The organism is Tsuneonella sp. HG094 (assembly GCF_053819285.1).
The window spans coordinates 57672-111266 of the sequence record NZ_JBSORA010000002.1 but is presented as its reverse complement, the minus strand read 5'-3'; the positions used below and the strand labels follow the sequence as shown (position 1 = coordinate 111266).

Annotated in this window: 57 protein-coding genes (1 of these 57 cut by a window edge); 37 read left to right on the top strand and 20 right to left on the bottom strand. The window is 64.5% G+C overall.

What is annotated here, in order from left to right; all coding sequences use genetic code 11:
* Nucleotides 1-235: transposase (locus ACWPMX_RS15025; protein ID WP_455700911.1), on the bottom strand; the 235-nt coding region annotated here is incomplete at its 3' end.
* Nucleotides 236-321: 86 nt separating this feature from the next.
* Complete coding sequence (locus tag ACWPMX_RS15020) at nucleotides 322-1464, bottom strand: acyl-CoA dehydrogenase family protein (protein WP_455700910.1); 1143 nt, start codon at nucleotides 1462-1464, stop codon at nucleotides 322-324.
* 140 nt (nucleotides 1465-1604) lie between these two features.
* Between ACWPMX_RS15020 and ACWPMX_RS15015 the strand changes: the two genes are divergently transcribed.
* Both ACWPMX_RS15015 and ACWPMX_RS15010 read left to right on the top strand, forming a co-directional pair.
* Nucleotides 1605-2357, top strand: a complete 753-nt coding sequence (locus tag ACWPMX_RS15015; RefSeq protein ID WP_455700909.1) for an electron transfer flavoprotein subunit beta/FixA family protein — start codon at nucleotides 1605-1607, stop codon at nucleotides 2355-2357.
* 26 nt (nucleotides 2358-2383) lie between these two features.
* Nucleotides 2384-3313, top strand: coding sequence for an electron transfer flavoprotein subunit alpha/FixB family protein (locus tag ACWPMX_RS15010; protein WP_455700908.1), 930 nt, complete (start codon nucleotides 2384-2386; stop codon nucleotides 3311-3313).
* Nucleotides 3314-3323: 10 nt separating this feature from the next.
* On the opposite strand, the gene ACWPMX_RS15005 is transcribed toward ACWPMX_RS15010, so the two are convergent.
* On the bottom strand, nucleotides 3324-4223 hold the full coding sequence (locus ACWPMX_RS15005) for a LysR family transcriptional regulator (protein WP_455700907.1): 900 nt from the start codon (nucleotides 4221-4223) through the stop codon (nucleotides 3324-3326).
* Between the two features lie 95 nt (nucleotides 4224-4318).
* Between ACWPMX_RS15005 and ACWPMX_RS15000 the strand changes: the two genes are divergently transcribed.
* The 4 genes from ACWPMX_RS15000 (at nucleotide 4319) to bktB (ending at nucleotide 9304) form a co-directional block, all read left to right on the top strand.
* Nucleotides 4319-5815, top strand: a complete 1497-nt coding sequence (locus ACWPMX_RS15000) for a CoA-acylating methylmalonate-semialdehyde dehydrogenase (RefSeq protein WP_455700906.1) — start codon at nucleotides 4319-4321, stop codon at nucleotides 5813-5815.
* Nucleotides 5816-5908: 93 nt separating this feature from the next.
* Nucleotides 5909-7054: an acyl-CoA dehydrogenase family protein gene (locus ACWPMX_RS14995; protein ID WP_455700905.1), complete on the top strand. Its 1146-nt coding sequence runs from the start codon at nucleotides 5909-5911 to the stop codon at nucleotides 7052-7054.
* 25 nt (nucleotides 7055-7079) lie between these two features.
* Nucleotides 7080-7952, top strand: a complete 873-nt coding sequence (gene mmsB / locus ACWPMX_RS14990) for a 3-hydroxyisobutyrate dehydrogenase (RefSeq protein WP_455700904.1) — start codon at nucleotides 7080-7082, stop codon at nucleotides 7950-7952.
* A gap of 149 nt (nucleotides 7953-8101) precedes the next feature.
* Nucleotides 8102-9304 (top strand): beta-ketothiolase BktB, encoded by a 1203-nt coding sequence (gene bktB, locus ACWPMX_RS14985; RefSeq protein ID WP_455700903.1) that lies wholly within the window; start codon nucleotides 8102-8104, stop codon nucleotides 9302-9304.
* A gap of 127 nt (nucleotides 9305-9431) precedes the next feature.
* Here bktB and ACWPMX_RS14980 read toward each other — a convergent pair whose 3' ends face one another.
* The gene (locus ACWPMX_RS14980; protein WP_455700902.1) at nucleotides 9432-9641 is read right to left on the bottom strand and encodes a helix-turn-helix transcriptional regulator; all 210 of its coding nucleotides are present in this window, start codon (nucleotides 9639-9641) and stop codon (nucleotides 9432-9434) included.
* An 80-nt stretch (nucleotides 9642-9721) separates the two neighbouring features.
* On the opposite strand from ACWPMX_RS14980, the gene ACWPMX_RS14975 reads away from it, so the two are divergent.
* Entirely contained in the window at nucleotides 9722-10558 is an 837-nt protein-coding gene (locus ACWPMX_RS14975) for a GIY-YIG nuclease family protein (RefSeq protein WP_455700901.1), read from the top strand.
* A 2-nt stretch (nucleotides 10559-10560) separates the two neighbouring features.
* On the opposite strand, the gene ACWPMX_RS14970 is transcribed toward ACWPMX_RS14975, so the two are convergent.
* The 5 genes from ACWPMX_RS14970 to ACWPMX_RS14950 form a co-directional block, all read right to left on the bottom strand.
* Entirely contained in the window at nucleotides 10561-11322 is a 762-nt protein-coding gene (locus tag ACWPMX_RS14970) for a DUF5681 domain-containing protein (protein ID WP_455700900.1), read from the bottom strand.
* Entirely contained in the window at nucleotides 11315-12646 is a 1332-nt protein-coding gene (locus ACWPMX_RS14965) for a site-specific DNA-methyltransferase (protein ID WP_455700899.1), read from the bottom strand. Before ACWPMX_RS14965 ends, ACWPMX_RS14970 begins: the two co-directional genes overlap by 8 nt.
* A 318-nt stretch (nucleotides 12647-12964) precedes the next feature.
* Nucleotides 12965-13786 (bottom strand): FAS1-like dehydratase domain-containing protein, encoded by an 822-nt coding sequence (locus ACWPMX_RS14960; RefSeq protein WP_455700898.1) that lies wholly within the window; start codon nucleotides 13784-13786, stop codon nucleotides 12965-12967.
* Nucleotides 13787-13930: 144 nt separating this feature from the next.
* Entirely contained in the window at nucleotides 13931-14515 is a 585-nt protein-coding gene (locus tag ACWPMX_RS14955; protein ID WP_455700897.1) for a J domain-containing protein, read from the bottom strand.
* 54 nt (nucleotides 14516-14569) lie between these two features.
* The gene (locus ACWPMX_RS14950; protein WP_455700896.1) at nucleotides 14570-15172 is read right to left on the bottom strand and encodes a hypothetical protein; all 603 of its coding nucleotides are present in this window, start codon (nucleotides 15170-15172) and stop codon (nucleotides 14570-14572) included.
* A gap of 367 nt (nucleotides 15173-15539) precedes the next feature.
* Here ACWPMX_RS14950 and ACWPMX_RS14945 point away from each other — a divergent pair, with 367 nt between their 5' ends.
* From ACWPMX_RS14945 to ACWPMX_RS14850, 20 genes are all read left to right on the top strand, one after another.
* Entirely contained in the window at nucleotides 15540-15956 is a 417-nt protein-coding gene (locus ACWPMX_RS14945) for a hypothetical protein (RefSeq protein ID WP_455700895.1), read from the top strand.
* A gap of 55 nt (nucleotides 15957-16011) precedes the next feature.
* The gene (locus ACWPMX_RS14940; protein ID WP_455700894.1) at nucleotides 16012-16836 is read left to right on the top strand and encodes a hypothetical protein; all 825 of its coding nucleotides are present in this window, start codon (nucleotides 16012-16014) and stop codon (nucleotides 16834-16836) included.
* A gap of 182 nt (nucleotides 16837-17018) precedes the next feature.
* Nucleotides 17019-18617 (top strand): ATP-binding protein, encoded by a 1599-nt coding sequence (locus ACWPMX_RS14935; RefSeq protein ID WP_455700893.1) that lies wholly within the window; start codon nucleotides 17019-17021, stop codon nucleotides 18615-18617.
* A 229-nt stretch (nucleotides 18618-18846) separates the two neighbouring features.
* On the top strand, nucleotides 18847-19932 hold the full coding sequence (locus ACWPMX_RS14930) for a phosphatase PAP2 family protein (protein ID WP_455700892.1): 1086 nt from the start codon (nucleotides 18847-18849) through the stop codon (nucleotides 19930-19932).
* 489 nt (nucleotides 19933-20421) lie between these two features.
* Nucleotides 20422-20661, top strand: coding sequence for a Flp family type IVb pilin (locus ACWPMX_RS14925; RefSeq protein WP_455700891.1), 240 nt, complete (start codon nucleotides 20422-20424; stop codon nucleotides 20659-20661).
* Between the two features lie 110 nt (nucleotides 20662-20771).
* Nucleotides 20772-21716, top strand: coding sequence for a Flp pilus assembly protein CpaB (cpaB, locus tag ACWPMX_RS14920; RefSeq protein ID WP_455700890.1), 945 nt, complete (start codon nucleotides 20772-20774; stop codon nucleotides 21714-21716).
* Nucleotides 21713-23197, top strand: coding sequence for a type II and III secretion system protein family protein (locus ACWPMX_RS14915; RefSeq protein WP_455700889.1), 1485 nt, complete (start codon nucleotides 21713-21715; stop codon nucleotides 23195-23197). The genes cpaB and ACWPMX_RS14915 overlap by 4 nt, the downstream gene beginning before the upstream one ends.
* Complete coding sequence (locus ACWPMX_RS14910) at nucleotides 23187-23453, top strand: hypothetical protein (RefSeq protein WP_455700888.1); 267 nt, start codon at nucleotides 23187-23189, stop codon at nucleotides 23451-23453. Before ACWPMX_RS14915 ends, ACWPMX_RS14910 begins: the two co-directional genes overlap by 11 nt.
* Before the next feature lie 9 nt (nucleotides 23454-23462).
* Nucleotides 23463-25121, top strand: coding sequence for a pilus assembly protein TadG-related protein (locus ACWPMX_RS14905; protein WP_455700887.1), 1659 nt, complete (start codon nucleotides 23463-23465; stop codon nucleotides 25119-25121).
* Nucleotides 25121-25642: a TadE/TadG family type IV pilus assembly protein gene (locus tag ACWPMX_RS14900; protein ID WP_455700886.1), complete on the top strand. Its 522-nt coding sequence runs from the start codon at nucleotides 25121-25123 to the stop codon at nucleotides 25640-25642. The genes ACWPMX_RS14905 and ACWPMX_RS14900 overlap by 1 nt, the downstream gene beginning before the upstream one ends.
* Nucleotides 25639-26307: a TadE/TadG family type IV pilus assembly protein gene (locus ACWPMX_RS14895; protein ID WP_455700885.1), complete on the top strand. Its 669-nt coding sequence runs from the start codon at nucleotides 25639-25641 to the stop codon at nucleotides 26305-26307. The genes ACWPMX_RS14900 and ACWPMX_RS14895 overlap by 4 nt, the downstream gene beginning before the upstream one ends.
* A gap of 143 nt (nucleotides 26308-26450) precedes the next feature.
* Nucleotides 26451-27644 carry an AAA family ATPase gene (locus tag ACWPMX_RS14890; RefSeq protein WP_455700884.1) on the top strand — a complete coding sequence of 398 codons (1194 nt, stop codon included), beginning with the start codon at nucleotides 26451-26453 and terminating at the stop codon, nucleotides 27642-27644.
* Nucleotides 27641-29020 (top strand): CpaF family protein, encoded by a 1380-nt coding sequence (locus ACWPMX_RS14885; RefSeq protein ID WP_455700883.1) that lies wholly within the window; start codon nucleotides 27641-27643, stop codon nucleotides 29018-29020. The genes ACWPMX_RS14890 and ACWPMX_RS14885 overlap by 4 nt, the downstream gene beginning before the upstream one ends.
* Entirely contained in the window at nucleotides 29020-30021 is a 1002-nt protein-coding gene (locus tag ACWPMX_RS14880; protein WP_455700882.1) for a type II secretion system F family protein, read from the top strand. Before ACWPMX_RS14885 ends, ACWPMX_RS14880 begins: the two co-directional genes overlap by 1 nt.
* 1 nt (nucleotide 30022) lies before the next feature.
* Nucleotides 30023-31015 (top strand): type II secretion system F family protein, encoded by a 993-nt coding sequence (locus tag ACWPMX_RS14875; protein WP_455700881.1) that lies wholly within the window; start codon nucleotides 30023-30025, stop codon nucleotides 31013-31015.
* A gap of 53 nt (nucleotides 31016-31068) precedes the next feature.
* Nucleotides 31069-31812: a hypothetical protein gene (locus tag ACWPMX_RS14870; protein ID WP_455700880.1), complete on the top strand. Its 744-nt coding sequence runs from the start codon at nucleotides 31069-31071 to the stop codon at nucleotides 31810-31812.
* Between the two features lie 4 nt (nucleotides 31813-31816).
* Nucleotides 31817-32293 (top strand): A24 family peptidase, encoded by a 477-nt coding sequence (locus ACWPMX_RS14865; RefSeq protein ID WP_455700879.1) that lies wholly within the window; start codon nucleotides 31817-31819, stop codon nucleotides 32291-32293.
* Complete coding sequence (locus ACWPMX_RS14860) at nucleotides 32290-32892, top strand: M23 family metallopeptidase (protein WP_455700878.1); 603 nt, start codon at nucleotides 32290-32292, stop codon at nucleotides 32890-32892. Before ACWPMX_RS14865 ends, ACWPMX_RS14860 begins: the two co-directional genes overlap by 4 nt.
* Before the next feature lie 83 nt (nucleotides 32893-32975).
* The gene (locus tag ACWPMX_RS14855) at nucleotides 32976-33224 is read left to right on the top strand and encodes a hypothetical protein (RefSeq protein WP_455700877.1); all 249 of its coding nucleotides are present in this window, start codon (nucleotides 32976-32978) and stop codon (nucleotides 33222-33224) included.
* Nucleotides 33225-33472: 248 nt separating this feature from the next.
* Nucleotides 33473-34447, top strand: a complete 975-nt coding sequence (locus ACWPMX_RS14850; RefSeq protein WP_455700876.1) for an FkbM family methyltransferase — start codon at nucleotides 33473-33475, stop codon at nucleotides 34445-34447.
* Here the strand turns inward: ACWPMX_RS14850 and ACWPMX_RS14845 are convergent.
* From ACWPMX_RS14845 to ACWPMX_RS14830, 4 genes are all read right to left on the bottom strand, one after another.
* Nucleotides 34444-35685, bottom strand: coding sequence for a WcaI family glycosyltransferase (locus tag ACWPMX_RS14845; protein WP_455700875.1), 1242 nt, complete (start codon nucleotides 35683-35685; stop codon nucleotides 34444-34446). The genes ACWPMX_RS14850 and ACWPMX_RS14845 overlap by 4 nt on opposite strands.
* Before the next feature lie 17 nt (nucleotides 35686-35702).
* Nucleotides 35703-36647, bottom strand: a complete 945-nt coding sequence (gene fcl, locus ACWPMX_RS14840) for a GDP-L-fucose synthase (RefSeq protein ID WP_455700874.1) — start codon at nucleotides 36645-36647, stop codon at nucleotides 35703-35705.
* 79 nt (nucleotides 36648-36726) lie between these two features.
* Nucleotides 36727-37980, bottom strand: a complete 1254-nt coding sequence (locus tag ACWPMX_RS14835) for a sialidase family protein (protein ID WP_455700873.1) — start codon at nucleotides 37978-37980, stop codon at nucleotides 36727-36729.
* A gap of 118 nt (nucleotides 37981-38098) precedes the next feature.
* A complete protein-coding gene (locus tag ACWPMX_RS14830) occupies nucleotides 38099-38950 on the bottom strand; it encodes a hypothetical protein (protein WP_455700872.1) in 852 nt (283 codons plus the stop codon).
* A 157-nt stretch (nucleotides 38951-39107) separates the two neighbouring features.
* Between ACWPMX_RS14830 and ACWPMX_RS14825 the strand changes: the two genes are divergently transcribed.
* A complete protein-coding gene (locus ACWPMX_RS14825) occupies nucleotides 39108-40502 on the top strand; it encodes an O-antigen polymerase (protein WP_455700871.1) in 1395 nt (464 codons plus the stop codon).
* The gene (locus ACWPMX_RS14820) at nucleotides 40499-41827 is read left to right on the top strand and encodes a hypothetical protein (RefSeq protein WP_455700870.1); all 1329 of its coding nucleotides are present in this window, start codon (nucleotides 40499-40501) and stop codon (nucleotides 41825-41827) included. The genes ACWPMX_RS14825 and ACWPMX_RS14820 overlap by 4 nt, the downstream gene beginning before the upstream one ends.
* Nucleotides 41828-41848: 21 nt before the next feature.
* Here the strand turns inward: ACWPMX_RS14820 and gmd are convergent, their stop codons facing one another.
* The 4 genes from gmd to ACWPMX_RS14800 all read right to left on the bottom strand — a co-directional run bounded on the left by gmd (nucleotide 41849) and on the right by ACWPMX_RS14800 (nucleotide 46395).
* Nucleotides 41849-42910, bottom strand: a complete 1062-nt coding sequence (gene gmd / locus ACWPMX_RS14815) for a GDP-mannose 4,6-dehydratase (protein WP_455700869.1) — start codon at nucleotides 42908-42910, stop codon at nucleotides 41849-41851.
* Nucleotides 42911-43215: 305 nt separating this feature from the next.
* A complete protein-coding gene (locus ACWPMX_RS14810; protein WP_455700868.1) occupies nucleotides 43216-44868 on the bottom strand; it encodes a hypothetical protein in 1653 nt (550 codons plus the stop codon).
* A gap of 37 nt (nucleotides 44869-44905) precedes the next feature.
* Nucleotides 44906-46156: a serine palmitoyltransferase gene (spt, locus tag ACWPMX_RS14805; RefSeq protein WP_455700867.1), complete on the bottom strand. Its 1251-nt coding sequence runs from the start codon at nucleotides 46154-46156 to the stop codon at nucleotides 44906-44908.
* Nucleotides 46153-46395: an acyl carrier protein gene (locus ACWPMX_RS14800; RefSeq protein WP_455700866.1), complete on the bottom strand. Its 243-nt coding sequence runs from the start codon at nucleotides 46393-46395 to the stop codon at nucleotides 46153-46155. Before ACWPMX_RS14800 ends, spt begins: the two co-directional genes overlap by 4 nt.
* Before the next feature lie 136 nt (nucleotides 46396-46531).
* Here ACWPMX_RS14800 and ACWPMX_RS14795 point away from each other — a divergent pair, with 136 nt between their 5' ends.
* Nucleotides 46532-47065: a Pycsar system effector family protein gene (locus ACWPMX_RS14795; RefSeq protein WP_455700865.1), complete on the top strand. Its 534-nt coding sequence runs from the start codon at nucleotides 46532-46534 to the stop codon at nucleotides 47063-47065.
* 12 nt (nucleotides 47066-47077) lie between these two features.
* Here the strand turns inward: ACWPMX_RS14795 and ACWPMX_RS14790 are convergent, their stop codons facing one another.
* Together ACWPMX_RS14790 and ACWPMX_RS14785 are read right to left on the bottom strand one after the other, a co-directional pair.
* Nucleotides 47078-48175, bottom strand: a complete 1098-nt coding sequence (locus tag ACWPMX_RS14790) for a two-component system sensor histidine kinase NtrB (RefSeq protein WP_455700864.1) — start codon at nucleotides 48173-48175, stop codon at nucleotides 47078-47080.
* Nucleotides 48176-48303: 128 nt separating this feature from the next.
* Complete coding sequence (locus tag ACWPMX_RS14785; protein ID WP_455700863.1) at nucleotides 48304-48669, bottom strand: response regulator; 366 nt, start codon at nucleotides 48667-48669, stop codon at nucleotides 48304-48306.
* A gap of 117 nt (nucleotides 48670-48786) precedes the next feature.
* Between ACWPMX_RS14785 and ACWPMX_RS14780 the strand changes: the two genes are divergently transcribed.
* The 5 genes from ACWPMX_RS14780 to ACWPMX_RS14760 all read left to right on the top strand — a co-directional run bounded on the left by ACWPMX_RS14780 (nucleotide 48787) and on the right by ACWPMX_RS14760 (nucleotide 52131).
* A complete protein-coding gene (locus ACWPMX_RS14780) occupies nucleotides 48787-49020 on the top strand; it encodes a DUF3572 family protein (protein WP_455700862.1) in 234 nt (77 codons plus the stop codon).
* Nucleotides 49017-49694, top strand: coding sequence for an HAD family hydrolase (locus tag ACWPMX_RS14775; RefSeq protein WP_455700861.1), 678 nt, complete (start codon nucleotides 49017-49019; stop codon nucleotides 49692-49694). The genes ACWPMX_RS14780 and ACWPMX_RS14775 overlap by 4 nt, the downstream gene beginning before the upstream one ends.
* Nucleotides 49695-49768: 74 nt before the next feature.
* Nucleotides 49769-50227 carry a RidA family protein gene (locus ACWPMX_RS14770; protein WP_455700860.1) on the top strand — a complete coding sequence of 153 codons (459 nt, stop codon included), beginning with the start codon at nucleotides 49769-49771 and terminating at the stop codon, nucleotides 50225-50227.
* 9 nt (nucleotides 50228-50236) lie between these two features.
* Nucleotides 50237-51001, top strand: a complete 765-nt coding sequence (locus tag ACWPMX_RS14765) for a glycerophosphodiester phosphodiesterase family protein (protein WP_455700859.1) — start codon at nucleotides 50237-50239, stop codon at nucleotides 50999-51001.
* Nucleotides 50998-52131 carry a GNAT family N-acetyltransferase gene (locus tag ACWPMX_RS14760; protein ID WP_455700858.1) on the top strand — a complete coding sequence of 378 codons (1134 nt, stop codon included), beginning with the start codon at nucleotides 50998-51000 and terminating at the stop codon, nucleotides 52129-52131. The genes ACWPMX_RS14765 and ACWPMX_RS14760 overlap by 4 nt, the downstream gene beginning before the upstream one ends.
* Nucleotides 52132-52134: 3 nt before the next feature.
* Here the strand turns inward: ACWPMX_RS14760 and ACWPMX_RS14755 are convergent, their stop codons facing one another.
* Nucleotides 52135-52461 carry a hypothetical protein gene (locus ACWPMX_RS14755; RefSeq protein WP_455700857.1) on the bottom strand — a complete coding sequence of 109 codons (327 nt, stop codon included), beginning with the start codon at nucleotides 52459-52461 and terminating at the stop codon, nucleotides 52135-52137.
* A 276-nt stretch (nucleotides 52462-52737) separates the two neighbouring features.
* Here ACWPMX_RS14755 and dksA point away from each other — a divergent pair, with 276 nt between their 5' ends.
* Together dksA and ACWPMX_RS14745 are read left to right on the top strand one after the other, a co-directional pair.
* The gene (dksA, locus tag ACWPMX_RS14750; RefSeq protein WP_455700856.1) at nucleotides 52738-53196 is read left to right on the top strand and encodes an RNA polymerase-binding protein DksA; all 459 of its coding nucleotides are present in this window, start codon (nucleotides 52738-52740) and stop codon (nucleotides 53194-53196) included.
* Nucleotides 53197-53321: 125 nt separating this feature from the next.
* A protein-coding gene (locus ACWPMX_RS14745) for a PilZ domain-containing protein (RefSeq protein ID WP_455700855.1) crosses the window boundary here: on the top strand, nucleotides 53322-53595 show its 5' portion. Its footprint extends 107 nt past the window's final position; only the first 274 of its 381 coding nucleotides appear in the window; the start codon lies at nucleotides 53322-53324; the stop codon falls past the right edge of the window.

Sequence of the window (53595 nt, the reverse complement as noted above, 5' to 3'; positions counted from 1 at the left end):
GGCGGCGCTTGCCGGCTTCCATGAACTCCTTCGACCACACGTAATACAGGCTCTGGGCGATGCCTTCCTTGCGGCACAGCTCGGCAATGCTGTCACCGCCGCGCAGGCCGTCGAGCACGATCCTGATCTTGTCTTCAGCCGAGAAATGCCGACGCGTCTGCCGCCGGATGTCCTTCACCACCCGCTCAGCAGGGGCCTTCACTGGCGATTTTTTCAAGGAGGGTTGGGCCTTCATCTTCGTTCCTTCGTCACTGCGACGAAGCCCCAACCCTCCTTAAATCACAACCTCAAATCTGTGCCATTGGTGCTGACGGGGGACAATTACAGGGATCGCCCGACGAGCTCGCGCATGATTTCGCTGGTCCCCCCATAGATCCGGCGGACTCGGGCGTCGCGCCATACCCGGGCGATCGGATATTCGTTCATGTAGCCTGATCCCCCATGCAGCTGCAGCGCCGCGTCGCAGGCTAGCCATTGCATCTCGGTATGCCAGTATTTGCTTGCCGCTGCCTCATCCGCGGTGAGGTCGCCCGCGACATGGCGCTCGATAGCCCAGTCGAGATGCGCCCAACCTATCTGAAGCTTGGCCTTGATGTCTGCGAGCGTGAAGCGGGTGTTTTGGAAGTCGATCACGCGCTGTCCGAACGCCACTCGCTCCTTGGTAAAGGCGACCGCCTCATCGAAAGCGCGCTGCGCAGCAGCCTGCGCCGTAATCGAGATCGACAGGCGTTCTTGGGGGAGGTCGCTTACCAAGTAGATGAAGCCCCGGTTTTCTTCGCCGAGCAGGTTTGCAGTGGGAACCCGCACTGAGCTGAAGAATATTTCCGATGTGTCCGCCATCCATTGGCCGATCTTGTCGAGATTGCGCCCGCGGGCGAAACCTTTCCGATCGGACTCGACCAGGATGAGCGATGTCCCTTTAGCGCCACGTGATGCATCCGTCTTGCAGACCGTGATGATCAGGTCAGCATTTTGGCCGTTCGTAATGAAGGTTTTCGAGCCATCAACGACATATTCGTCTCCATCGCGACGCGCGGTCGTTCGCACGCCCTGCAGATCAGATCCGGCGCCGGGCTCGGTCATCGCGATGGCGGCGATGCTCTCTCCGCTGAGCATCTTGGGGAGGATCATCTCCTTCTGCTCATCGCTGCCGTAATGGAGGATGTACGGCATGCTGATGTCGCTCTGGAGCGTGATGGAGTCCGCCATCATCGCGTAGGTGAATTCCTCGTTGAGGATGGCATTGAACCTGAAATCCAGGCCGAGGCCGCCATAGGCTTGCGGCAGGGTGGGGCAAAGGAACCCGGCCTCTCCACACGCGAGCCAGAAGTCTCGAGCGACCCTACCCGCGCTTTCGAATTCGTCTATCCGCGGAGTGAACTCCCGCTCGATGAAGCGGCGTAGGGCTTGCCGGAAGGCTGCGTGCTCCTCTCCAAAAATCCTGCTGAAATCTCGATCAAGCAACGCATCCCTCCGTCCTTTCGGCGGTCTTAGCCTATGTGACCTCTTGACAAATGTAAACTAGCTTACTTACCGTACTACGGTCGTCTACCATTCTTCGTGGCGATCGATCTCCTCCGGGGGATCCGGCTGGAGGGAAGCAGATGAAGATCCTCGTCCCGGTCAAGCGGGTGATCGATTACAACGTGAAGCCGCGGGTCAAGGCCGACGGCTCGGGCGTCGATCTCGCCAACGTCAAGATGAGCATGAATCCGTTCGACGAGATCGCGGTCGAGGAAGCGCTGCGGCTGAAGGAAAAGGGCGCGGCGACCGAAGTGGTGGTCGTGTCGATCGGCCCCGCCAAGGCGACCGAGACGCTGCGCACGGGTCTTGCGATGGGCTCCGACCGGGCGATCCATGTCCAGGTCGATGACGGTGCCGAAGTCGAGCCGCTGGCGGTCGCCAAGATCCTGAAGGGCATCGCCGACGCCGAGCAACCGGGCCTGGTGATCCTTGGCAAGCAGGCGATCGACGACGATTCGAACCAGACCGGCCAGATGCTTGCCGCGCTGATGGGCCGGCCGCAGGGCACCTTTGCCAATACCGTCGCGGTCGAGGGCGACCACGTGGTGGTCAAGCGCGAGATCGACGGCGGGCTCGAGACGGTCAAGCTGGCGATGCCCGCCATCGTCACCACCGACCTTCGCCTCAACGAGCCGCGCTATGCCTCGCTGCCCAATATCATGAAGGCGAAATCCAAGCCGCTCGACGTGAAGTCCCCCGCCGACTTCGGGGTCGACATCGCGCCGCGGCTCAAGACCCTTAAGGTCGCCGAGCCGCCGGTCCGCCAGGCGGGCGTCAAGGTCGCCGACGTCGACGAACTGGTCGCCAAGATGAAGGCGCTCGGCATCGCCTGAGCAATTCCCGAGGAAGGTTTAGACACATGAAGACTCTCGTTCTCGTCGAACACGACAACGCCTCGGTGAAGGATGCCACGCTGGCCGTGGTCACCGCCGCGTCGAAGCTGGGCGAAGTGCACCTGCTCGTCGCGGGCAAGGGCTGCGCCGGGGTAGCCGATGCCGCCGCGAAGATCGCGGGTGTAGGCAAGGTCCACCTCGCCGACGATACCGCCTACGAACACCAGCTGGCCGAGAACGTCGCGCCGCTCGTGGCCGACCTGATGGACCACCACGACGCGTTCCTTGCGCCGGCCACCACCACCGGCAAAAACATCGCTCCGCGCGTGGCCGCGCTGCTCGACGTCATGCAGATTTCCGAGATCATCGGGATCGAGGGCGACAAGACCTTCACCCGCCCGATCTATGCCGGCAACGCGATCGCGACCGTCGAATCGAGCGATCCCAAGCTCGTCATCACCGTGCGCGGTACCGCGTTCGACAAGGCGGCGAGCGAAGGCGGCGCGGGCACCGTCGAGGCGGTATCGGGTCCGGGCGACGCGGGTACCAGCAGCTTCGTGGGCAGCGAGCTCGCCAAGAGCGAGCGCCCCGAACTGACCAGCGCCAAGGTCATCGTGTCCGGCGGTCGCGCGCTCAAGGATGCCGACACTTTCCATGAAGTCATCCTGCCGCTCGCCGACAAGCTCGGCGCGGGCGTCGGCGCCAGCCGCGCGGCGGTCGATGCGGGCTACGTCCCCAACGATTACCAGGTCGGCCAGACCGGCAAGATCGTCGCGCCCGAAGTCTACATCGCGATCGGTATCTCGGGCGCGATCCAGCACCTTGCGGGGATGAAGGATTCCAAGACCATCATCGCCATCAATAAGGACGAGGACGCCCCGATCTTCCAGGTCGCGGACATCGGCCTCGTCGGCGACCTGTTCAAGGTCGTGCCAGAACTGACCGGCAAGCTCTGAATTACGACGCTCAGCGCGCCTGCTTCGGTAGGAGCAAGTCACGGCAGTGCTCGATCATCGCAGCGATCCATTCCTTGCCGGCCTGGACCCTCGCAAGCTGGTGGGTGTCTTTGTGGGTTACCATCCAAAACGAACGGTAAATCAGCTTGTCGGGTAAGACAGGGGCCAGGGCAGGGTCAGCGTTTCCGATAAAGCATGGAAGTACCCCGATACCGGCACCCGCCGCGATCAGCTGGTGCTGAGCGTTAATGCTCGAAGAGCGCAGTCGCGGGGTGAGGTCGGGGTGGATCTCGCCAAGATAGCGGAGTTCCGGCGCATAAACCAAGTCGGGAATATAACCGATCAGGCTGTGTCCGGTAAGCAAGCCTGCGCCCTGCTTGGGAGCGCCTCGTGAAGCGAGGTAACCAAGCGAAGCATAAAGGCCGAGTGCGTAATCGGACAGCTTGCCCGCTATGATAGGACCCGCCTTGGGACGTGACAGCATCACCGCAATGTCGGCCTCGCGCTTCGACATGCTGAGAAAGCCGCTGTTGGCCACAAGGTCGATGGTCAAGCCCGGGTGCGTTTGAGCGAATTGAGGCAGGCGCCGGGCCAGAACCCAGCTGCCAAAGCCTTCGGCCACGCTGATCCGCAACGTGCCGGACAACGGAACGCTCCCTCGATCGCTACCTCGTTCGATTCCGGCGGCTTCACTCGACATCCGCTCGACCCGCACGAGAAGGGCTTCGCCCGCCTCGGTAAGGACCTGGCCCTCGCGGGTCTGCTCGAACAGATTGGCGCCAACGCTGGTCTCCAGCCGGCGCAGTCTACGGCTGACGGTTGAGGCATCGATGCGCAAAACGGCGCCGGCCCGGCCCAACTGGCCTGTCTGCGCAACTGCTAGAAAAACCTGCAGATCGCTCCAGTCCATCGCTTGCATATTTGCAGGCCGTATCGGCGATTATGTCTGTTGTCTGCAATTTTGTGCGCGGGCAAAGGGGGTGAAGCAAATTGGAGAGTATGTGGATGCGCCAGATTAACCACTTCATCGTCGGTGGGGCTAGCGGCTCCGCGAGCCGCGGCCACCAAATCTGGAATCCTTCGACCGGCGAAGTGCAGGCGGAGGTTGCGCTGGGCGATGCGGCGCTGCTCGACCGCGCGGTCGCAGCGGCCAAGAAGGTCCAGCCCGAATGGGCGGTCACCAACCCCCAGCGCCGCGCGCGGATCATGTTCGCGTTCAAAACGCTGGTCGAGACCCACCGCGACGAGCTTGCCCGTCTGCTCGCCTCCGAGCACGGCAAGGTGATCGACGACGCGCAGGGCGATATCCAGCGCGGGCTCGAGGTGATCGAGTACGCCTGCGGCATTCCGCAGGTGCTCAAGGGCGAATACACGCTGGGCGCGGGGCCCGGGATCGACGTCTATTCGGCACGCCAGCCGCTCGGCATCGGCGCGGGCATCACCCCGTTCAACTTCCCCGCGATGATCCCGATGTGGATGTTCGGCATGGCGATCGCGGCGGGCAACGCCTTTATCCTCAAGCCCAGCGAGCGCGATCCCAGCGTGCCCGTGCGGCTCGCCGAGCTGTTCCTCGAGGCCGGCGCGCCCGAAGGCCTGCTGCAGGTGGTCCACGGCGACAAGGAAATGGTCGACGCGATGCTCGACCATCCCGACATCGCCGCGGTGAGCTTCGTCGGCTCGAGCGACATCGCGCACTACGTCTACAAGCGCGGCGTCGCGGCGGGCAAGCGCGTGCAGGCGATGGGCGGGGCCAAGAACCACGGCATCGTGATGCCCGATGCCGACCTCGACATGGTCGTCAACGACCTCGCCGGCGCCGCGTTCGGTTCGGCAGGAGAGCGCTGCATGGCGCTGCCCGTCGTCGTGCCGGTGGGCGAGGACACCGCCGACCGGCTGCGCGAAAAGCTCATCCCCGCGATCAATGCGCTGCGGATCGGCGTCTCGACCGACAAGGACGCGCACTACGGGCCGGTCGTCACCCCGGAGCACAAGGCGCGGGTCGAGGGATGGATCGACACCGCCGAGAAGGAAGGCGCCGAAGTCGTGATCGACGGCCGCGGGTTCAGCTTACAGGGCCACGAGAAGGGCTTCTTCGTCGGGCCTACGCTGCTCGACCGCGTCACCCCGGACATGGAGAGCTACAAGGAGGAGATCTTCGGTCCGGTGCTCCAGATTGTCCGCGCAAGGGATTTCGAGGAGGCAGTCCGCCTGCCGAGCGAGCATCAGTACGGTAACGGGGGCGCGATCTTCACCCGCAACGGCCACGCCGCGCGCGAGTTCGCCAGCCGGGTCAATGTCGGCATGGTCGGGATCAATGTGCCGATCCCGGTGCCGGTCGCCTATCACAGCTTCGGCGGGTGGAAGCGCAGCGCGTTCGGTGACACCAACCAGTACGGCACCGAGGGGCTCAAGTTCTGGACCAAGGTCAAGACCGTCACCCAGCGCTGGCCCGACGGCGGCGGCGATGGGTCGAACGCGTTCAACATCCCAACGTTTGCGTGAGTCCTACATGATTGCCAACTCCTCTCCGGTGGCGATCATCACCTTGGTGCCCGGCAAGTTGAATCTGCCGGGCGCCCCTTTTGTCCAGCGCGCATGACAGGGCAATTCCAGCTGACCGACGACCAGCTCGCCATCCAGGACATGGCGCGCAAGTTCACCGCCGACCGGATCACGCCGTTCGCCGCGCAGTGGGACGAGGATCACCACTTCCCGCGCGACGTGGTGCAGGCGGCGGGCGAGCTCGGCTTCGGGTCGATCTACGTTTCGGAGGAATCGGGCGGGATCGCGCTCGGCCGGCTCGAGGCGGCGCTGATCATGGAAGCGATGGCCTACGGCTGCCCGGCGACCAGCGCGTATGTCTCGATCCACAACATGGCGAGCTGGATGATCGACCGTTTCGGCGGGGACGCGGTCAAGGCGAAGTTCCTGCCCAAGCTCGTCAGCATGGAACATATCGCGAGCTACGCGCTGACCGAGCCGGGCTCGGGCTCGGACGCCGCCGCGCTCAAGACCACCGCGAAGCTGGACGGCGATCACTACGTCCTCAACGGCACCAAGCAGTTCATCTCGGGCAGCGGGTTCAACGACATCTACGTCGTGATGGTCCGCACGTCCGAAGACAAGTCGAAGGGGATATCCTGCCTCGTCGTCGAGAAGGGCACCCCCGGTCTCAGCCACGGCGCGCCCGAGAAAAAGCTCGGCTGGAACGCCAGTCCCACCGCGCAGCTCGTGTTCGAGGATTGCCGGGTGCCGGTCGCCAACCGCGTCGGCGGCGAAGGCGAGGGCTTTCGCTTCGCGATGGCCGGGCTCGACGGCGGACGGCTCAACATCGGCGCGTGCAGCCTGGGCGGCGCACAGCGCTGCCTCGACGAGGCGGTCAACTACACCAAGGAACGCCAGCAGTTCGGCGTGCCCGTAGCCGACTTCCAGAACACCCAGTTCATGCTCGCCGACATGGCCACCGACCTCGAGGCGGCGCGCGCGCTGCTGTACCTCGCGGCGGCCAAGGTGACCGAGAACGCGCCCGACAAAACGCGCTTTTCCGCGATGGCCAAGCGGCTGGCGACCGACAGCGGCAGCAAGATCGTCAACGACGCGCTGCAGCTGTTCGGCGGCTACGGCTATCTGAAGGACTATCCGATCGAGCGGTTCTGGCGCGACCTGCGCGTCCACTCGATCCTCGAAGGGACCAACCAGGTGATGCGGATGATCGTCGGCCGGGACATGCTGCGCCAATGAAATGGGCGGACAGGAGAAGATGCATATGAAGATCGCCTTCATCGGCCTCGGCAACATGGGCTGCGGGATGGCCGCCAACCTCGTCAAGGCGGGGCACGCGGTCAACGCGTTCGACCTGTCGGAAGCGGCGCTGGCCGCGGCGAAAGACCACGGCTGCGCCCCCTTCACTGACGCGCGCGAAGCGGTCCAGGGGGTCGAGGCGGTGGTCACGATGCTGCCCAACGGCGCGATCGTGAAGTCGGTCTACGAGGACAGCGTGATCGGCCACGCGCCGGCGGGCGCGGTGCTGCTCGATTGCTCGACGATCGACGTCGCCACCGCGCGCGCGGTCAGCGCGAGCGCCGAGGCGGCGGGCTATGCCATGGTCGACGCGCCGGTCTCGGGCGGGATCGCGGCGGCCAACGGCGGCACGCTGACCTTCATGGTCGGCGGCAGCGACGCGGCGTTCGCGCGGGCGAAGGACGTGCTGGACCCGATGGGCAAGGCGGTGATCCATGCCGGCGCGGCGGGCAACGGGCAGGCGGCGAAGATCTGCAACAACATGTTGCTCGGCATCCACATGATCGGCACCTGCGAGGCATTCGCGATGGCCGAGAAGCTCGGGCTCGACCCGCAGACCTTCTACGACATCTCGAGCGTGTCGAGCGGCCAGTGCTGGTCGATGACGAGCTATTGCCCGGTCCCGGGCGTCGGCCCGACCACCCCGGCGGACAACGACTACAAGGGCGGCTTCGCGGCCGGCCTGATGCTCAAGGACCTGCGCCTGGCGATGGAAGCGGCCGAAGACGTCAACGCGCCGGTGCCGCTCGCCCAGCGCGCCCGCGCGCTCTACGAGGACTACGTCGGCGCGGGCAACGCCGAGGTCGACTTCAGCGGGATCATTCGGACGCTGAAGTAGCCACGGAAAAAGGAGGGCTCGACCTTTTCGAAAATCATCAGAACGCTGCTCATCTTCATTTTAGGCACTGCCGCACAGATAAACGGTCGCCCAGAGACGACTTTACAATCAGTTTTCGAAGTATCCGCGGTCAACAAAGGTAATAGGTAATGGAAGACGTTTACGTTGTAAGTGGCGCACGTACTCCAGTGGGAGACTTTGGCGGTTCTCTCAAAAGTCTCATGCCGTCCCAACTTGGCGTGCTTGTCGCTGAGGAAGCAATGAAGCGCGCCCGAGTGAACCCAGGGGATGTGCAGCATGTCGTCATCGGACAAGTCATGCAGTCGAGCGCGCGGGACAATATGCTTAGCCGCGTGATTGCCCTAAAGGCCGGCGTTCCCGAGCACGTACCTGCGCTAACGCTGAACCGGCTTTGCGGCTCGGGCCTACAAGCCATCGTTTCGGCAGCCCAGATGATGAAGCTTGACGAAGCCTCGATTACCCTCGCCGGCGGTGTCGAGAGCATGTCGAACGTGCCCTACCATGACCATGGTACGCGCTGGGGCCGCAAAATGGGCGACAATTCTCAAGAAGACGCGCTGACCTACGGCCTGCTGGATGCGATCGGCGATTATCACATGGGAATCACAGCCGAGAACGTGGCTGAACGAAACTGTATCAGCCGCGAAGAAATGGATGCACTCGCGGTCACCAGCCATCAACGAGCCGCTCGAGCGATAAAGGAAGGGCGGTTTAAAGAGCAGATTCTCCCAATTGAAGTGAGGACGCGCAATGGGGTGGTCATTTTCGACACCGATGAACATGTTCGCGGCGATATCAGCAGCGAGGTTGTCGCGAAAATGAAGCCCGCATTCAGGAAAGATGGCTTGGTCACCGCAGCGAACGCCAGCGGCATCAACGATGGTGCTGCAGCGGTAGTACTCGCCGTCGGTAGCGAAGTTAAAAGGCGCAGCTTGGAACCGCTCGCCAAGATCCTGGCATGGGGTCACGCGGGGGTGGCACCGCAATATATGGGCGAGGGCCCGATTAAGGCAGTTCCGATTGCCCTCGACCGGGCTGGGCTAAGGCTCGACCAGATGGATGTTATCGAAAGCAACGAAGCCTTTGCGGCGCAGGCAGCGGCGGTCGCTAAAGTACTCGGTTTTGATCCTGAGAAGGTGAACCCCAACGGTTCCGGCGTTTCCCTAGGCCATCCAGTTGGCGCTACGGGCTGTATCCTCACCATAAAGTGCGCCTATGAATTGAAGCGATGTGGGGGAAGATACGGCTTGGTAACGATGTGTATCGGCGGAGGTCAGGGGATTGCTATGATTATTGAGAATGCGCATGTTGCAGGCGGGCGGGACTCATGATCCAATCAAGTATTGGACACACGAGCTGCACATATCACGGTTCCGCCGTGACCGACGTCCGAGATCAGGAGCGGTTAAAAAGCGGCAACAGACCATCCTAAAAACTCGTATTGAGGGCGCCTTCTCCTCAATCCTCGCGAATGAGCCGATCTGGTGAAACAGCCAAAGGCTGAGCGAGCTCGAACAACGAGAGGACAGTAGGATTCCTTCGTCCCCGCTCGAGGTCGGAAATGTATTGCTGCGAGAACCCGGACAGCTCGGCGTACTGCTCCTGGGTCATGTTCGCGGCAAGCCTGAGCCTGCGCACATTGCGTCCCACGAGCTTGCGCATGTCCATGCACAAACCATTGGCGTTTCAAGGCGCGTCTCTTTATCTACTATAGTATGTATTCGATCATTGACTCGGGCTGATCCTGCATGCTGCGCTTCAACATGCTGTTGCGCGAAGCCGATATCGACCCATCCTCTGTCCGCCTTCTGCGGCACCAGCCGGTGTTGCCGAACGGCGTTGTGCTGATCGACCAGTACCACCGCGACCGGCCTTCGCTCCTTGCATGGCAATCGGTTCAGTCGAGGCAGCGACGCCCGCACCTTGCAGGACAGAACTGGGTATCGTTCCTGGGAACACCGGATGGCAGGACGGTGCTCGAGGGGATATACCAGGTCGGTCCGGCAGAGCCGATCGTCGACGCGATCAACGATCCGCTCACTGGTCAAACTATCCCCGGCAGCACCTGCGATCGGTACGATCTGCATCTGGTCAACGCGTTCGATTCTTATAGCGGCAGGTTGCTTGTCGATTGGGGCGGGGGCTCGTCGGGTAAGCGCGCCTGGATCCAGCGTGCGGACAGCCAGGACAAGCCGATCGTAGCGATTCTCGAATGCCGCTTCGAGCAGCCGTTCCCGGGCTATCTTGCTTTCCAGCACACCATCGGCGGGTTGGATAGGCTCAGCCCGACATGGATCAATGCGCTCCGCCGCGCCAAAGGTGTCTATTTGCTGAGCTGCCCGCAGACCGGCCGACAATACACCGGCTCGGCAACTGGCGCGGAGGGATTCTGGGGCCGGTGGCAGGAATACTGCCTGACCGGCCACGGCGGCAATCAGGGGCTGCTGGACTGCGACACCGGGCCGTTCGCGGTCACCATTCTTCAGGTCGCCGGGTCGACGGCCACGAGCGACGATATCCTGGCCGACGAGCAGGTATGGAAGGCCAAGCTGCTGTCGCGAGAGTTCGGGTTCAACCGCAATTGATCTTATCGCGCGGCCCGGCGGAGATTTCGCTTGGGTCGGTCGGGAAGCTCAGGCATCGGCAAGGTCTTGCCCTTCCTCCAGACTGGAAGACGCCTTAGTTGATACCGCTCCGGCAATCTTTCGTTGTGTCGCATGAACCGGTGCGTGCACCGAAGGAGCGTCAGGTTAAGATCGACATCCATCGGATCAGCTGCAACCCTGCGCCGGTATTCAAACACCAGAGCTCGCATCTTTGCCAGCGTGTCCAGGAGTTCCTTCCAGACCTTGGCCTCCTTGGCGTTTGCGGGACCGTGGATCTTCACGGTGCGCTTGCTCCAGTCAGCCTCAACGTCGTCGGGGTGAGGAATGAGCAACGGCTCGAGCTTTGCAAACTCCTCGGGATGATACAGCCGCATCTCGTCGCACTGGCGCTTGTAACTCTCAAACTTCACCAGAATCGCGAGCTGCTCATCCTGAATCTTCTGCTCAACTTGCATCGCCCGGTCGATGAGATCGCGCTGCGCGAAAGGGCTGCCCTTGCCTGCGGTCTTGAGCTGCGCACGTATGACGGCCGTGAAAGCAGCCATCGGGCCACTGCTCGATGCGATCTGCCGGCTCATTTCGTCCTGCAGGATCTGTTCAGCCGCCGTCAGGCCGGAGGCTCGCTTCTTCTTGTTCTTACTGCCTAAGGGCCGACCGCGGGAGTTGCCCGATGTGTACGGGGGGAACTGGTGCTCTTTCGGGGGGTGCTTATAGCCCCTTTTTGGCGCATCATCGTCACTCACGGGGCTTCTCCGTTTGCCCCGTCCCACCTCGTTCTACTACAACATCCTCGAACGCCAAACCCGACTCCGCGAGCACGGCCTTCTTCCCGGTAAATCGCTCGTATCGCGTGACTATCGTGTCACAGTAGATCGGGTCGTATTCGATCAGCCTAGCTAAGCGGCCAGCCTTCTCCGCCGCAATCAGCGTCGTGCCCGAGCCACCGAACATGTCGAGTACGATTTCGCCGCGGCGAGAGCAGTCGCGGATCGCATCGGCGACCAGGGCGACCGGCTTGACCGTGGGATGCATTTGGAGCTCTTCCATCCGCCGCGCACCCATCGTGTTCACACCGGCATAGTCCCACACGTTGGTCCGGTAGCGTCCTGTGTCACCCAACCCGAAGCTGTTCACATGCGGATCGGTGCCGACCTTGTAGACGAACACCAGCTCGTGCTTGGAGCGATAGAAGCTGCCCATCCCGGCGTTGGTCTTGTTCCAGACGCACAGATTCTTCAGCTCGTCGAACACCGCCTCGCCTGCATCGAGCAGCTCGCGCATGTGACGCCAGTCCATGCACACGAACGCGATCGCCCCGTCCCGGCAACGCCTCGCACCGGGCTCGAGCGTCTCGCGCAGGAACTGCGTGAAGGCCGAAGAGGACATCTCTCCGGTCGCCATCGCGAACTCGCGGTGCTTGACCTTTCCAAGCCCGCTCACGTGTCCTGCTATGGGCACATTGTAGGGCGGGTCGGTGAAGATCAAATCGACGCGCTCAGATCCAAGCAGGGTATCGTAATCACCCGCTTCGCGTGCATCGCCGCAGATCAGCTTGTGCCTGCCCAGGATCCACACGTCGCCCCGCTGGCTGGTCGCAGAGCTGGGCGGCTCTGGTACCTCGTCCTCGGGCCCCGGCTGCAGATCCGGATTACCATCAGCGGCTGCATCCAGCACGAAGTCGACCTCGGCAAGCGAGAAGCCGGTCAGCTCGACGTCGAATCCGAAGTCGATCAGCCCCTGCAGCTCGATCGCAAGGATCTCTTGATCCCACCCGGCGTTGAGCGCGAGTTTGTTATCGGCAAGCACATAGGCGCGGCGCTGCTCGGGGCTGAGATGCGACAACCGCAGGGTGGGCACCTCTCTCATGCCCAGCTCGCGGGCAGCGAGAACGCGGCCGTGGCCCGCTATGATCTCATCATCATCGCTGATGAGCACGGGATTGGTGAAGCCGAACTGTTCGATGCTGACGGCGATCTGCTTGATCTGCTTCCTGGAGTGGGTCCGGGCATTTCCCTTGTAAGGGCGCAGCGCCTCGACGCGCCGCAGCTCGATTTGCGGGAAATCCATGTCTGAGCTCGCCTCCATGTTTCCGCTTCAATAGCACCCGAGGTTGCGAGGTCGAGGCGCTCCCTCGAACGAGTCAATTTGTCATTCCATACTGCGGGCGTTCGCAGCAGATGAAGCAGCGAGCGAAGGCCATTCGCTGTTTTAATTTGGCCACAATTCGCGTTTTTTGGCGTTAAGCCACTGTAGACGCGTCACAAAAATGGGCAGGGGCGCTCTGGGAGAGCGAAAAGTCGGCCAAATTCCCTGTAAATCGCGCCGTTGCATGCAAAGACCCGTTAGCGCCGGACTGCGCCATTCACCACCTCATCCGCGCACCGATCAAACCCGGCTAAATTCGGCACGCATCGCCACGGCGCCGTCGCAGCGCACGGCTTCGACCGCGTCTTTGCCGACTGACCGCAGGAAGATCGGCTGGCCGAGAAAAAGCGGTGCCATCGCGCGGAAGGAGAAGCGCTTCAGCGGTCCGTTGCGCATCGCCAGCCCCGCGAGGCGTGCAGCCGTGAAGGGGCCATGGACCACGAGAGACGGATAGCCTTCGACTTCGGTCGCATATGGGTGATCATAGTGGATACGATGCGAATTGAAGGTCGCGGCGGAAAAGCGGAACAGGTGGGTTTCGGTGGGAAGCCACCGCTCGCCTTCCGGCTCGACCGGCAAAGGCTCCGGCATTGCCACCGGAGAGCCTGCGGGTCGGTAGACCAAGCTCTGGCGCTCGCTCATGCATGGTGAGCCACCCTGCTCGATGACCCGCTCGATCTCGACGAACACCAATGCGCCGCTGCGACCCTCCTTGGGAGTGATCTCGGCGATGGTAGAAGTAAGCGTAGCCTGGTGACCAAGCGCCAGCGGGCGATGAAACGTCATCGCGCTGGCGGCAAACATCCGTTGCGGGAGGCCGGTGTCGGGCAGGAACGAGCCCACCCGGGCGTGACCGTCGCTGGAAAGCTCTGAATCAGCCGGATCGGGAAGGAAAAAGGCCCAATGCGCCAACGGTGGCTGCGCTTCGGGACTGGCGACGGGGGCACCGCTGGCAAGGGCGAACCGCCGAAGCGGCTGGAGTTCCAGAACTTCTACCCTCGTCTGCGTGCGACCCACGAACTGCTGTAGAGCGTTCGCCTCGTCTTCGAGTGCTGCATTCATTGACGGCCTCGCCTCTCGCCTTCGAAAATTGCCCCTATAGGCAATCTTGAACCGATTAATTCGCTACCACAGCCACCTCACCGCAAGCGTTTACAAGCGCATTCCTTCGGCGGTGGGGGCTACGGCTTTCTAGATCAGGCTCACTCAGACCGTGTCGCCGTCCCTACCGGTCAAGGGCGCTTCGTGGGTAATCATCAGCTTTGCAGCTTCCGAACGCGAAGTTGCGATGACGTGGTCGATCCCCTCGATGGTTATTGCCAGCGTACCCATCTCGGTTACCTCGACGAGGTTCTTGGCCTTCAAATACCAGGTGTGGAACTCGAACTGCGTGGGCGAACAGCCGATCAGCTCCTCCAATTGCCAGCTACCGATGCCGGGGTTTCCAGGGGCCTCCCGCCTTTGCCGATAGAGGTGGCGAAGTATCCGCGCATGAGCTTCGGCGTCCTCAAGCGCTTCCCCGTGCGACTTGTCGTCGGCAGCACCGGGGGACGGTACACCGCCATATTCGGCTCGGTATCTGTCTTCGAATTCCTTGCGCATTTCCGGGTCGCGCAATGCCTTGTAGGCTTCGACGACGTCCGCGAACTTGTCGAGGTCGGAGGTCTCGGAATTGTCGGGATGATAAAGCTTGGCGAAATGGTGATATGCCTGCTCAAGCTCGCGCGACGTGCACCCTGGCCGCACTTGCAGGCGATCGAAGAAATCGATGAAATCGGCTTGATGATTCATACCGAGACCCTGTTAACCCGGCAGGTTCACCCACACCGCCATTCGCTACACGACTTAGGGGGTACACCCCTTCGGTTTGCCGTTGTTGCATTTCGGGGTGAGCGTCCCCGAACCGTTGCCGTTGCCGTTGCCGTTGCCCGTCGAAGTACCGCCGCCGGTCGTGCCACCAGTGGTTCCGCCTGTCGTGCCGCCGGAAGTTCCACCCGTTGTGTCGCCGGTCGTGCCACCAGTGGTCCCGCCGGTCGTGCCACCAGTGGTCCCGCCGGTCGTGCCACCAGTGGTCCCACCGGTCGTGCCACCCGTGGTTCCGCTCGTCGTATTGCCACCCGTGGTTCCGCCGGTCGTATCGCCGCCTGTCGATCCCGTGCCGGTGGTTCCGCCGGTACCGGTACCCGATCCACCGCCGCTCGTTCCGTTGCCCGCGGTGCTCCCGTTCGAACCGGACCCGCCGCCTGTGCCCGATGAAGAGCTGTCCGAGCCGCTTGCGCCGAACCCGGCACTTGCGCCGACTAGATTTGCTGCGTGGCCAAGGGCGACGGACACGTTGCTGCCCAACGCATACGAGGCTCCACCTATTCCCACCCCGGCGATAGCCAGGATCAAGGCATATTCGGCAGCCGCCGCACCGGCATCGTTGGTCAAGAAACGCAATCGCATATCGCAGCACCCTGTTGCTGAAGGCTCAGATCTGACCCGCGACAGCTTTGCTGCTCGTCGAGGACGCTCTATCGCGAATCGCAGCCGATATCCAGTCACCGATTTTCCACCATATAAGTTGTGCTGATCGAGCGGCGGGATCACCCACGGCAAACGTTTGCAGGCCAGCGCGGCGTCGGAGGGTAAACGTCCCGCAAGAGGACAAGTCCCGCCAGCGAAAGGTAACAATTGTTCTCTCAGTCGAATTGTGATTGAAGACGGTGTCCTGTCGGCATTTGCGATGCCGCCAGCAAACAACGGGTCCATCGACACGTCGGGTAGCGCAAAAGCGCGCCGGGCATCCAAGGCTAAGCGGCCAGGAGTGATGATGCGCTCGATACTCTTGCTGTCTGCAGCGGTGGCTGGTGTCCTCGGTTTGCCCGTGTGCGTGCACGCCCAGGATGCGGCGGAGACCGCGATCATCCTCGGCGGTACCGGCAACGCTCAAGGTCGCGCCCAGCGCAGCCTCGGATCGGCGATTGCGCGCGGAATGGGCAATGCCGCGGGGGCTGTCGCGGCCACCACTCCGGCGCGCACGCCACACGGGTCGACGACGCAACGATCCAGAAGCCACGGACGGACGCAGGGTAACTTCGCCATTCCGCTTCCCGGCGATGTCGATCCGCTGGCGAAAACAAACGCTCCGTCGTTCAAGGTCAGCAGCGGGGCTACGCTCCGGGTGAGCGGCGGGCTTCGGCGGAAGAGTGCCGTCGTGGAAAAGGCTCCAGAAGATGCCGGTCGCTAGGATGGTTACGCGGACGGACCGGCAGCCGACGCCGTCGAAGGGTGCCTGATCCAGAATGCACCTCCATTCGAACGCGAGTTGCAGCTATGTCATCAAGGCGGTCGAGCTGCCTGCCCTGAACTATCTGGGCAAGGGCCATCCCCTGCCCAAGCGCCTGACGTGGATCAATCGCGGTACCGACCAGGATCTGCGACCGACAAGCGTACAGCAGCTTATCCGAACGCTGTTTCACGACCAGAAGTCTCCCAGCGTGGCCAAACTTCACGAAACCTCGGGACTACGTGTGTCGTTCGAGACCATGCAGGATCGGGACGGGTTCGCCAAAGCCTTCTCCGCCGCTCGCGCCGAGATGATTCGACGCCAGCGGACCGAGCTGTCGGCCGTGTTCGACAGGCCCAAGGATGCCGAGAAGAGTTTCGAGGAACTGCGTGCGGGCGGCGTCGAGGCCAAATCGATTTCGCTGCTGTGGCGCGCGGGGCAGTTCATCCGCGAAAATCACAGCTATCCCGCCGGCCACTCCAGACTGAGCGTGGCCACGGCCACGGTCGGGGCGGGTCTGGCGGGGGCGATCTTCGGCATGACCCTGTTGACCATTCCCGGGCTCGGCCTGGTCGCGGCCGGGGGAGCGATCGCGGCACAGGCGCTCGGCACGATCGGCGCGGTCGGCGGGGCGCTGGGCGCGACTGGCGGCGGCATAGCGCGCATGCTCACCGATCTCGACGTCGACGATCACGAGGTCGACTACTTCGTCATGGAGATCGCCACCGGCAAGGTGTTCGTCTCGGTCGATCCGGTCACGTGCGGGAAGAGCATAGAGTTCGTCCGCGGCATCCTCACGCGCAATGGCGGCCACTTCGCGGACAGTGTCGCTCATGAATAGCGTCGCGGATGGCCCCGAATGGCACGGATGCCGCGGCGCGCTTGAACGCTGGCAAAGGACGCGCCCATGCGTGGGACGGCTTCATGCAATTGACGCGGCCATCGATCTGCCGAACTCTCGCGCACGCAAGGCTGCGGGTGTGGGTTGGGCCATCCGGCATCCGGCGTCGCGAAGGGGGGCACATGCAGGCGAGTGACAGCAACGTGATCGGCCACGTGGTCGGCACCGACGGGACCAGGGCGCACTGCCTGCTCGACGTGCGGCGGCTCGCCGGCGTGCGTGCCGGCGACGAGGAAGCGGGCGACAACACCTCGATCGGCGCGATCGTCCGCATGGCGGTGCACGGATCGGACGTGTTCTGCTCGCTGGTCGAGATGGCCCGCGACCCCGAGGACGCGGACCGGTCGCTGGGCGAGCTCGAATACCTCGGCGAAGGCATCCGCGGTGCGGACGGCGCGCTCACCTTCCGCCGCGGCGTCACCCACTTTCCCCATCCCGGCGACTCCATCCGCTTTGCCACCGAAGACGAACTCGCCGCGATCTTCGCGCCGCCGAACGTCCCGCATATCGAACTCGGCACGGTCTACCCCACTCGCGAAGTGCGCGCGCCGATCCTGTTCGACGCACTGCTCGGTCGCCACTTCGCGATCGTCGGGTCGAGCGGCGCGGGCAAATCGACCACCGTCGCCCTGATGCTCGACCGGATCGTGAGCCAGGCGAAGCACGGCCACGTCGTCATCTTCGACCCGCACGGCGAATACGCGCACGCGTTCGGCGATGCGGCGCAGGTGTGGGACGTCGGCAACCTCAAGCTGCCGTACTGGGCGATGAACCTCGACGAGCATTGCGACGCGTTCATCGCCGCCACCGGCGACGAGCGGACGGTCGATGCCAACATCATGGCCAAGGTCCTGCTGCGCGCCCGCCAGCGCAACATCCATGCCGAGATGCCGGGGCGGATCACCGCCGACACGCCGGTATCGTACCAGTACAAGGACCTGACCGACGCGCTGGAGGCAGAGGCCGGCCGGCTGGAGAAGATGGCCGACGCCCACCGCTACACCCACCTGCGGCTGACGATCGAGCAGTTCTTCCACGATCGCCGCTACAACTTCATCTTCAACGCCGAGCATGGCGACGCCTCGATCGAGGGGCTGCTGGGCGATCTCCTGCGCATCCCCAACAACGGCAAGCCGATCTCGATCGTCGACCTTGCGGGCGTGCCGACCGAGATCGTCAACGTCGTCGTCGCCACCCTCGCGCGGCTGATCCTCGATTACGCCATCTGGGCACCCCGCACACAGCGCGCGCCGATCCTCCTCGTCTGCGAGGAAGCGCACCGATACCTCCCGCGCCACCAGAGCGAGGCGACCCGATCGGTCCAGAAGCAGCTCGAGCGCATCGCCCGCGAAGGGCGCAAGTACGGCGTCTGCCTCGGCATGGTGAGCCAGCGCCCGTCGGAACTGTCGGAGACCGCGCTGTCGCAGTGCGGCACCATCATGTCGCTGCGCCTCAACAACCAGACCGACCAGGCCCACCTCGTCGCCGCGCTGACGGAGGGCGCGCGCAGCATCGCGGGCAGCGTCGGCAGCTTGCGCAACCGTGAGTGCATCGTCAGCGGGGAAGGCGTGCCGATCGCAATGCGCGTGCTGGTGGACGAGCTGGAAGAGGCCAAGCGCCCCGCGTCGGAAGACCCCTCTTTCGCGGAACGCTGGAGCCGGACGGACGTGCCGCGATCGCTCCTGACCGAGACGATCCGCCGCTGGCGAACCGAGCGATAGGTGACACGAAGTATACACCAAAACGCCGGGGGTATGTCACACGTGTCGCACTGTCCCGGAGCGGAACTCGCGGCCGGCGCGAAAGCGCGCAGCGGAGGGCGTCTGACAGAGCGGAGGCAAGGAGCGGTCATCCCGCCAGCGTGGCAGGCCGGGGGCGTGTAGGAAAATGGATTCGTATGACGGCACAATGAGATCGGCTGATCTCGCGAGCGGGCGGCGAAAACTCGACATGGCTGCCGTAAAGGCAATCTGGCAGCGACGGCCCTGGCGGGGGCGACCGCTATTTCGCGGGTATCACGTGGCGTTCGCGACGGTACTTGCGCTCGTGGTGCTACAGATCGCCGCTGCCTACGTCATCGGTCGCCAAGCGTTCGGGATCGCCTTCGATGAAGTCTTTACCTTCGGGACGAGCTATCAGACGCTCGCAGGGTGGCTGCTGCTACCGCTTCTGATCATCGGGCTAGTCACGCTGAAGATCACGCTGAGACGTAGCGAAAGGCCCACTCGCCTGCTCCTGCGATGGATCCGGCTCCGCTCGGACTGGCTGATCCGCGGCTTCCTGATCATTTCGGCCTACCCCACGATGGGCAAGGCATTCACGATCATCAAGTCGGCCATCCCCAACATGGTCGGCTTCTGGGCGGACCCCATGCTGGTCGAGTGGGATCGGGCCCTGCTAGGCGCCGATGCTTGGATCGTTGCTCACCAGCTCTTTTCCATCCCCGTCCTTATCGCAATTGATCGGGTTTACTTTCTTTGGTTCACATATTTCGCGCTGCTGACCGGGGTTTTCAGCTTTACTCGTGACATTCGGTTTCAGGCGCGTTCGGCGCTGACCTTTTTCCTGTGCTGGATATTGCTCGGCAATTTCACTGCCTATGCATTGCCGTCGGTAGGTCCGATTTTCTACGACCAGGTCCACCACAGCGATCATTTCAGGGGGCTGACGGATATGCTCGGGCAAGTGCATCGAGACCCCGGGCTGGTCGCTATGCACACCGTCGATTTCCTGTTGACCAAGGTCGGCAAGCCGAAGCTGGGAATGGGCATCTCGGCGATGCCCTCGATGCACGTGTCGATCGCGTGGCTGGGAATCCTGATGGCGACACACTATCGTGGCAAAGTCTGGTTGAAAGTGTTCACCCTGGCATTCACGACTGCCACCGTGATCGGTTCGGTCTATCTCGGCTGGCATTACCTTGTGGACGGGGTTGTCTCGATCATCGGAACGACGGCAATCTGGTTCTTCGCGCGCTGGTTCGTCGACCGCACTTATCGCCCAAGCAGAAGCCCGGTAATCGCGATTCGGGATTAGCAACAGGCCGAATGCGCTTGTTCAACACCTCTCGACATCTACGTCGTTGTGTGTCGCGGTTAATCTTGATCCACGGAACGAACGGGCCGCTGTTGCCTTTTTGGCGAGATCGTTAACGCCTTGCGGAGGCAGCCGACCGACAGAGAATCAGCGAATCAACAACATACGCTGCGTTGCAAAAAGGCACCGCCACGTGCCTGTTAACCAATCCACTTAAGTTAGCCCGCGACTAACCCTTTGGCAAACGGACTTAATTTTTTGGTAAGGGTTTGCCGTTGACGTGAATCGCCCAAATCGGGAAGATGGCATCGGTTTCGAAGGTTGGCGAATGATTGGGTAAAGGCCCGGCATCGTCGATGATACAAAACGATAACCGGGTCCAATCATCCGCCAACCCAAGAACTGGCCGTCCGGAATTCGCCGGGGCCTTTCACAAGAATGCTGCGTCCGCTCCATCCAGGTGGCGCAGCAACTGGGGATTGTAAGACCATGACCAACTTTCTCAAGAGCTTTATCGCTGACGAATCGGGCGCCTCGGCTGCCGAATACGCCCTGATCATCGCCATCGTCGGCGTCGGCATCGGTGCCGCTGCGCTGGCCCTCGGTCAGAACGTGACGGCTGCCGTGACCCAGGCTTCGGACGAAGTCCAGAAGTGCAACACCACTCCTGAAGGCTCGGGCTTCGTCACTGGTACTGTGGCGTGCACGGGCGCTGCTGAAGAAGAGTAAGGTTCAGTCGGATCAACGCGACTGACAATTTTTACAATACATAAGGGATTCTCCGGGCGATAACGCCCGGAGAATTTCCGCTCTGAAATACCGCCCGGGGGGGTAACGACATGCAGCAGAGGAACCTGATACTGCTGGGACTTGCGATAGTGATCGGCCTTGTCGCCGTGATCCTCGCCAATTCCTACTTCACTGGCGTGGAAGAGCGCCAGGCCGCCGAGGCGGAGCAGCAGAAGCTCGTCCGGATCGTCGTCGCTACGCAGCCGATGGAGTTCGGCAGCCCGCTCACCGAGCAGAACATCAAGCTCCAGAATTTTCCGGCGCAGTCGGTGCCCGAAGGTGCGTTCACCTCGATCCCCGAAGCGTTGAAGGACAATCGCGTTGCCCTGCGCCCGATCGTCACCGGTGAACCGGTGCTGCGCAGCAAGGTCAGCGGGACCGACGGGCGCGCCACGCTCGCCGCGCTGCTGCCCGAAGGCTTCCGCGCGATATCGTTTCCCGTGAACAACGTGTCCGGCTTCGTGCTGCCCGGCACCACGGTCGACATCCTGCTGCTGCGCCAGATCGAGGGCGACGGCGCGGACGACCAGGACCAACGCGCCGACACCATCCTCGAAAACGTGCAGGTGCTCGCGATCGACCAGTTGGCGAACGACAAGGAAGGCAAGCCCAAGGTCAGCCGGACGGTCACCTTCGCGTTGACGCCGACCGATGCCTCGCGCCTCGCCATCGCCAACCGCATGGGTGCCCTGCAGCTTACCCTGCGCAAGGTCGAACCCGAATTCACTACCGAGGGTGAGCGCGGCGAGCGGGTCGCGCGCACCGTGACCAGTCGCCAGCTCGGCGTGCCGCGCATCGTCATCGGCGGCACCGGACGCGGCGGTGGCGGCGGCTCTGCCCCCGCGCCGCGAGCGCCCGCGCCCGTCTATGCCTCGATCAACCCGCCGTCGCCCTCAGCGGCGATCGTCCCCGTCTATTCCGGCCCCGCGATGACGGTCGTGCGCGGCACCGAGCCGACCAGCTACCAGGTCGGCAATCTGGGAGCACCCCGATGAGAACCGCCCGTATCGCGTTCGCCGCGTTCGTGCTGGCCGGAACCGCGCTCGGCACCGCCGCGCCCGCCTTCGCACAGGACGATATCCACGCCGGCTCGCTCGAAGTGCCGGTCAACAAGAGCCAGGTCGTCTCCGCCGACCGGCCGATCGCCCGCGCGATGGTCGGCAATGCCGAAGTCGCCGATGTCGTGCCGATCTCCGAACGCTCGGTCTATGTGCTCGGCAAGAAGTTCGGCACCACCAGCCTGACCCTTTACGATCGCGGCAACCGCGTGATCGCGGTGATGGACATCGAAGTCGGGCCGGATGTCGAGGGCCTGAAGACCCAGATGGCCGATCTCATTCCCGGCCAGCCGGTGGATGCGCGCATCTCAGCGGGCAACCTCATTCTGACCGGCCTCGTCAGCGATCCGGGCGCCGCGGCGCGCGCCGCCCAGCTCGCCAGGGCCTATGCCGGCGACGCGGTCATCAACATGATCCAGGTCGGCGGCAGCCAGCAGGTCATGCTCGAGGTGAAGTTCGCCGAAGTGAACCGCACCATGGGCGAACAGCTCGGTGTTCGCGGATTCGGTTTCTCGAACAACGGTACCTTCCAGGGCGCGATCGGCGAAGGTGCTTCGCTCGACAGCACGAACGGACTGCGGGTCGGCGGGATTACCGATGCCTTCGGGATCTTCACCAAGGCGTTCAGCATCGGCTCGCTCAACATCGACGCCGCGCTCAACATCCTTGAGCGCAAGGGCCTGGCCAAGACGCTTGCCGAACCCACGCTGGTGGCGCTGTCGGGCGAAAAGGCCTCGTTCCTCGCCGGCGGCGAATTCCCGATCCCGGTGTCCCAGGGCAGCAGCGGCGGCGGGACAGGTGGCAACGGCGGCAACGCGATCACCGTGGAGTTCAAGCCGTTCGGCGTCAGCCTAGGCTTCACCCCCACCGTGCTGAGCGACAAGGTCATCAGCCTGGTCGTGGAACCCGAAGTGTCGTCGATCGATGCGAGCGCCTCGGTCACCGTCAACGGCCTCTCGGTCCCCGGCCTGCAGACCCGCCGCGCCAGCACCACCGTGGAATTGCGCGACGGCGAAAGCTTCGCCATCGCCGGGCTGCTGCAGAGGGACTTCCAGACCACCGTTCGCCAGCTTCCGCTTCTCGGCAACATCCCGATCATCGGCGCGCTGTTCCGCTCGTCGGGCTTCCAGCGCGGCGAGACCGAGCTGATGATCGTGGTCACCCCGCGCCTCGTCGCGCCGCTGCGGCCGAGCCAGGTGCGCTTGCCGACCGACCGGATCGCCGATCCCAAGCCGAGCGACGTGATCACCACCGGCGACAGCTATCGCCCGATCCCGCTCGCCCCGCAGCCCGGTGCCATTCCGGTCGACGCGGCGGGTCCGCAGGCTTCGGCGGAGAAGGTGGAGCTACCCGCCGTCGTCGCCGCGACCACCACCAAGGCCAAGACGGACACCGATGGAGACGGATATGATTTCTGATCGCAGGCTCCTCGTCCTCGCCGTGCTGCTGCCGGCCCTGGCCGCGTGCGAGCACAACTATCCCGGCCCCGCCGCATCGAACTTCGGCGATGCCAACCGCGTGACGATGGCCGCCCAGGTCGTCGATCCCGATCCGGAATACGACACGCTCAACCCGCCCACCAGCGCGGAGCACGCTGCCCAAGCCGCCGATCGCTATGCCAAGGGGACGGTCAAGCAGCCCAAAGCTCCCTCGGCGAGCTCTGGACCGCAATAGGAACCTGCCATGCGCCCGCGGTCCAGTTACTTGTGGCGAGACGAGCGGGGGGCCGTTGCGGCCACTTACGCGATCGCCCTCATGGGCCTGATCGTGGTAGCCGGGGTCGGCTATGACTACAGCCGCATGGCCTCGCTCGACAGCGAGCTTCAGAACGCCGCGGACCAGGCCGCACTCGCCGCCGCGACACAGCTCGATCGCGAGAGCGAAACCTCGGCCGGCGCTGGCGACGGTGCCTGCGCGCGGGCATCCGAGGCAGCGGTCAACCTGCTGCGGAACCTCACGCTGCTGTCGAACGACGGGAATGCGACCGGAAATCAGGTGACCGTGACGGGCGAGCCAACCTGCGATGCGACCGGCCGCATCCGCTTCTACGAGGACCGCGAGAAGACCGATCCCGCGACGAACGACGCAGAAGCGCGCTTCGTCGAAGTCCACGTCAATCCGCGTAGGGCGTTCTATGCGCTGACCCCGGTCATGGCGTCGTTCACCAACTCGGGCGACCTCAACGCCGCGGCCTTCGCGGGCGTCGGATCGGCGGTGTGCAAGGTCCCGCCGATCATGATCTGCAGTCCGGATCCCACCCAGCCGTTCAACGCCGAAGGGCGCAAGGGGCAGGGCCTGATCGCGACGGGTCACGCCCCCAACGGTACCAGCAACAACCAAGGCGGCGGAGCAGGCTCGACAGATAACGTCAACTGGTCCCCTGGAAACTTCGGTTTCCTCCAGGTCCAGGAAGGCACTGCCCAAAGCCGCAACGCCCGCCTGCTGCAGGCGCTGGCGTTCAACAATCCGCCGATCGATTGCGTGTCGGTCGACGACAACAAGGTCAACACGGGCAACCCGCAGGGCCTCTACGACGCCATCAACACCCGGTTCGGGATTTACGATTTCCCGTCGAATGGCAACAACACGCTCGCGAGCTGTCAGGGTGGGGCCTGCTCGCCCGCGCCTAACGTCCGCATGGATCATGCGACATCGACCAATGGCAACGGCAACGGCGGTGGCGGAAATGGCAACGGAAACGGCAATGGCAACGGCGGTGGCGGCAATCCCAATGTCTGCAAGATGGGCAACAACGGTTACACGATGCCCACCGGCGGTAGCGAATTCAATCCGATCGTCACGACCCCTGTAAACAGCAGTACACGCTACGATACCAACATCACGCGCATGGGGCTTCCGCGCGACCTGTGCCACTACGATACCTACAGTGCGGGCGCGCAGTGCGGTACGGTGGCCGGGGGTCGCTTCGGTACCGGACTGTGGGCGCGGAACGACTATTGGGCCGTGAATCATAACGGGGTCACCCGACCGACTGCCTGGAACTCGATGACCCGGTACGAAACCTACCTGTGGGAAATCGAGAATTCGCGCGGGGTCGCTCCGGCGGTCTGCGCGCCAGCCGCGGGCGATGCCAGTCGCCGGGTATTGACGATCGCGGTGGTATCCAATTGCGCTCAGCTATCGGGCACGTCCAGAGACGTGGTGATCGACGATTGGGTCGATGTGTTTCTCGTCGAGCCTGCAACCGACAATTCCGCGCGGCACATGGGCGGGTTCCGGGATGCGATCTACTTCGAGATCATCGGTCCGTCGAAACTGGCGGGAAGCGGCACCTATGCCGCGCAGCAGGTCCGGCGCGACGTGCCGTATCTGATCCAATGATGAGCCTGGGCAGCCTCTTGCGCAATCCGAGCGGCGCCGCGGCGGCGGAGCTGGCGCTCAGCCTGCCGATGGTGATGGCGCTCCTGTTCGGCAGCTTCGAGGCCGGCAACTACCTGCTGACCGAGCACAAGGTCATCAAGGGTGTGCGCGACGGTGCGCGCTATGCCGCGCGCTTGCCGTACGAATATTATGAGGACTGCGGTCCGGGCCTGTCCAACCCCGACGTCGCGCTGGGGTTGCCGTCCAACACGGATGCCGAGGAAGACATCGCGAACGTGACCATGAGCGGACGCCCCGCCGGCGGCGCCATCCGCGTGAGCGGTTGGGACGCCAGCGAAGTCAGCATCACCGTAACCTGCGATACCACGACGACTACGGGCATTTACGAGGACTGGGGCCATGCCCCGCGCGTGCTCGTGGCTACGCGGGTCCCCTATCCCTCGATACTCGGCTTGCTCGGCTTCGATACCAGCGGAGCCGTCGTCCGCGCGCAGGCGCAGGCAGCGGTGATCGGGCTGTGAGCGCCCATTCCTTCATCCGCCGGTTCGTGACCGACCGGACAGCCGCATCCGCGGCCGAATTCGCGCTGGTCCTGCCGCCGTTCCTGCTGTTCCTGCTGGGCATCTTCGACGTCGGCCGCTTTATCTGGTTCGTCAACGAGAACGAAAAGGCAGCCCAGATCGGCGCGCGCTGGGCGGTGGCCACCGATATCATTCCCGGCGGCGAGATCGGCTGCGATACGCCCGGCTCTTCGGTCGCCGGACTCCAGTGCTACAGCTACTCGATCAACGGGATCACCCCGCAGGGCGGGATCGTGGCCGAAGACGATTTCCCGACCGTCACGTGCACGTCGACCGGGGGAACGCTGAGCTGCGAATGCGAAGCGACCTGCCCCTTCAGCACCGATATCGACGATGTCTCCCAGTCCGCGTTCAACCGGATGGTGCGCCGGATGCAAGCTATCCAGCCGCGCCTCGCGGGGGATGATGTCAGTATCAGCTATGCCTGGTCCGGCCTTGGCTATTCGGGCGATCCGAACGGGGCTGACGTCGCGCCGATCGTCACCGTGTCGATCGGCCGGCTCGATTTCCAACCCCTGTTCATGGCAGGATTTCTCAGCATCGGCATCCCCGGCGCATCGTACTCGTTGACGATGGAAGATGGTGCCGGGACTACTTCGAACTAGGGCGGCCATGAAGTCCTTGTTCATCATCGACGTTCGCAAAGAACGCACTTCGGGTGGGGTATACGCCTTCTGCCGCAATGGCGGACGCATCGAACACGGGGATGCACTGCATCCCATTGCGGCCGAGACCGCCCGAGGAAACAATGACTGACTACGCTTCCACCTACAGCCTGCGAGATTCCGTGAGCGACTTCCTGACCGGACAGTGCCTCGTCGTGGCCAACAGCGCGGCGCTGGATGCCTTTACCGCGCAAGCCCCGGGCGGGCGCCTTGAATCCGCGACGCTTCTGCCACTCGGGCCCGAAAGCGCGCTTCCGCGCGACGCGCTGGACCGTGCGCGGGTGCTCGTGCTCGAGATCGACACCGCCAGCGACGCATCGCTGCGCCGGCTTGCCACGGTGCGCACGTCGCATCCCAAGCTGGTGATCATCGCCGCGATCGAGCAGGCGGGTGTCGGCGTAGTCCGCGCGCTGATCCGGCAGGGTGTGGCCGATGTGGCCGAGCTGCCGTTTCATGCCGCGCAGCTGGAAGAGCAGGTGCTCGATGCGCTGTCGAGCCAGGTGGAAATCCGCTCCAAGGTCGAGCTCGGCAAGGCGATCACCGTCGTCGGCGCGAGCGGGGGCTGCGGCGCAACCAGCGTTCTGACGCACCTCGCCGAGGAACTGGCCAGGCAGACCCCGAATTCGCGCGGCGTCTGCCTGATCGATCTCGATCTCCAGAAGGGCAACACCGCATCGTACCTCGGGATCGAGCCTGCGGTGACCATCCAGTCGCTCATCGATGCCGGTTCGCGCCTCGACCGCGACCTGATGATGAGCGCGGTGACCGATACCGGACGCGGGTTCAGCCTTATCGCGGCACCCGAAACGATCCAGCCTGCGGACCAGCTTGACGTCGATCACCTGCTGGCGATCGTCAACCTCGTCCGCTCGCATTTCGACCATGTCCTGATCGATCTCCCGCCGATGTGGAACGACTGGACCCTGTCGCTGGTGAGCTGGTCGAACCGGGTGGTCCTGTTGACCGATTCCTCGATCGCGAACCTGCGCCAGGCGCGCCGGACGGTGGCATTGCTGGGAAGCGTCGACGTGCCGGCCTCGCGCATTTCGATCGCGGTCAACCGGGTCGAGCGCAAGCTGTTCGCCTCGACCAAGCTGGAAGATGTTTCGCGCGCGCTCGGCACCGATGACCTGGTGAGCATCTCCGACGTCGGCCTGTCCCTTCGCGCCGCACAGGACCAGGGCGTGCCGCTGGGCGTGGTGCAGGGCAAGAACCGCTTCACGCAGGACATCGCCGCGCTTGCCGAGGCCATCGTGCAGGGCAACGAACCGTCATGAGCAAGTGGTCGCTCAGGGCGGCGCAGCCGGCGCCGATCGTCAACGTCGAACCGGCCGAGCCGGAGGCGGTGCCTTCCGCCTTGCCGGTGGACTCCGCGGTGCTCGACCGCAAGTTGTCGCTGAAGGTATCGATCCACCGTTCGCTGCTCGACAAGATCAACCTCGCCGCGCTCGACCAGTTGCCCCGCGCACAGATCGAGACCGAAATTCGCGAGATCGTGGCGGAACTGCTCAAGGAGCGGAACGAGGTCCTCAACGCCGCCGAGCGCGAGGAACTCGTTATCGAGGTCCTCGACGAACTGCTCGGCCTCGGGCCGCTCGAGCCGCTTCTCAAGGACGAGGGAATCACGGATATTCTCGTCAACGGTTTCCAGACCGTGTTCGTCGAACGCCTCGGCTTGCTGGAGCGCGTCCAGACGCGTTTCCAGGACGAAAAGCACCTCCTGCGGATCATCCAGAAGATCGTCAGCGCGGTGGGCCGACGGATCGATGAAAGCAGTCCCTTCGTCGATGCGCGCCTTGCCGACGGCTCGCGCGTCAACGCGATCATCGCGCCGCTGGCGATCGACGGTTCGCTGCTCTCGATCCGCAAGTTTGCCAAGAAGCGGATCGGCATCGAGCGGCTGATCGAACTCGGCAGCGTTCCGGAGCCCATGGTCCGGGTCATGGAAGCGATGGTCGGCACCCGCAAGAACGTGCTGATCTCCGGCGGCACCGGCTCGGGCAAGACGACCCTGCTGAACGCGATGTCGTCGTACATCGATTCCCGCGAGCGCATCGTGACGATCGAGGATTCGGCGGAACTCCAGCTGCAGCAGGACCACGTCGCACGCCTGGAAACCCGCCCGGCGAACATCGAGGGTCGCGGCGAGGTGAGCCAGCGCGATCTCGTCAAGAACGCGCTCCGCATGCGGCCCGACCGGATCATCATCGGCGAAGTGCGCGCCGGTGAGGCGTTCGACATGCTGCAGGCCATGAACACCGGCCACGACGGGTCGATGACCACCGTCCACGCCAACACGCCGCGCGATGCCCTGAGCCGTATCGAGCAGATGATCGGCATGAGCGGGATCGAGATTTCGCCGGCTTCGGCGCGCGCGCAGATCGCCTCGGCGATCGACGTCGTGGTGCAGGTGGCGCGGCTTGCCGACGGCCGTCGCCGCGTCGTCAGCCTGGCCGAAGTGACCGGGATGGAAAGCTCGACGATCACGATGCAGGAAATCTTCCGCTACAAGATCACCGGGCGGAGCGAGAGCAACGAAGTGGTCGGCCATTTCGAGGCCACGGGCATCCGGCCCAAGCTGCTGTCCGATGCGTCGGCCAACGGCTTCGACCTGCCGTCCGAACTGTTCCGGCCGGAACTGAAGTTCGGCTGATGGTCGAAACGCTCCTCCGCATCCTGGTCCTGCTGGCGATCTTCGCGTCGGTCTTCCTGCTGTCGCAGGTCGTCCTCGGCGCGTTCTGGCGCAACCGGGCGCGGGTGGCGGCGGTCAACAAGCGGCTCCAACTGATGCGGCAGGGCGCCGACCGGCTCGAGATCGCCGCGCAGCTTCGCAAGAACCTGCCGAGCGAATTCAACGAACTGCCCGGCCCGCTCGCATCGGTCCTGCGCAGCCTGCAACGTTCGATGTTCGCGGCTGCGGTCAGCCTTTCGATCGGCCAGTTGCTGTTCTGGATGGGCGTGGGGTTCATCGCCGTGAGCGTGATCCTGCTGCTCAGCGCGTCATTCGCGGGATTCCCGCTTACCGTCGGCGTCTTCCTGCTGGCTTTCAGTTTCGCTGCGGCGGTTGCCCTTGGCCTGCCCGTGATGATCATCAACATCATCGGTCAACGTCGTCGCAAGAAGATGGAACAGCAGTTCCCCGTATCGATCGACATTTTCGTGCGCGCGTTGCGCTCGGGCCATCCGGTCGCCGGCGCGATCAACCTGCTGACGACGGAAATGGAAGACCCGATCGGTAGCGAGTTCGGCATGGTCTCGGACGAGGTCGCCTATGGCGCCGACCTGACCGACGCGCTCGATGCGATGGCCGATCGCTGGGATCTCGAGGACATCCGCATGTTCGTCGTCAGCCTCGCGGTGCAGAGCGAGACGGGCGGCAACCTCGCCGAGATTCTCGAGAACCTGTCGACGATCATCCGCGCCCGGGCGAGCCTCTATCTCAAGGTCCGCTCGCTGAGCTCGGAAGGGCGGATGACGGGCTGGATCCTGACCGTGCTGCCGGTCATCACCTTCGTGGGCATGTTCCTCGTCAATCCCGCATTCTATCTCGACGTGGCGCAGGACCCGATCTTCATGTTCGGCCTGCCGACCATGATCATCTGGTACTTCGTCGGCGTCTTCTGGATCCGCAAACTCGTGGACATCAAGGTCTGACATGATCGAACTCGCAGCCCAGGACACGACCGTCCGCATCCTTCTGCTCGTCGCGCTGTTCGGCGTCGTCGCCGGGCTGTCGCTGCTCGCGCTGTTCTACGCCAACCGGCGGATGGTGGTGCGAGGGCAGTACGAGCGCCTGTCGCAGAAAGGGCTGATGATCGGCGAAGGTCTGGGCGGTCCGCAGACCGAAAGCCTGCGCACGCGCGAATCGCAGTCGGCCTGGGCGCGTCTCGCCGCTGCGGTCGAGAAGGCCGGCCTCAACCTGACCGATACCAAGAGCGAACGCCTGACCTCGCTGCTGCGCCAGGCGGGTTTCCCGTCACCCTCCGCGCCGCGTATCTTCACCCTCGTCCGTCTTGCGATGATCTTCACGCTGCCGCTGCTGTACGTGCTGCTGGCATTTTCGGGTGACGATCCGCCATCTTTCCTGAAGGTCTACCTGATCGGCTCGGTACTCGCGCTCGTCGGATTGTACCTGCCCAACCTGTACGTCCAGGCACGCGCCGATCGGCGCAAGGAAGCCATCATCAACGGGTTTCCGGACTGCCTCGACCTTCTTCTCGTTTGCGTCGAATCCGGTCTGGGACTGGAAGCGGCGATGGACCGCGTGGGCCGCGAGATGGTCAATTCGCACCCGCTGGTCGCCGAATTGCTGATGATCACCGTGCTGCAACTGCGCGCAGGCTCCACTCGCGACGAGGCGTTTCGCAAACTCGCGGACGTTTCCGCGGTCGAGGAGATCCGGGCGTTCACGACGCTGATCATCCAGTCCGACAAGCTGGGCACCAGTGTGGCCTCCACTCTGCGCGTCTACGCCGCCGAAATGCGCGAACGACGCCAGATGCGGGCCGAGGAGAAGGCGCACCGCCTGCCGGTGCTGATCTCGATTCCGCTGGTCGCCTGCATGCTGCCGACGATGATCGGCACGTTGATGCTGCCGGCAGCGGTGCTGATGGTTCGCAAGATATTTCCGATGATGACTGGGGGGTAATGACCATGACTGGAACACGTAATCGGGTTGCCACGACGGCTTCCATACTCGCGATGTCGGTCCTCTTGGGTGGGTGCCAATTGCTCGGGATCGGCGGCCAGCGAACGGCGCGCGCCGATTCGGCCGCTGTCCGGGCCGAGCCGGGCGATATCGGCGCGGCCCAGCTTGCCGAGGGCCGCCGCCTGTTGAAGGCCGGACACACGGCCGACGCCATCGAGTCGTTCATGCTCGCAAAGGCGTTCCCGGAGCACATGCCCGCTGCCTACAACGGGCTGGCGGTCGCTTACAGTCGCCTTGGCCGTACCGACCTCACGGAGCGGTTCTTCCTGACCGCTGTGGCGCTCGCCCCGCAGGACGATCGGTATCGCAGCAATCTTGCGGTGTTCTACGCCCAGAACCCGGCACAACGAGGCCTCGATGCGAGGCTGCAGGTCGCCGCACTCGAGCAATCCGCAGCGCTCGAATTCGCGCCGGTCGCCCCCGTCCAGCAAGCGCTCGCAGACATCGCGCCTGCCGCACCGGAATCGCGCGTGATGCGGGCCGGCGTGGTGGCGGTCGGCCGTTCGACCGGCATGCGCCGGGTGTCGAGCCGGGAAGTAACGGTCGGCGGATCCACTGCGCCTTCGCGGGTTGCCGCGGTCGGCGGCCCGCTGCCGGTGGTCTCGTATCGCCAGGCGCGCAAGGCTGTGGTCGAGGTCGGCGGCAAGGCGCCAGAGGCGACCAAGGTCGCGCTGGCCGACAAGCCGAAGGACGCGAGCCCCGCCTACCCGGTCCGGATCGAACTCGAAGCGGAATGATCCGTTGCTGGAGTCCGGCCATTCCCCGCTGATTTACGGCGCCCTCGCGGTTCTCGCCGGGTTGCTCGCGATCGCGGGGTGGACGGACGTCAAGCAGCGGCGAATACCCAACTGGGTGTCCGCCGCCGTCCTCGTCCTGGGACTGGCGACCGTCGGCTTCGCGAGCGGTTGGGGCGCGCTCGGCTGGGCGGGTCTGCACGTTGCCGCCGCGCTCGTCGTGGGAATTGCGCTGACGGCAGCAGGTGTGCTCGGTGCCGGCGATGCCAAACTCTATGCGGCGCTGGCGGCGTGGCTGCCGATCCAGCTGGGTTTGTGGCTGCTCGTCGCGGTGGCGATCGCCGGGCTCGCGCTGCTGATGGTCTTCGCCATGACGCGGCGCGGCCGCATCAAGCGCAAGTCGGACGTGGAGTCCGATTTCGACAAGCTGCCCTATGGCGTCGCGATCGCCGTAGGCGGGCTTGTCGCGGTGATGATGGCATGATCCGCGTCGCTGCCTCCCGGCGCGCGGCGATGGGTGTGATGCTGGCACTGGCGTTCACCAGTCCGGTCAAGGTGGCGGCGGAAACGTCCGAATCCGCCATGCCGGAGCGAGCGGTGATCACGATCAGCAAGGCGGGCGATGGCCTTGGCGCTCCGATCGAGTTGCGCAGTTCGGCCAAGCCCGCTTCCACAAAGACGGCCGGCGGCGTGATCGAGCGACCGCGCGGGATGCCGGTCGCCGCACGCGCGCTGACAAGCCGTTTCGGGGTGCGCTCGCACCCTGTCCTCGGCGGACGGCGGATGCACAGCGGGATCGATCTTGCCGCTCCCACAGGCTCGCCCGTCGCGGCGCCCGCCGGCGGCGTGGTGTCCTATGCGAACTGGCGCGGCGGCTATGGCCTGCTCGTCACCATTTCGCACGGCGGTGGGCTGGAAACGCGCTTTGCCCACCTGTCGCGGATCATGGTCAGTCCCGGGCAGACCGTCAGCCGGGGGCAACTCGTGGGACTCGTCGGCTCGACCGGTCGGTCGACCGGCTCGCACCTTCACTATGAGGTGCGCCAGAACGGCTATGCGGTGGACCCCCTGGCCGGGCATTGACCGCGTGGCCCGCTGCCCCGCGATAGGCGCAATCCGGCAGTGACTTAACGGGTTCTCAACCAAGCGGCCCTATTGCGGACTCCATGCTGAGTTCGCTTTCTCCGATCCTGGATGCCCTGCTGAAGCTCGGCGCGGTGGCGCTTCTCTTCAACGAGATTCGCGGCCTTATCCTGGCGGTGCCCGTCCTTTACGGAATGTACCAGGCCGGCGGGACGCTGATGGCGATCTGGCTCGGTGTTTCCTCGCTCGGCGGGATCGCGCTATCGGTCATCGTGCCGCTATTTGCCGCGCGTAAACTGCGCAAGCGGCTCGTGAAGCCCGCCGCCGCCTGATCTGACATCGTCGACTGCGCCCGGACGCGCGTCCGACGCCTCTCGGTCACCTCACATCCGAACTGGCATGTCATGTTGATGGTGCAGGCCATCGCGGCTGGCGGGGACGACCTGCATTCCCAGGGACGAACGAGGGGCTCCGCCACGATGCCGCCCATGGGGAGAGAGCCCTGCGGGACATGGCTTAAGCTCGCAACGCCTTACGGCCCCTTGCGAATTCCGCCAAAGTGCTGTCGGAGGGTCGCGCCATGAAAGACCGCCTCTATTCCGCTCTCGATCGTCTTGCGCCGTTCGGTCGCTTCGGTGATGCGGCGCTCTTGCGGCAAGCCTGCGCCGACTTGGCGATCGACCGACTGGGCGGGATACATTTGATCGATATCGGTGCGGCGGGCGATATCCCGCCGCGCTTCGCGCCTGTCGAACCGTACCTTACCTATACCGGGTTCGAGCCGGACGACCGCTCCCGCGCCGAACTCCTGCAGAAACGGACCGAGTGCCTGTCGTATCGCATTCTTCCCGAAGCGATCGGCGCCGATTTCGGGGAGATTACCCTGCGGCTCACACGCGGGGCGGTGTTCACGTCCGCATTCGAGCCCAATCGCGCGCTGCTCGACCGGTTTCCCGACAGCGGCAAGTTCGACGTGGTGGATCGCGCGAAAATCCCCGTCGTCCCGCTCGACTCTCTCCGGCTCGAGCATTGCGATTTCATCAAGACCGACATTCAGGGCGGCGAACTCGATACCTTGCGCGGCGGGACCGATACGCTGGCACGTTGCTTCGGGTTCGAGGTCGAGGTGGAATTCCTGCCGCTTTACGAAGGCCAGCCGCTGTTCGCGGACGTTTCGACTTTCGCCGCCGAATGCGGATTCGAATTCATCGACTTCCTGCGGCTGGGGCGCTGGAGCCGCGACCGGCAGGACCGGCTGGGCCAGTGTCTATACGGCGACGCCCTGTTCCTGCGCTCGCCCGAATGGATCGCCGAACAGGCCGACGGACGCGGCACGGCAATCTACCTTGCGCTGTTGATGGCCTATCGCCGCTACGATCTCGCCCGCACGATGCTGGCGCTGTTGCCGCGTGACCATCCGGCACGTTCGGGGCGCTTTCCGACGACGTTGGCGGCAGCGGCGAAGCGCCAGGGGCGACTGTCGGCATCGCTGCGTGCCGCGCTGCGCGTGGGCGCGGGCGATACGCCCGGCTACTTGCCGCACCTCTTCTACTAGGCGCGAGACCTGCTGGTGTGTGCGGCCACGAGCGCGCCCATGCGTTGCTCCGCCGCGTCGATAATCGCTTCCTGCGACCACCGCTCGCGCGCCCGTCCCGCTGCGGCCTTGCCGAACGTCGCTGCTCGCGAAGGGTCGTCCACGAGTGCGGCAATGGCGCCTGCCAGCGCCTGCGCGTCTCCGGGCGGGGTGTTGATCCCGCACCCTTCGACCTCGGCGAAAAGTCCGGTTCCCGGGTCGGCCGTGGCGACCACCGGTTTGCCGGACGCGAGCATGTTGGTGAGTTTCGAGGGCAGCACAAGGTCGGCAGCGCCGGGAATTTGCGGCAGCAGGTGAACGTCGGCCGCGGTCAGCAGGTCGGCCATTCGTTCGGCCGGTTGCAGGTCGTGAAACTGGATGTTGGCGAGACCGGCGGCCTGCTCGCGAAGTCGGACGCGATTGAGGCCCTCGCCGCAGATCACGAATGCGATGTCCTCGCGGACGCTCAAGGCGCGAGCGGCATCGATCACCGTTTCGAGGCCTTGCTTGTTGGCGATGTTGCCCGAGTAGAGCGCGATCTTTCGTCCCTCGAGGCCCCATTCGCGGCGATAGGACGCCGGGTCCGCGGACGCGAAATCGAACGCGCCGTTGCTCCAGTTGCGCAGTTCGTAGATCCGGCCGGGCGCGATGCCCTTCGCTCCCAGCTTGGCGCACATCTGCGGGCTGATCGTCGAGACCATGTCGGCCATGCCCAGGATGCGGTCCTCGACCCCGCGGGCCATTCGCGCGAGACGTCCGGAATCGTCTAGGAGGCCGGTGGCGAAGGCGGCCTCGACCTCGAAGTCCTGCACGTGCAGCCACAGCGGCGCGCGGGCTCGCCAGGCGGCAAGCGCGGCAACCGGCACCGACAGCAACGATGGCGCGACGGTGAAGACGAGGTCGATCGGCCCGCCTGCCGCCTCGAGCGACGGGGCCAGCGCGCTCGCGGCGAAGCTCAAGTGATGCGCGATGCGCCGTACGCCGTTCGGGTTGGCGGGGATGTAATGCGGCACCCGGAAGACCTTCACGCCGCCCTCGACGCTCACCGTCGTGCCATCGGGCTGGCCGGGATAAGCGCGCCACTGCGGGTAGTAGGGTTTGCCCGCGACGACCGTCACCGTGTGCCCCCGCGCGGCTAGACCGCCGGCGAGACCAGCGGAATAGGGCCCGATGCCCACCGGCTCGGGCGCGTAGTTGAGGCCGACGAAAAGGATGCGCATGGGTTCGGCCGCCCGGGTCAGGCGGTGCCCTCCTTGACCCGTCCGCCGAGAAACTCGCGATAGGCTGCGGCGATGCCGTCTGCCAGCGCGATGCTCGGCTGCCAGCCCATCGCGGCGAGCTTGTCACCGCTCATCAGTTTGCGCGGCGTGCCGTCGGGCTTGCTGGTGTCGTTGGTGATCGCGCCGCCGAACCCGACGGTGTCGCACACCAGCCGCGCCAGTTCGCCGATGGCGATATCGCTGCCCGAGCCGACGTTGACGTGTTCCTCGCCCGAGTAGTGCTGCAAGAGGAACACGCAGGCGTCGGCGAGGTCGTCGACGTGGAGGAATTCGCGGCGCGGAGTGCCGGTGCCCCAAATCTCGATCGCAGGACTACCGGCGACTTTCGCCTCATGCGCCTTGCGGATCAGGGCGGGCATCACGTGGCTCGAGGCGAGGTCGTAGTTGTCGCCGGGGCCGTAGAGATTGGTCGGCATCGCGCTGATGAAATCGCAGCCGTATTGCCGGCAATAGGCTTGGCACAGCTTGATGCCTGCGATCTTGGCGACCGCGTACCACTCGTTGGTGGGTTCGAGCGGGCCGGTCAGCAGCGCGTCTTCCGCGATCGGCTGGGGTGCCAGCTTCGGGTAGATGCACGAAGAGCCGAGGAAAAGCAGCTTCGCCACTTCCGCCTGACGCGCCGCCTCGATCAGGTTCGCCTCGATCATCAGGTTGTCGTAGAGGAATTCGGCCGGATAGCTGTCGTTGGCGAGGATGCCCCCGACCTTGGCCGCCGCGACGATCACGACCTCGGGCCTCTCGGCGGCGAACCAGCTGCGCACCTGTGCCTGTTCGCGCAGGTCGATCGAGCGGTCCGCGGTCAGGATCGTGCAGCCCTCGCCCTTGAGACGGCGCAGAAGCGCAGAGCCGACCATGCCCTTGTGGCCGGCCACGTAGAGGCGTTTTTCCTGGAGTTCGAACACAGCGGCTGCGTCTTACAGGAGTGCGGCGCGCGGTCCAGCGGCGACTGGGCGAAGACTTGCTTCGCCGATGCGACTCACGTCATTGCGGCCCGCATTTGGATCCGGCCGTGGCGCAGACCCCCTTGTTGATCAGTTTTATGCTGATGCTCGCGGCCTGAGTGAGTTGCTGCGGTTCGCGGAACGTCGCCATGAACGTTTCGAGGTGATTGTTGCGCCCGCGATCGTAGACGATGTGGACTTCCCCATTGGCCGTAAACGTGACGTCGGGATAGGAAATCTGGTCCTTGGGGTCGAAGGTCTGGATAAGCGGCCATGTGGCCCCGTCATCGTCGCTCAAGGCGATCGTCATGTCGGTTCTTTCACGCGTATCGCGGGTCTTGTTGAAAACCATCAGCAAGCGACCCTTTGGCGTACGACCGAGAAAATGGCGTGCATAGGTCGACGGCGAATAGGACCAACGGGTCCAGGGCGGCACGGACAGGCTGCCGGCCGCCGTCGTCGATTGGAGAATTCCGTCGAGCGATCGCGATTGGACGAGCAGGCTACCATCGCGTTTCTCGACCGCGGTGATTTCGGCGTAGTCCCGGTTCGAGTAGGGCGGCAGCGTTGCGACTTTCGTCAACCGGCGGTTCTGCCAGTCGAGCTCGTAAAAGAAATTTCCGGCTCGTTCCATGTACCGCCGAAGGGGAGAGACATAGTCGTAGTATTGGACGGGCAGATACCATTTGCCACCATATTCGAAGGGCCGTTGGCCTTCGCCGTCGGCCATCCAGAAACCGCCGCCGATCGCGGGATCACCCGACGAGGCATTATCGACGATGCTCGTCCAGACACCCAGCTGGCCGTCATTGCCGACCGCTCCCCCGCTTTGCGCGTAGATGATCCAGAGCTTTCCGGTCGGGTCTTCCCACAGGCGCACGTCGTAGACGCGGTTGTTGATACGATCGACCGGCACGAGGTAGTATTCCCGAGACCAGCTCTTCCCGTTGTCGTCGCTATACTGGAGGACGATGTAGGTCCCAGGTTTCTCCCAGTTCGCGATGTTGTCGCCGAGGAATGCGACCCACAGTCGGCCGCCGACCTGTTCGACGGACGGAACGCCCTGGAATTTGCGCACTCCGTATTGAGCGTTGTCCAGACTCAGGACTGCGGGATCCTTGACGAGCCCGTCGTTGACCGCGGTGGGTGTGGGAGTGGGGGAAGGGGTCGGTGTAGGTGTAGGTGTCGGCGAAGGCGTGGGAGTTTTCTTGGCCAGCGCCTCTTGCGACGATCCGCCGCCTCCGCATCCGGCCAACGCAATCACGGCCAGTGCAGCAAGCCAGGCATTCTTCATCATTACCGACCCCCGCCCCATCGCGCCAAGGGTGATTCCAGCGCGTTAGGCGGGCAAACCTAACGCGGGGCGAGCGCCTTGAAAACACAATGTTGATCGGCGTTAGAAGGCGGATTCATCAGATCGTCCAGGAATGGTTCACTGCGTGGACTCCGGACCGTTCCAAAGCGCAGCGCATCGCTTCAAACGCGCCCGCCGCTCCCGCGAACACCCGCGAATCCGGCACCCCTTGAGAGCTTTGTACGGCTTGCGCGCGCCCGGCAGAAAAGTCGCAGCCGATCAGGCCGATGTCCCGCGCTCCGTTCGCCGCGGCAAAGATCACGGCGCTCAGCGCGCTGGTGTGATCGAGCACTGGCAGCGTCATGCCCGGATCGGGAAGGGCAAAGGCAGTCCAGTCTGGCTGCCGTGGATGATACCGCAGCGAAATCGGCAGTTTCAACCCGCCCTTGCGCACCCAATGGCGGCGCCATTCGGCGGCATCGGCTCGCAGGACAGTGAAGAGTTCGCGGCCTCGCCCGGTCAGCATCGGAAACTGGTCGAAGAACACCGGCGCGAGAATGCATCTGTCCCGGCCGACCTCGCGCAGCGGGTCTGGTCCGAATGTCTCGATCATCGGCACGATCGCGACGAGGTCGGTAGTGAAGAAATAGCGATGGGTGTCCGGCACCGGTCGGCGAAGCGCAAAGTTGATGTGGATGACCGTGTCGAAGCTCGCGAGAAATTCCGGCGTCGCCCGATCGAGGCTGGGGCCGGTTCCCATGACGAGCACCCGCCGCCCTGCGAATTCACCTGCCCAGCAATCGGGGACAGGTTGGGTCGCTTCCCTTCGCATCGCGCGGAATCCGAGCCAGCTCTTGAACGGGTGCAACGCCGCCCACAGCGCATAATTGGCTGTCGAATCGATCGCCAGGTACCGTGGCGGCCGGACGAATTCGCGGGTCGCCGGGGAGTATTCGGTCGGCTTGAGCATCGATCCCTGCATGGCTTGGAGGAGAGGGATAGCGGCGGTTAGTCGCGATGCTTGACCCTGTCCACGTGCGCGGGTTTCATTGCCATACGCTCCGACTTGCGATTATAGCCGCCTGATCGGCCATGCAGCACCGCGGCCGATTTCCCGGGAACGAAGCATGTATATCGGAGCGCTGTTCCTTTCGGCCGTCGTGTTCGTGCTGGTCAACGCGCTGTACTTCATCCGAGGCAACGCCAGCCTTTTTCACCCGTTCTCGTATTACTCGCTCTTCCACGGTATCGTGTTCGTCGTTCGGCCCGTGGTTGCCTACGCATACGGCTACAGCAAAATCTACGGTTATGCCGGGTTCGTGCCGTCGCTTTCCGACAAGCTCACCGTGATCGGCGCGGCGAATCTGGCGTTCATCGTCTATTTCTGGATTTCGACCAGGGTCGGTCGGAGCCCGATGGAATTCAAGGTGGGCTCCGCTCAAGCGATCCATCGGCAGCTTGTTCGCCGCACGTTGCTCATGATGCTGGTCATCTGCCTCCCGCTCGGGCTTTACTCGCTGCTGGCCGGGCTTGGTCAGGTCGCCCAAGGCACATCCGACATCATCATGACGAAGACCGGCGTCATAACCGGCGGCACCAATGGCTATATCATCGAAGGCCATCGCTTGCTGGTGCCGATCTGCGCCCTTTCGGCGTGGCTGTTCCGCTTCAGGCTAATCGCCCTCGCGCCGCTGGCGACCTATTTCGTCCTCAAGTTTGCGACCGGGGGGCGCGGGTCGGTTGTCATGGCCGCTCTCATCACCTTGCTGTTCTACCTCTACGACCGGCGCAAGCGGTTCCCCGGCATCCAGCTCGCTGCGCTCGCAGTGCCTTTGCTGCTGGTCTTCACCGCCGTGGGCGATGACCGGGGCCGCAGCATCCGCGAACAGATGGGCATCCAGAACGAGCGGATCGAGGGGTCCAATCGCGATGGCGAGCGTTTCCTCGAGGGAATGGACTTCGCCAACATGGAGTACTTCGAGTACCTCGTTTACGTCGTACCGCAGCGGTCGCACACCTACGACTACTTCCTCAGCAATCTGCAACTGTTCACCGAGGGAATTCCGCGGGCGCTTTGGCGCGACAAGCCGATCGGTCAGCCCATCAAGCTCATCGACCTGTTCCAGTACGGAAAGCCCGCCGGGTTCTCCATGTCGATGCCCGGTGTCGGATGGTATGAGCTGGGTTGGCTCGGAGTGTTCCTCTGGGCGGGATTCTGGGGATGGGTAACGGGCCGGTTCTATGAGTGGTTCGTCACGTCTGATCAGTCGACGTTGAAGGTGGCGACCTACATCGTGTCGCTCGCATCGCTGATCATCGTCTTTCGCGACGGCACGATCCTCACGCTGGCGCGCGGGCAGATCTTCTACCTGTTCCCGATCCTCGTGATATTCCTGCTGAGCAGGGCCGCCAGAGTCCCAGGAATAGCCCGCATCTCCGACATCCTGATGCGCAGGCAGGTCGCGAAAGGTATACGCGAACCGGAGGGCCTTCGAGAAATCCGCCAGACGAGACCGATTTGACCACATTGCGGAAAATGGGGTCCTTCGTCGCCGCGGGAGCGGCGGCGCAAGGTGTCGGTGCGGTTTCCGGTCTACTGCTTACGCGCTGGATGGATGTGGAGGAGTATGCGGCCTACACGATCGCGATGGCGATGGTGGGGGCGATCGCCGTGCTGACCAAGGGCGGGGTTCGCATGGGGCTGGGGGCGCTGCTCGCCGACCACTGGCCAGACCGGCCCAAGGTCGCCGATGCGGTCTCTTCGGCGGTGCGCACGCGCTTCTTCATTTCGGCGTTGACGATGCCCCCGATCGTCGCGCTGACCGCGGTGCTGCTTTTCCGCATCGGCGCGAGCTGGCAGACCAACCTCGTCGTCAACGGGTTGCTGGTGGCGATCTGGTGGGCCGACATGCGCAGCGCGGTGATCGACCAGGTGCTCAATTTCGACGGCAAGGCCGTGCGCGTTCAGTTGCTCGATACCGCGATCGCCATGGGGCGGCTGTTCGCCCTCGCCGCGCTGTGGTTCGCCAACGCGATTACCATGGTGGCCGCCCTCGCCGTCCAGCTCGCGACGTTTCTCGTCCGCATCCCGCTCATCCGTAAATGGCTCCACGCTTCGCTCGGACAGGCGCGCGGAGCTGTGGATGACAGACTGGTCCGCCGCGTGCGCACGATCGCGCTGCGGCAAGTCCCGGTCGACGTGTTCACGGTGTTCCAGGCGCAGGCGGCGATCTTCTTCCTGACCCAGAGCGGCGGAAGCATGGAACTGGCGACCTACGGCGCGCTGGGGCGGCTGGTGCAGGTCGTCACTCCGTTCACCGCGCTGGGGCTGGCGTTCTTCACGCCGGCCTTCGCCAAGGCGCACGACCGGGTGGTGCCGCGCATCCTGGGGTTTGCGCTGATCGGATCGCTGCCCGCCTTCGCCCTCGTCGGCGCGTGTCTTGCCGCTCCTTCGACGGTCCTGTTCCTGCTGGGGCCGAATTATGCGGGCCAGACCGGGCCGCTCGCGATCTTCGCGCTCTGCACCCTGTTCAACATCTTCATCCAGCAGGCGTGGAGCCTCGTCGCGCACCGGGGATGGAACCGCTTCGCCTGGGTGCGGGTGCCGATCGGTCTTGCGTGGGTTGCCGCGGCGCCGTTCGTCCTGCCCGTCGATACCGCCGGCGGCGCGTTCCTGTTCTTTGCCGGGTTCTCGGTCGGCACGCTGGTCTCTATGGCGGTCGACCTTGCCGTCATTCGGAAAGTCGAAGGCGTTGCGCTCGTCGGTCGGCGCGGCGAACCGGCTATCGTGGAAGAAACGGAGATTTCGGTCGAAGCGGTGGACGCCGCGACAGGCCGTCTGGGCTGACCCCGGCGTTCGTGCCGCCGCTTACGCTGGCGTCGACTTCAGCAGGGCTATATCCGCTTCGACCATCTCGCGAGCGAGTTCGCGCGCGGAAATGGTATGCCGCCAGCCGAGCTTCTCGCGCGCCTTGGTGGGGTCGCCGATCAGGAGGTCGACCTCTGTCGGGCGGAAGTAGCGCGGATCGACCTCGATCAGGCAGGTGCCCGTCTTCGCGCAGAAACCCTTCTCGTCCACGCCCTTGCCGCGAAACTCGATGTCGATCCCGGCATCGGCGAAGGCCCAGCGCACGAACTCGCGCACCTCGGTCGTTTCGCCGGTCGCCAGCACGTAGTCGTCGGGCTGGTCCTGCTGCAACATGCGCCACATCCCCTCGACGTACTCGCGGGCGTGGCCCCAGTCGCGCCGCGCGTCGAGATTGCCGAGATAGAGCCGATCCTGCCGGCCCAGCGCGATCGCCGCGGCGGCACGCGTTACCTTGCGGGTGACGAAAGTCTCGCCGCGCAGCGGGCTTTCGTGATTGAACAGAATGCCGTTCGACGCGTGGATGCCATACGCCTCGCGGTAGTTCACCACGATCCAGAAGCCGTAGAGCTTGGCGACGCCGTAGGGCGAGCGCGGGTAGAACGGCGTCGTCTCGCTTTGCGGGGTTTCCTGCACCAGCCCGTAAAGTTCGGAGGTCGAGGCCTGATAGAAGCGCGTCTTGTGCTCGAGCTTCAGGATGCGGATCGCCTCCAGCAGGCGCAGCGTGCCGAGCGCGTCGGAGTTCGCGGTATATTCCGGGGTCTCGAACGAGACCTGCACGTGGCTCTGCGCGGCGAGGTTGTAGATCTCGTCGGGCTGCACTTCCTGCACGATGCGGATCAGGTTCGTCGCATCGGTCAGGTCGCCGTAGTGCAGGACGAAGTTCTGGTGCTGGACGTGGGGGTCCTGGTAGATGTCCTCCACCCGGCCGGTGTTGAACGACGAGGAACGACGTTTCACTCCGTGCACGACGTAGCCCTTGTCGAGCAGCAGCCGCGCCAGATAGGCCCCGTCCTGCCCGGTGACACCCGTGATGAGCGCGACTCTGCCTTCGGTGATAGCCATTGGTGTGCCGCGATTGTCCCGGAATTGAAGCTGTTGGCCGCCGCTCTAGTTGGCCGGCCCGCTAAAGCAACCCGGATTGGTGCCAAGGGAGTCGGGGGGTGTCAGCGGGCAATTCGCTTTGGCCAAGTCCCGGGTCGTTCGTCGGCGAAGGATCAGGATTGTGCGCTTGTCCGGTTCCACGGCATGATCGCGAGAAAGATCGCCATGCCTCGCGGCGATCGGCATCGGCGAACATATCCGCGAAGTGCGGCGGTTTTCCACCTGATGGTTGTTTGATCGGTCCCCAACACCAATCGCGCAATTTCCTATCGCACCGCGACCTCGGCCGCCGGTCTCGTCCTCAACAACAGCGCCTCGGCCACGGGATCCTTCATCCGTAGCTTGAGCGAGGCTTGCGCTGCCTCGCGCGCGCCGTCCATGTCGCCCGCGGCCAGCAGTGCGGCGGCGACATCGCGCCGGACCGGATACCAGAACGCGGGCGGGTCGGTGAAGACGTTGAAGCTCGGCGTTTCTTCGATCTCCGCGCCGCGCAGGAACGCGGCGGCGGCACCCTTGTGATCACCCTTGAGCGTCGCAAGCCGTCCCTCCAGGACCGCGCGCGTGATGCCGAGCATCTGTTCGGCGGGCACCGAGCCGTCGTCCTTTTTCGGGTTTTCGGCGATGGTTGCCGGGATCGCCGCGATGGCGGTCTCGATCCCGTTCGCATCGCCGCGCCACGCCGCCGCCTCGCCCTTCGCGTAGTTCCACGCGGCCTTGAGGTATGGCAGCTTCGGCTCCGGCAGGTCGGCGACCGACGCCGGGTCGAACCGCGCGATCGCGAAGTAGCCCGAGGCGGCGAGCAGCTGGCTCACCGGTCCCGCCTCGTCGCGGGTGGCTGAGGCCGCGACGAGCGGGCGGGCGAGGTCGAGTGCGATCGCCGAATCGCCGCTCATCAATGCGCCGCCGAGGCCATAGATCACGTTGTGCGCGTGATACGGCAAACCGAACACGCCGAGCGGTTCGTTGATGCCCATCGCCAGCGCGTTCGCCTTGCCGATCTCGACCGCGTTGCGGTTGGTGACAGCGGCATCCTGATAGCGCCCGACCCAGTAATAGGTGTGCGCGGGCATGTGGACGAGGTGGCTTGCGCGCGGGGCGAGGGCGGCAAGGCGGTCGGCCCCGCTTTCGGCCTTGGCAGGCTCACCGAGGATCTCGGTCGCGTGGATGTAGAAATGGATTGCCGGGGTGTGCCCGGGGTCGCGCGCGAGCACCGTTTCAAGCAGCGGGATCGCTTCGCGCAGTTTGGCCAGGTCGGGCTCGTCGGACTGGGCGAAGGTCGCCACCATGATCGCATCGGCGGCGAGCACCGCGATCTCGTCGTCCATCGGGAAGCGGGCCTGCACCGCGCGCATGGCCTTCGCGAAGGCGGCATCGCGCTTTGCCGTGTCGCCGGGCCGATACCGCTCGACCAGCGCGGCGGTAAGCGCCTGTTCCTTGTCGGTGCCTGACTTCGCGGCGAGCTTGCGGGCGTCCTTCGCGAGCGCCAGCAGCGGCTTGCGCTCATCCTCGGTGGCGCCGAAATTGATGGTCGGTGCGGTGACGTAGGCCTGGCCCCACTTGCACATCGCGCAGGCCGGATCGAGCCGCACCGCTTCGGTCATCGCCGCGACCGCCGCCTTGTGCGCGAAGGCCGCGCCGAGCTCGAGCCCGTTGGAGAAGAACGCCTGCGCCTGCGGCACGCTCGTGGTGATCGCGAATCCGCCCTTGCCGTAGCCGGGCAGGAGCCGGGCCTCTTTCGGCGCGGCGTCGTCGGTGTGCGCGGTGTGGTCGGTCACTGCCTCGGAGGTTGGCTCGGTGGGAGTGGCGGCCGGAACCTGCGCCGCGTGGTCGGCGGGTTCGGGGCTGGCGGGATGGTCCTGCGCGAAACCCGCACCGGCAAGCGCCAGTGCGGCGGCTCCTGCAAACATCCCAGCGCGCATCGTCCCTCTCCCCCCGAGCGCCCCGTCCGGGCGCGGCCTAGATGATCCCCACCGCTTTTCCCGCACGCTCGAACATGCCGAGGATAGTCTCGACTTCCTCGGCCGAGTGTTCGGCGCACAGCGAGCAGCGCAGCAGCGTCATGTTGGCAGGCGTCGCGGGCGGGCGCGCGAGGTTGACGTAGAGACCTTCCTTGAGAAGCGCCTCCCACATGGCCGCGCCGCGTTCGAGATCGGGCATGATCACCGCCACGATCGCGCTCTGCGGCTCCTTCGTGCCGAGCTGGAAGCCGAGGCCCGTGAGGCCCTGATGGAGCCGCTTCGAATTCTCCCACAGGTGCGCACGCTTGTTGGAGCCGTGCATCAGCTTGCGGATCGATGTCGCCGCGGTCGCCACCACGCTCGGCGGGAGCGAGGCGGTAAAGACGTAGGGGCGGCAGACCAGCCGCATGATCTCGAACTTCGGATGGTTCGACACGCAGAAGCCGCCGACCGTGCCGACGCTCTTGGAGAAGGTGCCGATGATGAAGTCGCAGTCGTCGATCACGCCCGCCGCCTCGCACACCCCGCGGCCGTGCTCGCCGATGAAGCCCATCGAGTGCGCTTCGTCCACGAGGACCATCGCGCCGTGTTTCTTGGCGACCGCGACCATCTCCTTGAGCGGGGCGATGTCGCCGAGCATCGAGTAGACACCCTCGAGGATGACGAGCTTGCCCGCGCCTTCGGGAATGCGGCCCAGCCGCTTGTCCATCGCCTCGATATCATTGTGCTTGAAAGGCACGACTTCGGCATTGCCGAGCGCGCAGCCGTCCCAGATCGAAGCGTGGCTGTCGATATCGAGGACGATGTAGTCGCCCTTGCCGGCGATCGTCGAAATGATGCCGAGGTTCGCCTGGTACCCGGTCGAGAACACCATGGCGTGATCCATGGCGTAGAAGTCCTTCAGCGCTTCCTCGACCGCCTTGTGACCCTGGTAAGTGCCGTTGAGCACGCGGGAGCCGGTGGTGCCCGCGCCGTATTCGTCGAGCGCCTGCTTGCCCGCGGCGATCACGTCTGGGTCGAACGTCATGCCCATATAATTGTAGGTGCCGAGCAGGATCGTGTCGCGCCCGTTGCAGATCGCCCGGGTGGGCGAGAGGACCTTTTCCATCACCAGGTTGAACGGATCCTCCTGCCCGGTCGCGAGCAGGCCTTCGCGCATGGCGATAAGGTCGTCGAACTTGGAGAACAGGTCCTTCCCTTCGCCCGCCCGTGCCTCCGGGCGGTCGGGTTCGTCGATGCCCTCGCTCATGCGGACTGCATCTTGGTGACGGCGTCGACCAGGTCGCCCCAGGTCTCGATTTCGGCCTGCTGGTTCATGCTGATGATGATGTCGAATTCGTCCTCGATCGCGGCGACGAAGTCCATCACGGTCAGGCTGTCGAATTCGAGGTCGCCGGCGAACGAGGTGTCCTCGTCGATCTCCACGCCCTTCTTGTTGAAGGGTTCGGCAAGGGTGCGGATGCGGGCGTCGACTTCTGCTCGGTCCATGGGTCTGGTGTCTGTCCTGTACTTGCCTGCGCCCGGTCGGGCGCCTGCCATGTCAATACGGCGGAAAAGCGGCTCTGGCGTGCGCTTGTCAAGCGCGAGGGGCAATGGCAAGCCCTGTCGCACAGGGAGGCGCAGCTTGGACACGACCCCGACCGACGGCGAACCGATCGCGGCGACCTATTCGCAGCACGCGATCCACCTTGTCCGAACGACCCAGATCCAGACACTGCAACTGTCGCAGATGGCCGACCAGAAGGCCTCGATCCTGATGGGGGCGAGCTTCCTCGTCTTTTCGATCTCGGTCAGCCGCGCGTTCGCCGGGCACCTGCCCGTCAGCCTCGCGGTGCTCGCCTGCTTCGCTTTCGCCAGCTCGCTCTGCGCGGTGATCGCGGTGCTGCCCTCGGTGTCGCGCAGCAAGGGGCCGGTGGGCGCGAACCGCCTGTTCTTCGGCCACTTCACGAACCGCGACGAAGCCGAATGGACCGACGACGTCCTCACCCAGCTGCAGAACGACGAGACCGTGTTCCGCACGATGCTGCACGACATCTACCAGAACGGGCAAGTGCTCCAGCGCAAGAAGTATCGGTTCCTGGGATATGCCTATCGGATCTTCATCCTCGGGCTGATCATGACGCTCGTGTCGTTCGTGGCGGAGATGTGGGCGCGGTAGAACAGAAGCCGCTCAGGCATCGGCCCGGGGAAAATAGATCGAAATCGCCGTACCCGCTCCGGGTTCGCTATCGATCTGCAAAGCACCGCCGATGCCTTGGGCAAAGCGGGCGATGCCGCTGAGGCCCAGCCCGGTGCCTTTCCCTTCCGGCTTCGTGGTGAAGAACGGATCGACCGCCTTGCCTGCAGTCTCGCGATCCATGCCGCACCCATCATCGCGAAAAGTGACGACCACCGCCTCGCGTGGAAAGCTCGGAGTTTCGTCATCCCGAAAGCTAGCATTCTTTGCCGAAATCCAGATGCTGCCGGTTCCATCCATCGCGTCCCGCGCGTTCGTTGCCAGATTCACCAAGGCGAGTTCGAACTCGGAACGGTCGCAGCACGCCTGCCAAAGGTCCCCCGGACACTCGATCGTTAACGAGATAGTTCTGCCAAGGACCCGTTCGACGATCGGCCGACTTTCGTTCAGGAGTTTTGCCATGTCGTGCGGGATCGCCTTGATCCTCTCGCGGCGGGCAAACGCGGTCAGGCGATCGGTCAGCGCCGTACCGTTGGCCAAGGTGCGGTGACCTTCGTCGAGGACCAGCTTGCGACGATCCTCGTCCATATTCCGGTCCTGCAACAGACGAAGTACTGCCTGGAACGCGGCGAGGATATTCCGGAAATCGTGAACGATGCCGCTCGCGACAGTTCCCAGTGTCTCGATCTTTTCGTTGTGAATCGCCTTCTCGGTCAGCGTGTTTATCTCGCTGATGTCGCGCGCTGATCCGAGTATTCCTGCGACCTTGCCCTCGTCGTCATGCAGGGGAAAGTAGAAGGTATCATAAAAGGGCGGCCCTCCCTCACGGCTGAGCGACCCTCGATAGTGATGGGTTGCGCCGCTTTGGTAGGCGGCCATGATATTCTGCTCGACCGTCGTCCCGTAGTCGTCGCCCAGAGCTTCGAGCGGGGTGAGTCCGACCAGCTCTGCCTCGAACTTTCTGCCCGTAACCGATAGGGCGGCCGGATTGACGTGAACGTATCGGAACCGGCCGTCTGGGCCCTGCTTGACATAGAACTGACAGTCCGATGTCGCGTCGAAAAACTTCTCGAAACGCCTGAGAGCAGACACTGGCATCTTCGCCGACCTTGCATTTTTGCAATGAGTGCGACTCGGCTCGAGAATAACAAAATTAACCGAGCGGGCAATTGGCTCGATCAGACGGTGCCGCAGTCTATCGACCGCCAGATCGGGTAGCGCTACGCTACCAACCCCCGCACCGCCGTCATGAATGGGCCGATGCTCACGGGTTTCGCGAGGTATCCGGTCGCGCCCGCATCTCGGATGCGGTCCTCGTCGCCCTTGCCGGCGTAGGCGGTGACCGCCAGGACCGGGGTTTTGAGAAGCGCGGCGTCGCGGCGCATCGCGGCGATGAGGTCGACGCCGGATACGCCGGGAAGCTGGATGTCCATGATCACGAGGTCGGGATCGAAGGCCCGCGCGGCGTTCAGCACCAGCTCGCCGTCGGCCACCGGCTCGACCTCGAACCCGCTCGCGCGCAACACGTCGCAGAACAGTTTGCGGTTGAGGTCGTTGTCCTCGACAACGAGGATTCTCTTTGCCACTGCCGCCATCGCTCCGGTTGCGCTACGCCGCAGCGACTAGGGCCATGTGCCGGCCGAAACAATGGGACGCTGACGATTACTGCCGAGACCCACCATCATTCCGGAGACGCCGACACGTTGGCGCTGTCCGCGCTCGGCTGGGTGCTGGCGGACGACGAGCGGGCGGAGCGGCTGCTGTCGCTGACGGGCCTCACGCCCGAGGTGCTGCGCGACAACCTGACCGACCGTTCGACGTTGGCCGCGGTGCTCGACTATCTCGCCGGGCACGAGCCCGACCTGATGCTCGCGGCCGACGCGCTCAACGTGCCGCCCGAGCGACTGGCCGAAGCACGGCGGGAGCTGTCCAGATGAGCCGGCCGCTGCTGATCACCGACTGCGACGAGGTGCTGCTCTACATGGTGGCGCACTTCAAGGCATGGCTGGAAGAGGCGCAGGGGGTCGATTTCCAGTTGGTCGGCAACGACTTTTCGGAAGCGATGCGCTGGCGCGAAAGCGGCGAGTTGGTCGACCCGGCGGAAATCTGGGGCTTCCTGCGCAGTTTCTTCGATACCGAGATGCACCGGCAGGACCCGATCCCCGGCGCGGTCGAGGGCATTGCCACCCTGTCGCAGCACGCCGACGTGGTGGTGCTCACCAACCTGACCGACCGGCACCGCGAGATGCGGAGCCAGCAGCTCGCCGACATCGGCATCCATGCGCGGGTCTTCACCAATCAGGGACCCAAGGGTCCGGCGCTGAAGGCCATCGTCGAGGAATATGCGCCGAGCCGCGCCGTGTTCATCGACGACCTCGCCCAGCATCATGCATCGGTCGGAGCGGACGTACCGAATGTGCGGCGGCTGCACCTGTGCGGCGAACCGATGCTCGCGGGCCGAATCGCCTGCGCGCACCAGGCGGGCACCGCGCATGCGCGGATCGACACCTGGGACGAAGCGACGCCTTGGCTGCTCGCCGAACTCACGAAGGACCTGCCCGCGAACGGCGACGCGGCAGGGCAGACTGAAAAGGAACCCGCCCTCAAGTAGCGAAAGCGAAAGGGCAAGAAAGGAACCCGCCCTCAAGTAGCGAAAGCGATAGGGCAGAAGAAAGAGGACCCATCATGAGCATCGACGCGCGCCTGAGCGAACTCGGCATCACTCTTCCCGAAGCGGCCGCTCCGGTCGCGGCCTACGTTCCCGTCGTGATCGACGGTCGCCGGGCCTACGTCTCGGGCCAGCTGCCGTTCATGAACGGCCAGCTCGTCAAGGGACGGCTGGGTGAAAACGTGCCGGTCGACGACGGTGTGGCCGCTGCCCGTGCCTGCGGGCTTATGATCCTCGCGCAGTTGAAGGCTGCGCTCGGCTCGCTCGACCGGGTCGAGCAGGTCATCAAGCTCGGCGCCTTCGTCAGCTCGACTGCCGAGTTCGATGGCCAGCCCAGGATCGCCAACGGCGCGAGTGAGCTCATGGCCGAAGTGTTCGGCGACGCCGGCAAGCACGCGCGCAGCGCGGTCGGCGTGCCGGTGTTGCCGCTCGGCGCCGCGGTCGAGGTCGACGCGATCGTCGCCATACGGGACTGATGCCCCCTGATGATCGCCTGCTGGCTCGATAGCCTCCTGTCGCCGGCGCCCGATCCGCAGCGGGTCGGCTGGCTGCGCGGTCACGACTATGCGCACCGCGGGGTGCACGACGGGACGACGGTGGAGAACTCGCCCGCCGCGTTCGCCGAGGCCATTCGTCGCGGCATGGGCATCGAGTGCGACGTCCAGAAAAGCCGCGACGGACGCGCAATGGTCTTCCACGACTGGACGCTCGAGCGGCTGACCGACGAGGCTGGGCCGGTCGGCGCGCGCGACGCGGCGGCACTAGAGACAATCGCGCTCGCGGGCAGCGGCGATACGATTCCCACTCTCGATCGGCTGCTCGATCAGGTGGCGGGAAGAGTGCCGCTGCTGATCGAGATCAAATCGAAGCGCGAACGCAATCCGGTGCCGCTGTGCCTCGCCGTGCGCCGCGCCATAGAGGGGTATCGCGGTGCCGTTGCGGTTATGAGCTTCGATCCGCGCGTGCCGAAATGGTTCGCCGCCCACGCAGGCGACATCGTGCGTGGTCTCGTAATGACGGAGAGCGGCAAAGGCGAAGAGCTCGGCCCGCTCAAGCGGCAGCTGGCGCTCTGGCACGCGCGCCCCGATTTCCTTGCCTATGACGTGCGCGATCTCCCGAGCCGCTTCGCTGCAAGCCAGCGCAGGCGGGGGCTACCGCTTTTGACTTGGACGGTGCGCTCCCCCGGACTGCGCGGGGTCGCAGCGGAATACGCCGACGCGCCGATCGCCGAAGGGGCGGGACTCGCATGAACGATGGATCGCTCGTCGCGCGCATGGCGCACGGGGTGGCGAACCTGCCCGCCGACCAGTGGGATGCGCTTTCGGATGGCGGCAATCCGTTCATGACCCACGCCTTCCTCGCCGCTCTCGAGAATTCGGGAAGCGTTGGCGAGGGGACCGGTTGGCTGCCGGTGCCGCTGGTGATCGAGGATGCCGGCCGCCTCGTCGGGGCGCTTCCAGCTTACGTGAAAGGGCACAGCCAGGGCGAGTACGTGTTCGACCACGCCTGGGCCGATGCATGGCACCGGGCGGGCGGCAGCTATTACCCCAAGCTGCAGATCGCCGCGCCGTTCACCCCAGCAAGCGGACCGCGCGTGCTGACAAGCGAGCCTGCGCTGGCGCTGCCGCTGCTGCGCTTCGCCGAGCAGTTCGCCGCCGCCAACGAGCTGTCCTCGATCCACGCGACCTTCATCGAGCCGGAGCAGGTGACGCTGTTCGAGGAGGCCGGCTGGCTCATGCGACACGACATCCAGTTCCACTGGACCAACCGCGGCTATGCCTCGTTCGGCGATTTCCTCGGCGCGCTCGCGAGTCGCAAGCGCAAGGCGATCCGCAAGGAGCGCGAGGCGGCGCAGGAAGGCGTGACGATCCGCCGACTGTCGGGCGGGGACATCCTGCCCGAGCACTGGGACGCGTTCTGGGGCTTCTACCAGGACACCGGCAGCCGGAAGTGGGGCAGTCCCTACCTGACCCGTTCGGCATTCGATTTGCTCGGCGAGACGATGGCGGGTCGCATCGTGCTGGTCATGGCGTTCGACGAGGGGAGGCCGATCGCGGGAGCCCTCAATTTCGTCGGGGAAGACGCCCTCTACGGGCGCTACTGGGGCTGCGTCGAGGACCGGCGCTTCCTCCATTTCGAGCTGTGCTATTATCAGGCGATCGACGAGGCGATCGCGCGCGGGTTGTCGCGAGTGGAGGCGGGCGCGCAGGGTCAGCACAAGATCGCCCGCGGCTACGAACCGGTGCAGACCAACTCGGCTCACTGGATCGCCGATCCCGGCTTCCGCCGAGCGATTGCCGATTACCTCGAGCGGGAGCGCGAGGGGATCGCGGTCGACGCCGACTGGCTCGGCCGCACGACTCCGTTCAGGAAAGGCTGAGGATCAGGCGGCCCGGCGCTCGCCGTCGATCAGCCACTGGCGCGCGCGGCGCTGCGCTTCGGCGATCTCGCGCGCGGTCATTTCGTCGGAAATGTCGGCCCGGCACCAGGCAGCTTCCTCGTGACCGCGTGCGGCGGCGAGGTTGAACCACTTGTGCGCTTCGATGAGGTCGCAGGCAGCGCCGTGGCTACCGGTCGAATAGGCGACGCCGAGGTCGTAGAGCGCGCTTACGTCGCCTTGTGCCGCAGCGGCGAGGCAGTGCGCGACCAGCATGTCGGTCGCGACCGGTCCCTTGATGATCGCGGCGCCTTCAATCTTGCGAAGTTCCATCTCGAATTACCCCCTGGCGGCGAGCCCCCATGCCGCCGTCGGGACCAGTTAGGCCGGATTATGGTCAACAAGTGGTTAACAGGCGGACGAAAAACTCGGTCCGATCGCGCGCTCGTTCGGCCCCGCTTAAGTTTTCCCCGCCTAGGGCGCCGCATTCGGCAAGCTGGCTTGTGCCGGTTGGGGCCCGTCATTATAGGCGCGCCAAGTCGATGTTCTGTGGACCCGGTTTCGGCCGGTTAAGCGAACCTGGTGCGACAGATTGGAATGAGAAACACGATGGCCACTCTGGCAAGCGACGACATCGATGTACTCGAAAAAGCTCGGCGAGCGCTGGCACCCGACTATTCTCCGTCCGAAGACGAAGAGTACATGAACGCAGCGCAGCAGGACTATTTCCGCATGCTGCTGCTGGAATGGAAGCGGTCCATCCTGTCTGCCTCCAGCGCGACTCTCCAGTCGCTGCAGGACGGCCCGATCCGCGAGGCCGACCTCAACGATCGCGCCTCGAGCGAGACCGACTGGGGCATCGAACTGCGCACCCGCGATCGCCAGCGCAAGCTGATCGCCAAGATCGATTCGGCGGTCCGCCGCATCGACGCGGGCGAGTACGGCTATTGCGAGGTGACCGGCGATCCGATCGGCCTCAAGCGCCTGATCGCCCGCCCCGTCGCCACGATGACGGTCGAGGCGCAAGAAGCGCACGAGCGACGCGAGAAAATTTCGCGCGACGACTGAATTTCCGGGTCCCGCAGCGGTTTTCGCTTAAGTTTTATTTAGATTATCCCGGCTAACTTGGCAGGCCTTCGCGCAAACGCGCGTGGAGGGTCGCGATAAGTCAGGCCAAGGGAGCCATGTCGGCAATGTCAGGCGTCGATACACGACACGTAAACCGGGACAGCCTGTTCCTGATGGCCGAGCTCTTTCTCGACGGCGAAGCCGTCCCCCACCGGGTGCGCGTGCGCAATCTCTCGGCCACCGGAATGATGGCTGAAGGGGATCTTCGCCTGCTGCCGGGCACGCATGTGAAAGTCGCGCTGAAGAACGTGCCCGTCGTCGATGGCAACGTTGCCTGGGTGCACGAGCAGCGCTTCGGCATCGCCTTCGCCGACGAGGTCGATCCCAAGGCGCCGCGCA

Coding starts and splice junctions, on each gene's coding strand:
- ACWPMX_RS14935 (WP_455700893.1), top strand. CDS start 17,019: ATGCAGGCGAGTGACAGCAACGTGATCGGCCACGTGGTCGGCACCGAC.
- ACWPMX_RS14800 (WP_455700866.1), bottom strand. CDS start 46,395: ATGGACCGAGCAGAAGTCGACGCCCGCATCCGCACCCTTGCCGAACCC.
- ACWPMX_RS14850 (WP_455700876.1), top strand. CDS start 33,473: ATGAAAGACCGCCTCTATTCCGCTCTCGATCGTCTTGCGCCGTTCGGT.
- ACWPMX_RS14995 (WP_455700905.1), top strand. CDS start 5,909: ATGACAGGGCAATTCCAGCTGACCGACGACCAGCTCGCCATCCAGGAC.
- ACWPMX_RS14775 (WP_455700861.1), top strand. CDS start 49,017: ATGAGCCGGCCGCTGCTGATCACCGACTGCGACGAGGTGCTGCTCTAC.
- ACWPMX_RS14890 (WP_455700884.1), top strand. CDS start 26,451: ATGACTGACTACGCTTCCACCTACAGCCTGCGAGATTCCGTGAGCGAC.
- ACWPMX_RS14825 (WP_455700871.1), top strand. CDS start 39,108: ATGTATATCGGAGCGCTGTTCCTTTCGGCCGTCGTGTTCGTGCTGGTC.
- ACWPMX_RS14845 (WP_455700875.1), bottom strand. CDS start 35,685: ATGCGCATCCTTTTCGTCGGCCTCAACTACGCGCCCGAGCCGGTGGGC.
- gmd (WP_455700869.1), bottom strand. CDS start 42,910: ATGGCTATCACCGAAGGCAGAGTCGCGCTCATCACGGGTGTCACCGGG.
- ACWPMX_RS14925 (WP_455700891.1), top strand. CDS start 20,422: ATGACCAACTTTCTCAAGAGCTTTATCGCTGACGAATCGGGCGCCTCG.
- ACWPMX_RS14765 (WP_455700859.1), top strand. CDS start 50,237: ATGATCGCCTGCTGGCTCGATAGCCTCCTGTCGCCGGCGCCCGATCCG.
- ACWPMX_RS15015 (WP_455700909.1), top strand. CDS start 1,605: ATGAAGATCCTCGTCCCGGTCAAGCGGGTGATCGATTACAACGTGAAG.
- ACWPMX_RS14810 (WP_455700868.1), bottom strand. CDS start 44,868: ATGCGCGCTGGGATGTTTGCAGGAGCCGCCGCACTGGCGCTTGCCGGT.
- ACWPMX_RS14945 (WP_455700895.1), top strand. CDS start 15,540: ATGCGCTCGATACTCTTGCTGTCTGCAGCGGTGGCTGGTGTCCTCGGT.
- ACWPMX_RS14760 (WP_455700858.1), top strand. CDS start 50,998: ATGAACGATGGATCGCTCGTCGCGCGCATGGCGCACGGGGTGGCGAAC.
- mmsB (WP_455700904.1), top strand. CDS start 7,080: ATGAAGATCGCCTTCATCGGCCTCGGCAACATGGGCTGCGGGATGGCC.
- ACWPMX_RS14855 (WP_455700877.1), top strand. CDS start 32,976: ATGCTGAGTTCGCTTTCTCCGATCCTGGATGCCCTGCTGAAGCTCGGC.
- ACWPMX_RS14950 (WP_455700896.1), bottom strand. CDS start 15,172: ATGCGATTGCGTTTCTTGACCAACGATGCCGGTGCGGCGGCTGCCGAA.
- ACWPMX_RS14980 (WP_455700902.1), bottom strand. CDS start 9,641: ATGGACATGCGCAAGCTCGTGGGACGCAATGTGCGCAGGCTCAGGCTT.
- ACWPMX_RS15000 (WP_455700906.1), top strand. CDS start 4,319: ATGCGCCAGATTAACCACTTCATCGTCGGTGGGGCTAGCGGCTCCGCG.
- ACWPMX_RS14860 (WP_455700878.1), top strand. CDS start 32,290: ATGATCCGCGTCGCTGCCTCCCGGCGCGCGGCGATGGGTGTGATGCTG.
- ACWPMX_RS14910 (WP_455700888.1), top strand. CDS start 23,187: ATGATTTCTGATCGCAGGCTCCTCGTCCTCGCCGTGCTGCTGCCGGCC.
- dksA (WP_455700856.1), top strand. CDS start 52,738: ATGGCCACTCTGGCAAGCGACGACATCGATGTACTCGAAAAAGCTCGG.
- ACWPMX_RS14835 (WP_455700873.1), bottom strand. CDS start 37,980: ATGAAGAATGCCTGGCTTGCTGCACTGGCCGTGATTGCGTTGGCCGGA.
- ACWPMX_RS14755 (WP_455700857.1), bottom strand. CDS start 52,461: ATGGAACTTCGCAAGATTGAAGGCGCCGCGATCATCAAGGGACCGGTC.
- ACWPMX_RS14930 (WP_455700892.1), top strand. CDS start 18,847: ATGGCTGCCGTAAAGGCAATCTGGCAGCGACGGCCCTGGCGGGGGCGA.
- spt (WP_455700867.1), bottom strand. CDS start 46,156: ATGAGCGAGGGCATCGACGAACCCGACCGCCCGGAGGCACGGGCGGGC.
- ACWPMX_RS14885 (WP_455700883.1), top strand. CDS start 27,641: ATGAGCAAGTGGTCGCTCAGGGCGGCGCAGCCGGCGCCGATCGTCAAC.
- ACWPMX_RS14940 (WP_455700894.1), top strand. CDS start 16,012: ATGCACCTCCATTCGAACGCGAGTTGCAGCTATGTCATCAAGGCGGTC.
- ACWPMX_RS14900 (WP_455700886.1), top strand. CDS start 25,121: ATGAGCCTGGGCAGCCTCTTGCGCAATCCGAGCGGCGCCGCGGCGGCG.
- bktB (WP_455700903.1), top strand. CDS start 8,102: ATGGAAGACGTTTACGTTGTAAGTGGCGCACGTACTCCAGTGGGAGAC.
- ACWPMX_RS14955 (WP_455700897.1), bottom strand. CDS start 14,515: ATGAATCATCAAGCCGATTTCATCGATTTCTTCGATCGCCTGCAAGTG.
- ACWPMX_RS15010 (WP_455700908.1), top strand. CDS start 2,384: ATGAAGACTCTCGTTCTCGTCGAACACGACAACGCCTCGGTGAAGGAT.
- ACWPMX_RS14915 (WP_455700889.1), top strand. CDS start 21,713: ATGAGAACCGCCCGTATCGCGTTCGCCGCGTTCGTGCTGGCCGGAACC.
- ACWPMX_RS14905 (WP_455700887.1), top strand. CDS start 23,463: ATGCGCCCGCGGTCCAGTTACTTGTGGCGAGACGAGCGGGGGGCCGTT.
- ACWPMX_RS14875 (WP_455700881.1), top strand. CDS start 30,023: ATGATCGAACTCGCAGCCCAGGACACGACCGTCCGCATCCTTCTGCTC.
- ACWPMX_RS14965 (WP_455700899.1), bottom strand. CDS start 12,646: ATGGATTTCCCGCAAATCGAGCTGCGGCGCGTCGAGGCGCTGCGCCCT.
- ACWPMX_RS14975 (WP_455700901.1), top strand. CDS start 9,722: ATGCTGCGCTTCAACATGCTGTTGCGCGAAGCCGATATCGACCCATCC.
- ACWPMX_RS15005 (WP_455700907.1), bottom strand. CDS start 4,223: ATGGACTGGAGCGATCTGCAGGTTTTTCTAGCAGTTGCGCAGACAGGC.
- ACWPMX_RS14870 (WP_455700880.1), top strand. CDS start 31,069: ATGTCGGTCCTCTTGGGTGGGTGCCAATTGCTCGGGATCGGCGGCCAG.
- ACWPMX_RS14830 (WP_455700872.1), bottom strand. CDS start 38,950: ATGCTCAAGCCGACCGAATACTCCCCGGCGACCCGCGAATTCGTCCGG.
- ACWPMX_RS14880 (WP_455700882.1), top strand. CDS start 29,020: ATGGTCGAAACGCTCCTCCGCATCCTGGTCCTGCTGGCGATCTTCGCG.
- cpaB (WP_455700890.1), top strand. CDS start 20,772: ATGCAGCAGAGGAACCTGATACTGCTGGGACTTGCGATAGTGATCGGC.
- ACWPMX_RS14770 (WP_455700860.1), top strand. CDS start 49,769: ATGAGCATCGACGCGCGCCTGAGCGAACTCGGCATCACTCTTCCCGAA.
- ACWPMX_RS14960 (WP_455700898.1), bottom strand. CDS start 13,786: ATGAATGCAGCACTCGAAGACGAGGCGAACGCTCTACAGCAGTTCGTG.